Consider the following 52,414-nt stretch of genomic DNA (forward strand, 5'->3'; position numbering starts at 1 on the left):
CGACAACGAAGCGCTCGCTCGGCGACGCCGTGCGAGCGCTCGGCTGGTATCGACAGTTCCGTGAGATTGTCCTGATGTTCGCCATCTCGAACATAGAACCGCTCTGTGAACCACTCTAATCGTGACTCAGCATCTATTCAACACGGCAGATTACGGTATCTTGTTACCCGAGGGGAATGCCTTCACCCTTATCTATACTCTATTCCTGCGTCAGTCAACCATTCATTCAGCGGACTATTCGGATCGTCAATAAGACCACACAATCTGTCCACTTTCACCTCATTAAGATAAACGAGGTTATCGATCTCCCAGAAGATTTCCCGATGATAGTCGTGGTAGTACTTTCCGTATCCAATAGGTGTTTTTACCCTCCGAAATATAACCTAAATGCATGCCAGGTATACGATTTATTACCTTTGCTTGTGATGAAGTGGAACAACTGGCAGAGTTCTGGTCAGTCGCTCTCGGTGGTACACGACGAGAGCTACCAGAATCGCTTGAACCTGAAATCGTTGACCTGCCTGGAGATGGTCCGGATTTGCTGTTCAAAGAACAACCGAAAGGAACGGAGCGAGATCTCCCCATTCATCTTGATGTCTCAACCGAGAATCGAAGGGAGACAGTCGAACAACTCTGTAACATAGGCGGGTCTGTCCGCGAAACCAAGACCGAAGAATACGAAACGCACACCGCCACTTGGACAGTGATGTCAGATCCCGAGGGTAACGGATTCTGCGTCAGCGAGTATCAACAATAGCTACTACAGCGCTCTCAGCTACCACAGGCTGACCGAACAGGTCTCCCGGACGGGGTACGTCGTCACACGACCCGGACACAAAGCCGGGTGATTCACAGCGCCTTGTTTCGCGTCACGACGGTCATAGAGCAGAAATTCTTCGGCTTTGAGCCGACATCTATCGAGGGGACGACCGTTCGCGTCAGCGGTTTAGAGAACCACTGGTCGACTGTGCGGACCACTCCCAGGTTCTAGTGTCCGTCGAGAACTCGCAACTGCGATGCGAACCAGTTGCGCGAAATTCCCGAAAATCGACGCGATGCGTTCCACCGAGATGCTCTCGAAGCCGATGTGATTCCGCTCGTGGCGGCGTTCGCTGTACAAAGTCACGGTGACGCACGGAAGGCGATCGACCCTCATCGCCGGTTTTCGATCCTTCCGACCGGACTGTGTTCGATTGTAGCTGACCCTGTCGGCGTAGAGGAAAGAGTTTGAGAGGGGTCCCGTTGTATGGAATGCATGGACAAAGACCAACTGCCGGAACTCGCGCTGTACTATATTGCGTTATTACTACTGGTGTTTTTCATCCTTGAAGTGCTTCAAGCGGCTGTGGGTGAGATTTCATTCTGGATTGAAATGGTGATTATCCTCGTCATTGTCTTTGCGTATCGATATATCGCGGTCTGGCTCGGTATCGCCCCCAGCAGTGAAGAGTAGTGGGATCGACCAGCGAGCCATGCCAATCCTGGCACGGTGAGAACCTTGCCGTTCTTACAGCGGGAGCAAGGCGAAAGCCCACCCCTTCAGGGGTGTGGATGAAGCCGACAACCCGGCAGCTTCGCCTGTAGCCTCACTCAGCCGGAGTTTTATAACCGGTGACACTGTATGCATGACCACACCGAGGCGGATCAGCCGCCCAGATAAACGGATAATATCGGGATTCGGGCCACGCTACGTCCAAAAGAATCCCTTTCGGGCCGCTGGCTGTGGATTCCGACACACGGTAACTCTGAATCCCATACCGGGGATAGGAGTAACGGCGGCTTGGCCCCGCCAGGAGTCCGGTCATGCCGACCTGGCTACAAACCTGAAACTCCCAACCTAGCGGTGCGGTGCCGCGGGAATCCCACGCCTGAAGGCGTGGGAGGAGGTCAAGGAACACCGATGTTCCGGTGCTATCACATCTACGATTCTGTGGACGGTACACCGTCCCAATTCAGAAGCGTCTGTGGGGATGCCGCACTGGCAAGACCGAGCGTAGTGGTTCAACTGCTGCGAGCGTCAGAGGGTATTTGCTGTCCGCGTGGCGACGCTTCCTCTGTCGGTCTAACTCTGTCGCAAGTCGAGCAGCGGGAGTTCTGATAGACGTGTATCCCAATGCAGTAACTGATGCCGACGATCTATATCACAGCTCCACAAGACGCTGCAACGGAGATCGCGCAGACACTCGTTGAGGAACGACTTGCTGCGTGTGTGAACCGCGTGGCCTGTGACTCGATATATCGGTGGGAAGGCGAAGTCCATACCGATGCTGAGACAATCCTCCTGGCGAAGACGACAGCCGACCGGTATCCCGATCTTCGCGACCGGGTTGTCGAGTTGCACCCCTACGAGGTCCCGTGTATCGAACGCTTTGACGAAACTGATATTTTTGCGCCCTTTTCGGACTGGCGAACCAGGAACGTGGACGCTGAATAACCGCTGAAATGGAGCCATCTTTTTGCCACTGGTTATACTCCTACCAGTGTGCCTATTCAGCGTGCAAGATCACTTGCGGATCTGTATACCTCGGTCGCCGACTATGATCTCGTCCTAGTTCCTGACGCCCCGCTTGCGAGCGCCCTCAACCGCCGACTCGACCGGCCACAGTTCGGGACGTTTGCAACCACTCCACGCCGACTGGCCGCTGGGCGTCGCGAGCAGGCCGAGGACCGGACGGCGTTTCTGGAACTCGCCGACACTGTCGACGACTCGTGGAAAGCGCTGTCCTACACTATCGGGAACGTCCTCCAGTGCTGGGAGCACCACGGACAGGCCGCGGGGATCCTGGAGTATCCAACCTACGACGATCCCGTTACGCGCACTGTGGTAGACAGGCTCGCCGCACGCCAGTCGACGTCACAACAGCTGACAGAGTTCACGGTTGACGCGGACCAGTCGGTTGCCGTCGTTGGGCTCCCGGAGTTCACTGAGCTCGAACGATCGATCCTGCCAGCGGAGTATGACACGTATCCCCTGTTGACTGACGACGCCTTCGACTACCCGGCGTTCAACATCTTCAGGTCCCCATCGGCGATCGTCGACGCGGTCGTGGATACCATCGACGAGGAGTCGGCTGATAATGTCGCAGTGGTGCTGGATAGTTCGAGCCAGTACTCTCCACTGGTCGAATCTGCGCTCGAAGCTGCAGATATTCCCTACTATGGAGGACCGGGATTCATCGATGACCTCGATGTGCGAGCGGTACTGCGGCTCTTGCGCGTCGCCTATCGTGGCTCCGAGACGACTGTCAGCGATGTCGCCCCGATACTGTCACGACTTGGGACCGATGTCGATATCGAGCACAGTGAGAAACGCCTGGCAGCGACCGACCTGCCAGCAACCGCGTGGATTACGGAGGTGTGTGAGTCGATCGGGGACCGGACCTTTGGCTCGCTCCTCACGGCCTACGAATCGAAAGCCAGCCGAACACTGGACCGTCTTCGGGACGAACTCGAGTCGCTCGGGCTCCACGACACTGTGATCACCGAATCGCGGGTTAGTGATCTCGCCTTCTATCTGGATTTCTACGAGGTTCCAGTGGACAGAGAAAACGAGGGCGTGTTACTCGCAGATGCCAAATCTGCCGGCTACGTCGACCGACAGGCCGTGTTCTTTCTCGGACTTGACGAGGGCTGGACCAATAGCGCTCCACAGCGCCCCTGGGTCGACACGGAGGCACAGTTCGATCGGTATATCCGCCGCTTTCAGCGACTAATCCAGAGCGGCAGCGACCAGTACTATCTGGTCGAGGATACCGCTGGGGGCCAACCGGTGACGCCGTGTCTCTACTTCGAGGAACTCCTCGAAGAGCCATTCGAGCGGTTCAGCGACCTCGAATCAGTCAGGTATGAACGGACGGTCGATGGTGACCGTGATGGCTTTGCGAAAACGTCCGTCGAGCCCCCGGTCGAGTCGGCACCCATCGAAACGATCAGCCAGACCAGTCTCAACAATCTCGTCAACAGCCCACGGGAGTATCTTTTCAGCCGGCTGGTCGATTCCCCCGACAAGGACTATTTCCGCGAGGGGAATTTGTTCCATGACTTCGCGGAGTTCTACGTCAACTATCCCGAGGTCATCGACGCAGACACGCTCTCGGAGGTGGTCGATGTCATGCTCGAAGAAGCCAAACCCTTCTACCCTGAGACGGACCGGGTGTTACGCCGACGCCAGTATCGGATCGGGCTGGAAACCATCGTCGAATATCTGGATGCCAATCCACCGACGGCACCTGCCGATCTGCCCCCGGCCGGGGAGCCCGATGAGAACTTCTTCGCATCGTATTTCGACCGCCCCGTTGACTCACCACTGACCGAACGCCAGTTCACCAATCCGGACCTCGGTATCAACGGGAAAATCGACCTCGTGGAGGGACCCACAGCCCTGCTCGATTACAAGAGCGGGTCGAAGAAGTCAGCCTACGACGTCTGTAAACAGGCTGCGATGGACCCACCCAACGAGACAGTCAACTATCAGGCAATCGCCTACCTGGCACAGTTCCGTACACACCAGCCCGGCGAGGCGCTCTCCTTTTCCTTTTTCCACTTCCTCGAAACGCTCGACGATGCGATCACCGGCGACGCGGATATAGATGAGACGCTGACGACAGTCTCCTACTATCCGCAGTCGTTCGACGAGTTCGTCGGGACGCACCCAGCGTATGAGGTCCTCCTGGATGGCTACAAGGACTGTGTGGCGACCTTCGAGGAGCTTGGCTTCGGGACCTACAGCGAGATCATGACAGACCTCACGTTCCCGGACACGACGGATCGGTCGGCGTTACGGGAGTCTGACTTCGCCGACCGATTTGCCGAGGCCGTCCGGCAGGAAACCAGCGACGACGTCGATGCCGAGAAGGGGGCCGATCAGGCGGTTCGGGAACTCAACGGCGTCCGGAAGCGCAACTTCTTCAAAGACGATATCGACCAGTTCGAGGAATTCGTCGCCGACCGACTGACCGAGATTAATCGGTACCGCGCTGGTGAGGAGCGATTCCCGATTGAGGGACTGGGTGGCGAACCCAACTATCGACGGATCGACCATCGCGACATGTTCCTGGAGGAAAACCGATGAGTGACGACCGCACCCCGAACGAGGCTCAGCAACAACTGATCGATGAGACCGAGGGGATCTACCATGTCGACGCCGGTGCTGGCACCGGCAAGACCTTCGCCATCACACGCCGGTATGCGAACATCGTCGACCAGCCCGACGTCGAGCCCGAGGACATCCTGCTGGTTACCTTCACCCGCAGTGCGGCCACCGAGATGCGTGAGCGCATCGTCGAACACTGTTCGTACGGAATGCGTGAGCTGGCCGACGCACCGATCCAGACGTTCCACTCGTACTGTCACGACCTGCTCGACGAGCACGGCTATCGCGCCCCGACGCATTTGGGAATTGATGACCGGATCACTGGAGGAACCCAGATCCTTGAGGATAGCCAACTCGAGGACGAGCTATTCCGTGAGTTCTTCGGGCAGTTCCGGGATCGCCATCCTGAGTACAACGACATCTTTCGGGTACTCTCGGAGCCTACCGAGCCGCTCTCGCTCATTAACGAACTCGCTGCGAAGGGTATCTTCCCGACTGCAGACGGCTGGTATCGAGATGGGGCACAACACTTGCAGGGTGACTACGAGCTGTTCAAGCAGTATTTCGATGCCCAAAATCAGGCCCGCAACGACGGACGCAAGCAATCCCCGCTTCGGGACGATCTCTCGCGGTTCGGGACGAACAAAACCTACCGGCAGTCCGCCCCTTCCAAATCGGAGCTTCGGGGTGGCCGGGGGACCAAGGAACTCGACGAGAGCGTCGCTCGCGAGGTCTTTGAAGAGGATCGGAATGAGCTACTGGCATTCGTTCACGACTGTTACTTCGAGTATCTGGAGTTCGCTCTGGAACGGAACTACCTGAACTTCGGGTTCCTCCAGCTGTTTGCTTTCGTGGCACTGTGCGAGGAGCCAGCGCTGCGTGACCGCGTCGGGTTCGAGTACGTGATGGTCGATGAGTTCCAGGACTCCAGTGAGATTCAGTTCAAGCTGGCGCTGCTGCTCGCTGAGACGGACAATCTCTGTGTCGTGGGCGACTGGAAACAGAGCATCTACTCGTTCCAGTACGCCGCCGTCGAGAACATCGCGGAGTTCGACACCCGGCTGGAACGATTCCGGAGCGAGTTGAACGCCGATTCCGAGCGGGTCGAATTCGGGACGGATGGGATCACGTACATCGAGCTGACGGAGAACTACCGGTCGACACAGACACTGCTGGACTTCTCGACCAATGCACTGACCACGCCAGCGACGAGCTCTGAAGCCATCGACGAGCCCGTCGACGTCGACCCGCTGTCCTCGAATGCCACCTTCGACGAGACCAACATTGAGGCTGTTCACCATGAGGACGAACACGAGGCGGTACTGGCCAGGATCCAGTCGATTGTCGATAGCGACGACTACCGGATTGAGGACGAGAACGGTAATCCCACAACCCCGAGCCACGGTGATATTGCAGTCCTGACCAGGACACGCGATTACGGACGGGAGCTACTGACTGCAGCCGAGGAGCACGGGCTCCCGATGGCCTACGACGGGGAGGTCGAACTGTACCGCAGTGACCCCGCGAAGCTACTGCTGGCGTGGCTGCGGATCGTCGAATCCGATGGCGACCGTGGCTGGGCCGTTGTTCTAGAGCGGGCCGGCTACACGCTTGATGAGATCAATGCCCAGCTGGATCGGGAGAGCTACCCGCCAGCGATGACCGAGTTTCGCGAAGCGCTTCGAGAGCTTGAGGCGGTAAGTTCGCTGGCCCGACGCGTCTTCGATCGCTACGGGCTTGCTGATGATTATGCACGGGAATTGCTCGCGCATATCCAGTCCGTCCACGACGCCACAACGCTCACTCGCGGGGACCTGATCCAGTTTATCGAACGCGCAATAGACCAGGGAAGTACCCACGCGATCAACACCACTACTGATACGGATTCGGTGACGGTCCAGACGATCCACGGCGCCAAGGGTCTGGAGTATCCGATCGTCATCCTGGCCAATATGAACGACGGGCGGTTCCCGCCGCGTGGTCGGACCAGTGGTGTGCTGCAGTACGACGAGGCGACGGGGCTCCGACAGCGCAAAACATTCGCTGACGAAGGCCGGTATCCACATGTCTACGATAACTGGCGCTACGATGTCCTGCGGCAGTGTCTCCCCGATGACTACGACGAAGAACGCCGGCTCCTGTATGTGGCCATCACCCGAGCCGAGAGCCATGTCGTTTTTGCCAGTGGGGCCGATCCAAATACGTTCCTCTCTGAGCTGCCAGTCGAACTTACCGAGGGGGCGACAGAGATTGAAGCGAGCCAGCCCGACGAGTCAGTCCAGACACAGCTGCCGTTCAGCATTGCCACACCCGATGGGCCGGTTGGCTACAGTCCACATTCACTGATGGATGACTCCGTGTTTACTGAATCGGAGGCCAATGCCGGTGAGGCCGACGCTGATGAAGCAAGTGGTGTAGACTTTGGCTCACAGGTACACGACTTCGCCGAGGCCTACGTGCTGGGCGAGTCGGTCTCGCCATCGAATCCGCACGAAGAGCGCATCCGGTCGCTGCTGGATGGGCTGGGTGGGGAGTTGCATGTCGAAGCAGACGCTATCCTGCCGCTTGAGATCGACGGCCGGCGAGTGTCGATTACCGGTATCGTCGACCTGGTCCACATCACGCCCGATCGAGTCGAGATAATCGACTACAAGACTGACCGAAGCCGACGGGCACAAGACGAGTATCGCAAGCAACTGAGCGTGTATTATCACGTACTCGCCAGTGAGTATCCGGACCGAGAGGTAACCACAAGCCTATTTTATTCTGCTATTGGGGAGGTGGTGTCAGTTGAACCGCTATCGAAGGGGGATCTCCGTAAGCTTGTGCTGGACCATCAGTAGATAAGAATAGGGTTCACACAGAGTTTGGGGGAGTCCTACGGCACGGTACTCGTCTCCCAGGGGCTTGGTGCAGTATGCTGGATCGTGGCGGTGTTTGCGCCAACGACTGCACTGACTATCACGCTGTTCGGTCTCGCGTGGATTCTTGCTGGCGTATCGGGCGTGCTCACCGCAACGCTGAACCAGCGCGTGTTCCCGACTGACCTACTTGGACGCGTCTCTGCGACGAAGGGAACCGCCTCGGGAGCGACGCTCCCGCTTGGCTCACTCGTTGGTGGAGGAGTTGCTGAAGCGTTGGGGACCACGACGACGATGGCGCTGGCCGCGAGCGGCTTCGGCTTTACTGCCGTCTACGTCCTCCTACGGCCACGGCTCCGTCGACTCCCCGCCATCGAAACGGCAACTCCCGACGACTTTGATCTGGAGATCGAGACGCACTAATCGGCCGATTAGTGGGGGCCCCCACGCCCGTTTCGGCCAGAGGAACGCCCATCCCAGATACAATCGTGAAAGCAGTCGCCATACCCCGTGTGGACACCATATTCCGCTCCATCAGGGGCGTTCGGCGATGGAATCGGGTATACAATCCCACGTTGCGGGACTTTTGTTGTCGAATACCATCGAAGTACTCGAAGATCGGGGTGTCCAACGCAGTCGCAAAGCCGTCCACGATTGGGTTTGACGAGGGTGGCCTATGAGCATTGGTAATATTATGTGTCGTGGCAACCCCTCTAAATCATCAAAAAATTAATTACTATATTATGAAATGGTTGTATCTGACGTATGGAATTCACACGGCAGGAGTCCCTTGATCGACTTCAGGAAACAGTATCGGGCGGCGATCCAATCGTCGGCGCAGGTGCAGGGACCGGTATCTCGGCGAAGTTCGCCGAGCGCGGTGGCGTCGATCTACTGATCATCTACAATTCCGGTCGCTATCGGATGAACGGTCGGGGGTCGCTGGCTGGCCTCCTTCCTTACGGTGACGCCAACGAGATCGTCGTCGAGATGGGCCACGAAGTGCTTCCAGTCGTCGAGGACACGCCAGTTCTCGCCGGCGTCAACGGGACCGACCCGTTCCGACAGATGGATGTGTTCATCGAGAACCTGAAACGACGTGGGTTCTCGGGCGTCCAGAACTTCCCGACGGTGGGTCTCATCGACGAGGACAGCGGGTTCAGACAGAATCTCGAGGAAACGGGGATGGGCTACGACAAAGAAGTCGACATGATCCAAGAAGCGGCCGAGCAAGGAATGCTCACCTGCCCATACGTCTTCAGCGAGGAGCAGGCTCGCGAGATGACCGAGGCCGGAGCGGACGTGGTCGTCTCACATATGGGACTGACTACATCTGGGGATATTGGTGCCGAGACGGCACTAGATCTCGATGCCGCAGCCGAGCGCGTTCAAGCTCATCACGACGCCGCAAAAGAGGTAAACGAGGACGTACTGGTGATCTGTCACGGCGGCCCGATCGCATGGCCCGACGATGCCCAGTACGTACTGGAACACACCGAGGGTGTCGTCGGATTCTTCGGTGCGTCGAGCATCGAACGCCTCCCAACTGAGGAGGCAATCGAAGCACAGGCCCGCGAATTCAAGGAGATTAGTCTCTAAGATGACTGATAGCGAATACTTCATCACTCCTGATGACGTCGAAAGTCAGCTCTTCGATTGGGGCGTCCTGAAGTGGCTGAGCACGCCTGACGTGACGGGTGGCGAGCGCTTCAGCGCTGGCGTCGTCAAACTCGAACCCGGAAAGGGCCATGAGCGCCACGCGCACCCTGACAGCGACGAGATCCTCTTCGTCATCCAGGGCGAGGGTGAACAAGAGGTCGCCGATCAGACACGCGATATCTCGGCCGGCGAGATGGTGTTCGTTCCTGAAGGCGTCGAACACGGAACCGTCAACACCAGCTGGGAACCGTTGTTACTGCTCGCGGTCTACGCACCACCGGGTCCTGAAGAGGTACTCCGGGATCTTCCTGAGTGTGAGATCGTCCCGCCGGGCGAACTGCCGACACCCGAGAACGTGGAGGAGTGAGTATGGCCGTCACAATCGTTGGGACGCTCGATACGAAAGGCGAAGAGATAGGTTTCGCCCGAGATGTCCTTCGCGCGCAAGGCGTTGACGTACACATCATCGACACGGGCGTGGTGGGCGACCCGGAGATCGATCCGGACACTACTGCGAGTGCGGTCGCCGAAGCGGGCGGCACCACGCTGGGGCACCTCCGGGACGATGCCGACCGCGGTGAGGCGATCGAAGCGATGGGCAAGGGCGCAGCGGCGATCGTCCAGCAGCTACACGACGCTGGCGACCTCGACGGTGTGCTCGGACTCGGCGGTTCGGGTAACACCTCGATCGCGACCACGGCGATGCGGGCGCTGCCGGTTGGTGTCCCGAAAGTGATGGTCTCGACGATGGCCTCCGGCGACATTGAACCGTATGTCGGTGCCACTGACGTGATGATGTTGTATTCGGTGGCTGATATTGAGGGACTCAACCAACTCTCCCGGAAGGTAATTGCTAATGCTGCCCTCGCGATGGTCGGGATGGTCACGAACCAGCCAGACATCGAAGTTGAAGACCGCCCCACTATCGGGATCTCGATGTTCGGTGTCACCACACAGTGCGTCCAGACGGCTCGGGAGTATCTCGAAGAACGAGGCTACGAGACGATCATCTTCCATGCGACTGGGACCGGTGGGAAGGCGATGGAGGCCCTCGTGAGACAAGGCGTCATCGACGGCGTGTTGGACGTGACGACGACGGAGTGGGCCGACGAGCTTGTAGGGGGTGTGCTTGCTGCTGGCCCCGACAGGCTGGACGCCGCCGCGGAGACGGGCACGCCACAGGTCGTCTCGACGGGCGCGCTGGACATGGTCAACTTCGGGCCACGAGACTCCGTCCCCGAGGAGTTCGAGGGGCGGCACTTCCACATCCACAACCCACAGGTAACGCTGATGCGGACAACGGCCGAGGAGAACGCTGATCTGGGCGAGGTCATCGCGAAGAAGCTCTCAGCAGCGAACGGACCAACCGCCCTATATATTCCACTTGGAGGTGTTTCGATGCTCGACGTCGAGGGAGCGGATTTCCATGATCCCGACGCCGACACAGCCCTGTTCGAGGCACTCAAAACAAATCTGGCTGAGTCGGTCGAATTGGTCGAGATGGAGACCGACATCAATGACGAAGCGTTCGCCCGGGCACTGGCCGAGCAGCTTGACGCGTATATGCGGGCGGTAGATCTCGCTCCGGAGGAGTGATTACTGCTTCGAAGGAATCTCCGACACCGGACTGGTACGCCTGCTCCCAGCGTTGGTCACCGTCGGACCGTCAGTCATCGCGCACCGCCGCGAGCAGTCACGTCGAATTCGAGGAGAGACATACCGATACGGGGGACGAACGGCCGCAAGAGGCTTCGCCCTGTCGGAACTGTTTAGCCCGCGTTGCTCCTCGACCGACCAATGCGAGTCCTCGATCGGCAGCCCTACTCCTACGTCCTGCTGGCCCGCGACGGCGAGTGGATTCTCACCTTCCTCCTCGGCGGACCGGTAGAGCGCGATGTCTCCGTGCGCTTGACGCCCGCGGAGGTCACTGCAATCGAAGACGGCGAGTCCTCGGCCACGGACTTGGTCGAGACCGTCCGCGCCGACCTCTCAGCGTACGATGACAGACGGATCAGGCCGACGGTCTGGCCAGGGAAAACGGACGACGAATGAGCATAGCGGTCCCACCAGTTTCGTCAGTGCTCTTCCGTTGCGAACGTGGCGTGTCGGTTTAGCGTCCGGACGAAGTCCGCCTCGTCGATAGCAGTCAGCGACTCGTGTCTGGATAGTTCCTCGCGGAGCCAGTCGCCGGCGCAGGCGTCGACGAACTCGGCCCACTCGTCGAGGCGGAAGTCCTCGAAGTCGTAGACGGCACCGCCGAGACCGTGCCCTTTTCCCTGAAAGAGTCGGATCTCACGGTCGTCGAATGACAGTCCGAGTTCCTTCGGCCACTCGGAACTGTGGTTGCTGTCGGGATTGTGGTCCGGACTCGAGAGGACGTAGTAGGTTGCCATACGGTGGATTCTGCCAGTGGGTCACTCCGAGTAGTCCCCGGTCGGACGGTCGCCGCCGAAGACGGCCGCTTCGAGGGTCTCGCCCCCGGTCGCCCGGAGTGCCCGACCGAGCAAGTGGGTACAGTCTGCCTGTGCTCGGGGATTACCCGTCGGGAGCCTGTCGACGGCCCGCGAGAAGGTTCGTACCACGGCATCGTCGGCCCGGAAGACGTTCTCCTCACTCGCACGCTCGACGGACTGAGACACGGCCTCGACACACGCCTCGACCTCGGCGGCTAGTTGGCTCTGCGTCGTTCCCGCGACTACGACGTCGGCGTAGACTCCTTCGAGAAACGTCGCCGGGTCCTCGACGTGGCTCTCCAAGGCGAACGCCCGGAGGGCGGCATCGAGACGCCGACGCCACGCTGGCGTCTCGGCTTCGACTGCCTCGACGTACGCCCGGGTGTAGACTCCCGCAACGAAACCGGCGGGATCGTCGGGGAGTTCCCGCGTCGCAGTTGCTTCCATCCGCTCCGAGCAGACGGCTAGCCACGCCTCGGTGTTGTCGTGGTCGGCATTCGTCTGCCCGACTTCGGCGAGAGCCGCCGCATACACCCGTTCGAGGACACTCGCCCGCGCCATCCCGACCCACGCGAAGTCAGTTCGCTGTTCGGCGGCGACGACTTCGGTCACGCCGAAGCGAACTTCCGCAGGGTCGGCCTCGACTGCCAGCGCCAGTGCGGTCCCGAAGACCGAAGCGACGTAGTGTACGGGCTGCAGTGGGTACTCCGTCGCCGTTGCGGTGGTTTCGATCTGGGAGAGTACCGACTCCACCAGGCGATCGTGCGTTCGCCCGCCGGCGTCAGTCCGAGTCAGCACTGCCAGGAGAACGGCCGCGTCCGCTTCCGCGAACGCGTCGAACCACTCCGTCTTGCTCGGTCCCTCGATCCCTTCTCGCGCTCCGCGGAACGCCCGGACGAGCGACCCAAGCCACTCTCCGGCCAGGTTCGCCTCGCCCTCTGCGGCCCACCCTGTAGCTGCGTCGCCGTAGACCGAACGCAGGAACGCGACCGGATCCGAGACTAGGTCACCCGTGGCTGCCAAGTCCTCAATGCGCTCTGTCAGGCTGTCGAACCACGTACTCTCGCTGTGTGGCGAAATCCCGTCGTCAGGCTCGGTGTCGTATCCCCGGACCTGCGTCGAGAGCGCCCCACGGTAGACCGCCCGAAGGTACGGCTCGACCACTGCTGTCGGTGCATCGCCCGCTACTCCGCGGGTCACGGTCGCGTCGTAGCGGTCGATCCAGTCCGCGAACCCTGGCGAATTCGGGAGTCTGAGGGCTCCTTTGCCGTAGGGGCCCGACTTGGCCACGTCTCCCTGTTCCACGATGGCTAGGGTCGCGAGCGCGCCGGCGTGGAGTGACGCACGGCACTCCCACTCGTCGTCGGGGACCTCCGAGTCAGCGATCGTATCGACCAGCCGGTGACACTTCTCGAACAGTCGCTCGGCACGGTCGAGGTCGCGGTAGTGAACGACGTGCCAGATTGCCCAGCTGTACGTGTCGACCACGAAGGATTCGGGGTGCTCGACGAACGACGACTCGGCCGTGCTCCGACAGAGTTGTTCGCCGGTCGCCACCAGCCACGGCTCGAATCGGTCCGCCGGACAGTTGTGGTCGAACACCCAGAAGCCGATTGCGCTCACGGACGCGACGTGTAACAGCTCGGCCCGGTTCTCGTCGTGCTGGAGCGACGTGGCCACGTCTCTCGCAGCAGCGTCGACCGCGTCAATCCAGACGGGGAGGTCGTCGGTCGGCATCTCCACACTCCCGAGGGCCCCGAGCATCGATCCGAACACGTTGCCGAGGAGGACGGACGCGTGACCGTCCTCGTACTCGGACGCTGTCTGGTCGACGAGCGCGATCACCGGTGCGAGCACCGCCTCGGCACTCGCCGACTCCTCGGCTCGTTCTACGAGCCGTCCGACAGTCTTCCCGTAGATCCGACAGAGCGGATACAGGCCGGGTTCGGGATCGATGGCGTTCCCGTCCACCATCTCGTGGAGCAGATGGTCGACCGTCGCGAGTGCCCCCTGATTCGGCTCTCCTCCGGCTTCTGGTCGGGCAAGCGTCGACAGGGCCGTCGTGACGGCGGTCACGATAGGTTCGACGTCGCCACCGACCGAGTCCCGACCGTGGGGAGTCGCGGTCTCGTTGGTCAGTGCCAGCGCACGAACTGCAATGGCCTCGACCCACGCGTCGGCTGTCGGGTGCTCGCTCGCCACAGTCGCCATAGCAGTGCCCGCGACCGTTCCCCGGTACCTGATCGCCGCGTCCGTGTCACAGCGGTTCCCTGCGACGTCTCCGACGAGGTTGTCGACCAAGAGCAGCCACTCCCGTGCGGCGCTCGGCTGGGCGGTCCGTGCGACGACAGCGACGGCCTCGGCAACGGCCTGCCCGACGAAGGCCGCATCGAGAGCACTGTCGGGCATGCCAGCGATCGCTGCCAGCGTACTCTGGCCCGCGACCGAATCGACCGCGAGTGACCGACGGGAAGGGGTTCGATTTTCGGGCCACTCCAGCGCGGACAGCAGATCCTCGGCGACCGCCTCTGGCCTCCGATCGGCCGTCAGGTCAGCGTCTCCAAGGTCGAACTCGATACGGTCGCACCAGGCCTCGACGTCGTCACAGCCAGTCCGGTCGGCGAGGGCGTCCAGATGCTCCCGTCGGTCGTTATCACAGAGCAGCACTGCACCGGAACAGACCCCTGCCTCGACCCAGTCAGCGAGCGCCCGAACGCCAGCGTCGCTCACGATCCGTGCTGGCTCGGCCCCGTACGTCGCGACTACGACTGCGTTGGGCGTGGCGTCGATTCCCACCCTGCTGTGGTTTGGCTGACGGAGGTCGGAGAGTCTGACCGTCGCTCCCCGCATCGTAAGTGCCGTCGCAACGCTCGCTGTGAGCCGTCGCTTCCCGCTGGCTTTCGGTCCCGACAGGAGCACGAGCCCGCCATCGAGTGCGTCGACGACCTCGTCGACGCCGACCCCAGCAACGTCCCCGTCGGCTGCAGAGTTCTTGTCCGAGTTCGGGAACTCTCGGTCCGCCGCAGCCGCGTCTAACGCTGTTAGTCCGTTCCAGTGCCAGGAACCGACGAGGGGATCGGTTCCGTACTCGTCGGGCTCCATCGCGGCGTCGTCCAGCGACGACCCGATTGCTCGCATGGCTGCCAGAGCCGCATCGATTGGGGCACTCGCGTCGGCGATGGCTGTCTCCGTTTCGGACTGAGCCGTCAGGCGCTGACTGATCCTCGCTCGCATCGGTTCGGACCCGAACACCCGAAGCCGCTCGACCGTCCCCGGCGGGAGATCGACGGCGATTTCGAGGGCTTCGGCAGCCCCGGCCAGCGGCCGATGTCGAACGAACGGTTCGAGCCACTCCGTGTCGTCATCTGCCAGCGACCTCGCGACGAGAGCGAGTGCGGTGGCGACCGCAGGCGACATTTCGACCGAGCTACAACTGCCATCCTCGGCATAGGGATAAAGGGACGCGATGAGGTCGAGGGCGCCCTCGTCAAACGGTTCGACCGTGATGTCGCGGTCGGTAACCACCGCCCTGACATCGGGACCGGCCAGAACCGTTTCGGACCCATACTGCGAGAGCGAGAGGAAAGCTGCGGGCGTGATTGTCTCCTCGACGGTCCCGATCTGTTGCTGAAGCCGCTCGTCCTCGAAGTCATAGCCTGGATAGGTGACGCGTTCGACGAGGGACGTGCGCTCCCCGTCACCCAGTTTTGGTGGACGTCGCTGGCTGGTGAGTTCGCGGATTTCGGTGATTGCATCGTGGCTCTCTTCGGGGGGCGTCCGAACCACGAGCACGGAATCGACTCGGTCGTGGAACGAAACGGGCGCGAGGTGACCGTGTCGGCAGAGCCAGTCGAGGCTCCGTGGCCGCGTCACGATTACTGCACCCCCGGAACGATCGAACAGGCCATTCAGCCTGTCCCGGTCGCCGCCGAGGTGCAAAACCGCCGAGACAAAATCGTCGACGACCACGAGTTCGTCGTCGTCGATAGCTGTTGTTTCTGCGAGCCGCTCGACGGACGGACCGACCCGCCGCAGGTGATGTGACTTTCCGACACTGGGTGCCCCGAGGACGAGTGTAACCTCACACGGGTCGACCGCGTCGCACAATTCGCCAGGCGTGACTTCTCGAACCGTTCCTTCCATGTAATTCCCCACGACGGACCCCGCCGACGACCGCGTCCGGATGGCAGACCCTGCCGAGTATATCTGTTCAGTACGCTTGCTGGAGAATATAACTGTTTGCTGTTGGGGTAGATATCCCCGAAGCCGATCCAGCCACCACTCCCCCGACATCACCTGACGATTAGCCCCCGGTGTCTTCGTCGTTGGCAGACCGTCCCTGTCGGCTCTGCTTCGGGTCGCTTGTCTGCGCCGTCAGGGCGGCGCATCCTCAGTCACCCCACGCTCAACTCTAATCTTGCCTGTGGAGGGATAGACTCGGTCGCCCGACGAAACGAGAGCGATTCGCTCTCCCAGTGGGATGAACACTCGCTGTAGTGGTTCTATAGTACCAATTGAACCGATGTACACACTGATCGCACTGCCGCCATGCGATCAGGTGTGCATTGATTTCCAATGGCTACTATAGTGAAAGTTCAACTCTATGTTTGTGAGCGTCGCGTGTTCAGTCACATCGACGGTTGCCGAGGGGACGTGTTGCATACAGAATAGTTACTAAACGACTTGTCAGATAGTGCTAATATCACGGTGCGCCTCGTGGCCACCGTATTTGCGTATTCTGTCAAACTGCGTGGCGCAATGAGCCGCACTGCGTGGAGAATTCAATTTGAGCGAGTGTGCTCAACTAAGACGATCCTGCTGCTCAGTCAGATACCTGTTTGAAACTCTGAATAGCGACTACGGTCTTGTTTTGCGACGGGATATCCCGGACACTGTACTCGTGTGGGTGCTGCTGTTCGTGTGGATATTCGGCCGGTTGTGGGACGTCATACGTTTTGCTGCCTCGGAAATCGCTCAGGAACTCTCGGGTGAGCATCGGTTCCACGAACGCCAACTGTGACCCCTCTGTGTCACCGATAAACCCTTGAATGAGTGTGTTGCTGAAGCTAGTAGGATCACCTCGGTCGTCGGGGCCACTTGGGAGTTCAGGCGCATCGTTGGGAGCTACGTGTTCACCCATGTCTGTGATATACCGCTCGTCAGCGACGGGCGGAGGTGATCGCGCATACCCTTCTGGAAGTTGAGCGAAGTCGAAATTTGTCTCGATTCCGTCCGCTGTTTTGATATCGTACGGCGGAAGCTGAGGCCCCTCGACGTTATCCACTGTTGCAGGGTCACGCGTATGAAAGTGGATATCGAAGTGTGGCTTCTCCCACGCTCCTTTGCCACCGAAATGGCCGTCCGGATTCCAGTTGAGTCCCAAGAAGGTAAACGGCGTGCCAGCCGCATCTGGGAACGGCACAAAGAACTGGAGTGACTGTTTGAAATGGATCGTTGCCGCCTGTCCACTAAACCGATACTTATCAGTCTCCACAGGATCGTTTACCTCACTTATCTCTGTCTCGCTTGGAAGCCCTTCGAGTGCCGTGTGGTCGAACTCGACTCCGTGATACCTCGGCTCTCCTGACGGTGTTTCACTCGTGAATGTTCGCACCTCCCCGTTTCCGAGGGTGACTTTCCGTCCATACTCAGTGATGTCACTCGGCGGAAAGCCCGCTGAGCGATTGTTGTTATCTCCAGAACCCTTCTCGTCGGACTGCACCTGTCTGGCAACTGGTGTGGCCAGACCGACTCCCCCCAATATCGCACTTCCAACAAGGGTTGACTGAAGTAGCGTCCGCCGATTTAGCGTGAACGTCGACTGTGCTGCCGACTGACCCTCCTCTTTTCCTTTCGGGCCGGACTCTTCCACCATACTGGTTAGATATAGCTCCATTTACACTTTAAGCTGTGCGCGAATAGAACAGTCGTGTTTAGTTAAACGTATTCGGGCAGATCACACATGATGTCCAGTAATGACACGGACAGCCGAACAACGGAAGGGGACTCAGAGCTTCTTCACGACAGAGAAGGCTGCAAAGAGGGTGAATAATCCGCCAAGTCCAATAGCGATGATCGGTGCGTTCGACGTTTTGTTTTTCAAAAACGCATCTCCTGGCTCGTCTGGAGACACGTATGCAGTTGTCTGTGTCCCCTGTTCGTAAGAGTCGATCGCTGATTCGGCTGCTGACCGTCTCTCATAGTTCCGCTCAATATTCGCTGGGTATAGTTTTGTCCCGGTGTATGTAGTTCCATTATAGGTGTATTCAAATTCGACGTTCGGTTCGTACTTTACGCCCGGATTTGACGATGTTCCGCTATCCGTTTCGATACCGAGTTCCGTAATGTTCGCGTCCACTTCAACCGAGTTTCGAACTGCTTCAGTCTGCTGAACGTAATCGAATCCCCCGTAGCTAGCGATAGCGATACCGACAACGAGGTACAGTACTGCGCCACCCAGAGTATCTGGACCAGTAACACGAAGCCCTGAATCGTTGGCCATGCTACCAGTCTCCTCCGGAAAATTTGATGGCTAACGGCAGCCAAGTGTCTGTGAGAAGCTCAAGTAATTGGGGACTGAACTGTTTATTCAGATGAATGTGACGGGGCGAGCAGGTCATAGCCACAGTTCGGGCGCTATGTCGTGGGAGTGTGCGATGGTACTCCTGGAGGGCGGAATACACAAGATATCATCATAGGGGCTGGCCACTAAAACCTATATATAGCCACTATCGCAGTGAGATATTCGCTGTGTTCACAGCATTCGAACAGTCGCTATAGTAACAATTGAACCGATGTACACACTGATCGCACTGCCGTCGTGCGAGCAGGTGTGCATTGATTTTCAATGGCTACTATAGGTTGCTCAAAAATCACGGTACTGTTGATTATCGCGTAGTACAGCAGCAACAGGTGACCGGTCTAGTGTTTCAGTCAGTGTTCGTAGTTCGGGGACTCGCTGCGAGAGTTCTGCAGGCGTGTGGCTGTCCGATCCGAGGACGAACTGGATTCCATACTCGGTAAACAGATCTAGCATCGCTGGGTCGGGATGTACCCGGCCGAGCGAGCGATGGACGCGACCGGCGTTTACCTCAGGGACTGTCTCGGAGTCAGCAAGCGCTCGTGCGACCCGGTCGTAATCCGCTCGAATTGTGTGCCGTCGCAACGTTGGAATGCGCTCTGGGAGGTCGAGGTGCCCGACTACGTCGAAGAGTTCAGATTCGATGAGCGCAACGACCGCATCGTAGTACCGCTCGACGGCCCTCCGGCGTTGCGTTGCGGACGCAGTAACGTACTGTGTCCCACTGGTGTAGTCGTACTGGTCGGCGAAGTGGACGCTCCCGATAGTGTATGCGAAGTCGGCGGTGTCGAGAAACGACGCAATACGCGACTCGGTGCCTTCGACGTAGCTTACTTCGGCAGCATCGTACAGTTGGAGGGCAGTCGTGTCTCTGGCAGCACGAATGTCCTCCCGGCGCTGTTGATACGTTTCGACGAGGTCGTATCTCGCACGTCGCCCGAAGTCGTCTTCAGTGACGATACAGTGATCAGTCAGCCCGAGTGCAGACAAGCCAGCCTGTTCGGCCGCGGTAACCATTGCGTCGAGATCCGACCCATCCGAGTACGTGGTGTGCGTGTGGATATCGGTCCGCATCAGATCTCGCTCTCGCCACTCACGTCATAGAGCCGTTGCCCGTCCAGTTTCGGAACGACGTCACGGCTGTCGAACGCGAGTGTGTACTCGTAGAGGTCCGTACGCTTGATCTGTGGTTTCTCCTCGTACTTCGGCCCCTTCGCGAACTGAACGACTTCCCGATAGATATCGCGTTGCTCCGGTGTCAGTGGCTTCCCGTGCAGTTGCCGAGCAATATACAGCGCGCCAACGAGGTCCTCAGGCGAGGGTTTCCCTCTCGAGCCGGCGGCAACGAAATAGGTCTCGCGGTCGCTGTCTGCGAGATAGTCGGCGACCGCTTTCCCGTTAGTCAACCCACCAACGTAGATATCGACGTCGTCACCGCCTGCTAAGCGGATATCCGTGACCGCGTTCCCACCGTTGGTCGAGGTCATCGCAGTCGGCCGACCGGCGACGTCAATATCCTGAACGAAGCTCGGTGAATTGAAGAAGTCGTATCCTTCTTCGCCCCGATAGTCCGGGCCGGAACTCCCGCCGATTTTCGCGTCTGGATGTTCAGCCTTGAATGCTGGTTCGTTCCCCCGTTCCTCGGTAATGTAGATGTACTCCGCGCCATTCGCAAACAGTTCCGGGACCGTCGTCGAGAACTGCGCGACGTCGACGACGACATAGTTCCCTGGATCGGGGTCGTCCGGAATCTTTGCTCGGCCGAGAATAATCGTCTCCAGCAGTTTCGATTCGAGCGAGTTTCCCGTAATCAGGCTCATATCACTCACTCAGTCCGTCATGTCAAAAAGACCGCTAAGAGCCCTATGGAGCAGTTACACCCGATATGTATCCCTCAATATACTGTAGACAGTGCCAGACTGTCAAAGGGTACACTGGAGTCCCTTTTGATACGCTAGTAAGAGAATGAGAACGCGGTAAGGAAACAGTCAACGGCGCGGAGGACATCACAGAAGAAGCGCGAGTCCGGTAACGACGAGCAGAGAACCGGCGAAGAACCCGACATCGACGGGTCGAATCTGCATGTCCGCAAGCCGAAGCTCCGTACTCGCCTCGTCGGCTAGTGAGTGCGAGAATCCCCGGGCTTCCATGGCCTCGACGGTGACGCGACTTCGCTTTGCCACGTTGAAGATCATCGGATAGAACGCACGCACCGATAGCTTCAGCAGGTAGACGTAGTGCCGCCAGCGGAATCGCCCGGGTGAGTCGGGAGCCGTACTCCGTAACCGGAACGAGTTCACCAGATCGTGGTACTCCTCAAACAACACTGGGAGCATCCGGTAGCCGTACGTGATGAGGAACGTGAACTGTCGTGGAATCCCGAGACTTCTGAGACCCTGAGAGAGGGTCTTCGGACCCATGCTCGAGAACACCGCCAAACTCGACACGGAGATGATCGTTAACTTCAGCGTGTACGGAACTAACGCTCGAATTGCCGCAACGGGATCACCCGTGAAGACAGTCACGACAGCGTACGATCCTAACGTCGTTGCCACGGTAAACGCCATCAGTCCGACGAGGAACAGGCTGACCCGTGAAAGTACTGCGAGCACCGACACGAACGCTAGCAGTCCGAGAAGGATGGTCGTGTCGTAGAACAGCCACGGGACGAACAGGAAGACGACGTACCAGAGTAACAGGACTCTGGGGTCCAAGCGGTGGAGGAACGAACCCTCGTTCTCGTAGGCCGTCCGAAGCAAGTCAGCCTTGATCGCCTCGACAGACGTGGCATCACGAAGCGCATCGAGTGTCGTCATCACTGCTCCTCCACGGTCGGTTTCGATGTCTCGTCCGGCGGACTTGCCGTGTTCAGTCGGTCCGTGAACGCCTCGACCGTGAGCGGTGCGGGACTGAGGCCGAGTTCTGTCCCCAGGCGGACCACTTGCGGTGGGTGAAGGTTCGCTCGTTCGAGAGCGGCAAGGTCAGCAAACACGTCACTCGGCGGGCCGTCAGCGATGATGTCACCGTCGTCGAGCACGACGACACGAGTCGCCCACGATGCCGCGAGCTCGAGGTCGTGTGTCGCAATCACGACCGTCTCGACACGGTCGCCCGCCCGGTCGATGGTTCGACCGACCTCCTCGCGACTCGCAAGGTCGAGACTGCCGGTTGGTTCGTCGAGCAGGATAATCGACGGGTTCGTCGCAAGCCCGATAGCCAGTGACGCCCGGCGCTGTTGGCCGACGCTGAGCAGGCGGCCGTCCCGGGACTGCAGATCTTCCAAGTCGAGGAATTCGATCACCTCGTCGACTCGCTGCTCGACGTTCGGGTAGCCCCTATCATCGAGGTAGTGAGCGACATCAGCCCGGACAGTATCGTCGATAAACATCTCTTCGGGGTTCTGCTTGACGTAGACGACCTCCTCGGCCAGTTGCTCCGGGAGCACATCTCCAGTGTCTGTTCCGCCGACGGTGACCGTCCCTTCGTCGGGCGTCTCCAAGCCAGTCACCAGTTGCATGAGCGTGGATTTCCCAGCGCCGTTGCTGCCGACGAGGACGACCCGCTCGTCTGGGTAGACCTCCAGTGTGAGGGTATCGAGAACGTCTTTTGTCCCGCTTCGGAGTGTATCGTACGACTGCGAGACGTTATTGAAGGAGATGACAGGCTTCCCTTTCCGGTTCACCTCCGGTGGTCCGTCAGTTCGAGCCACAGTGGTGTCGCCGTAATCGGTGAATAGATCGAGGCCGTCCGCGAGCGTCACCGGGAGCGGGCGAGCATCATCGAGGACGCGCTCGGCGATCCGCGTGACCTGTGGGGGATGGACATCCTGTCCTCTGAGGTCTTCCAGCTGATTGAGGGCCGTCTCGACCGGTAATTTCCAACGGACAATACCGTCCTCGACGAGGACGACGCTATCGCAGTATTCGGCGATGAACTCTGTCTGATGTTCGATAGTGACCACGGTTTTCCCGTGGGTTTCGTTGAGCGTGGCGAGACGGTCGTAGGTCTCCCGAGCGTTGACTGGGTCCAGTTGTGCCGCCGGTTCGTCGACGACGAGGATGTCTGGGTCTAGCGATAACGCTGCCGCCAGCGCAACCAAGTGTTTTTGCCCGCCGGAGAGTTCCCAGACGAAGCGGTCTCCCAGTCCGCTCAAATCGAGCAGATCTAGTGTCCGGTGGACTCGTTCGCGGTAGTCCTCGTGTCCATAGTTCATCGGGGCGAAAGCGACTTCCTCGAATACAGTCGGACTGACGAGCTGGTTATCGAACTCCTGGAACACGTAGCCGACGTGCTGTGAGAGCTCTGCAACAGAGCTCTCGGAGACATCGTGTCCAGCGACGGTAACTTGGCCTCGCATATCACCCTCGTAAAAATGCGGGATGATTCCGTTAAACGACTTACACAGCGTCGTCTTGCCGGAACCGTTCCCACCGATGATGGCGACGAACTCGCCGGGCTCTATCGTCAGCTCCGCCCCGGTCAACACAGCTTCGTCAGCACCGGGATACCGGAACTGCAGTTCGTCAACGGCAATTTGAGAGTCGTGTGTCGCTGTCATCATCTTACGCCGTTTGCGTTGCGCGGTACCAGACGATGGTGGCGACGATAGCGGAGACGACGATCGGAACTGCGATGTAACTCTGGCCGAACGTCGCGAGGAATTCCGGCTCCCAGACTACGTTGACCGCCCCACCGACTTCGCTGGCAGCTTCGGCAACGAAGGCGAGCGGGAAGGCGATAAGCACCGCCAACAGCGCCTTCGGCGAAAAGCCACGCCACATCGACCCGCCGCGTTCACCCTCAAACGGTTCCATACCGAGCAGCGGTTCGACTTTACCGTGGAGTTTGGGGTAGAGATACAGTGCGGGGATTACGCCGAAAAGAGTCCCCGTGATTAGCATCTGTGTGAGGAAGTCGACCCCTTCGAGCACGATAATGCTCTCGGGGAGGCCGGGTACGGCTTCCAATTCTTCAACCCCGACATACACCTTCCCAATATCGATGAACGTAGCGAAGAACTCTTCGAGTGCCTCAGCCAGAAACACGACAATTGCCAACTGTGTGGTGTTTTCCGGGTCCTGAAGCAGCTTCGCGGCGAAATAATAGCAGACCGGGATGAGGAGCAATCCCTCCATGGCACCCAGTCCATCGAACTCACCGAGCAGTATTTCTCCGAATACGATTTCGCCAACAGGAACGGCTACTGCAGCCCAGTAGGTCCTGAAAAGTAGCACCAGCACGATCGGGATAAAGATGAAGCCACCAACCCCCAGTTCTAGCGGTCCGACCGTGAACTCGGGCATGATTTCTGTGAACGCGTTCTGCAACCCGGTAAGGGACATAACGAGTATGAACACCATCATGTCCTGTTTACCAAACGATAACCAACTCTCCGTATCAGCCGAGAGTGTGCTCATGCTACACTGGAACGCATACTGATGACGTGTTTGAACATTTATAATATGTATACTGACTACTATGAACCGTCCACCGTGACTCGTAATACTATATACGGCCCTGTTTAGATGTCTCCAATAACGTGGGGTGGTGTCTGTGTCGACTGAACAGGACCGGTCTGTGGGAGTCTCTGGTCGATTTCGTTTTTCCGATAGCTACCGGCTCGGCCGACCTGCACCGCGTCGAAACAAGGCCCGTCGATAGCAAGTACTGTTGGTTACTACGACAGGGTAGTTCTGGAACGGTCAGTACCTGAAGGAGACAGTTGCAGAAGGCCATCCGTGGCGGGACCCGGTCAGCAGTCCTGGAGTCGGCCACCCACCCGGACAGTGATGCCCTCTTCGCGAGCGTAGTCTGCGACGGTCTCGAACGGGAGACCGAACGAGTCGATGGTTGCCTCGTGTGGAATCGGCCAGTCATCGCTGTAGACGACGTAGGAGTTGGTGGCAAGTCTGTACTCTCGACCGGCTTCGAGACTCTGGCCGTTGACAGCCACACCGATTAGCCGTCCAGCCTCGGAATCGTACTCGACGGTCATCCCGCTGACGTCGCCGTGCCAGAGCCGTCCGTCCTCGCGGTGGGGACGGAAGGCCGCCTGCAAGAGGGTTCGTAGTTGTTCACCGGAGACGCCGAGGACTTCTACCGTACCGCCGAAGGGGTGTACGCTGGCCACCTCGCCAGCAGTGACCTCGCCGGACAGGGGTCGCCCCGTTCGAAGGCCGCCATTGTGGACGAAGCTGACGTCAGTATCGGCCGCCCAGCGATAGGCGTCAGCCACGAGGTTGCCAACGCGGCTCTCGCCGCGGGTTCGCTCGTCGAGGCCTCGATGGATCGGATCGTCGACAGTGGAACAGTCTCCAGCAGACCGACATCGGCCAGCCGTTCGCGGGTCATGTCGGCCACGGACTCGTCGATAGGTCCCTCGGATGTCGAATGACGGGTGGCAATCGGCGAGCGGTCCCCGTCGAAGAGTTCGACTTCCCAGACCACCTGCCCGTTCGCTCCGGGGCGGACAACCAGTGTTCCGTCGACAGCCTCGTGGCGCTCCCTGTGGACGTGGCCGCCGAGGACCGTGTCGACGCCCTGAACGGCCGCAACGTCGGTCTCTACGTCGTCTCGCAAGTGTGCGAGGACGACGAAATGATCGACACTGTTGCCGAGTTCGCTGACCGCTTTCCGCACGCTCTCGACAGGATTGGTCACGTTCAGCTCTGACGCGCCGGAAGCAATCCGGGGAGTCGCGGGATCGACTACGCCGACGAATCCGACTCGCCGGCCATCTCGATGCAAGACTGTCGTCCCGTCTAATCCAGCGAAGGGAGCGCCACGGGCGCCCTCACTCTCGCCTTCGTAAACGTTCGCGACGACCCACTCCTGTGGACTCTTCGAGACCACGTCCAGAATGGGAGCAGTCCCGAAGTCGAAATCGTGGTTCCCTACCGTCTCGACGTCGGTACTCACTGCCCGGAAAAACGGCATCGCTTGATGCCCCTCGTAGTAATGGGCGAGGACACCCGGTGCAGTGTTGTCGCCGGTGCCAGCGACTACAGTATCCTCCCCGCGGATTGACTGGATCGTTCCGGCAAGCCGACCCATCCGCACGGGGTCGTCGCAAGCGTTCTCAATGTCTGAGTAGTGGAGCAACCGGATCGACATCTTTCGGAGCCGATTCCAGCGGGGCATAGAAGTGGATACCGTTTGTGGCTTCTTGGCAGGTGGCCGATAGCAGAAGCTGTCGATTCTGGGAGGTCGTGCGTTCGTTCAGCGGTGTACGCCAGATTCAGAGCCACCAATTTGCGGAATGCCGGCAGCAGGACGAGCAGAGATCCACTATCCAGATGAGTGTCCCCGTTGAAATTGTCGTCCCGCTAAGTGCCAACAGAACTGACAGCTTCGCCGCGATAGTTAGAATGGATCTGGGAGGTATTCGCGCGGAATGGAGTTTCGCACAGTAACGAGTGGGTCGACGACTTGGCTGATTTCGAGGCCACCAACGAGGCTCGAAAAGAGGTAGGCGTCGGTCAGCGTGTACTCGTGTTCGGCAGCGAGCAATCCGATGAGGTCCTCGTTTGCCGTCTTGACCGCATCTTCCATCGTTTCGGCACTTGCAATCGTCTTCCACGCGTCACCGGTGTCGACGAGTGGGCGCTCAAGGTCGACAGCGGCATCCGAGATTACTGAGACGGTGACGTCGATCTCGGTTCCGATTTCGGCACCAGTGCCACACATTTCGCCGTCTGCCATCGCGGCCTTCGAGTCACCCATCGCTAACATCGCACCGTCCTGGAACACCGGAAAGTAGGCCGTCGTCCCAGTGGTCATATCCGTGGTATCGAGATTTCCGCCGTGGTCGTGTGGCGTCAGGGTCGACATCGATTCCTCGGACGTTGCCACGCCAATGGTCCCGATGACGGGGTCAACTGGTACCTCCATATCCTTGAACGAGAGTGACTCCCCGCCGTCGGTTATCTCCGTCACGCGCGTCGCTGGGTGTTCGATGTCCTCGTGATCTTGAAGGAGTCCAAACCCCGGTGCCGTAATTACGCGACCCAGATCCTCGGTGACTCGGACGTCTTCGATCTCAACCTTGAGGACATCGCCGGGTGTGGCTCCCTCGACAGCAACCGGCCCTGTAGCCGCATTCACTTCTTCAGGGATCGCATCCATCAGATTAGCGTCTGACTGAACGGCTTTGTTCAGGCTATCGATGGTTTCAAACGTGATCGGCTCGCCGTCGGAAGCCGTATACAGCGGTTCCATATTCGGGGAGAACTCGTAGACGTGGCCGTCTTCGTATGATATGACAGTCCGTGTCATCGTATGGTTTCGTTGAAAACTGTCACTTATAAATCTATTTGAGTATAATCCGCTTTGTCTCGTTTTTTCCGCACTTCAGACGGTCTGGCTCCAGTCCCACGAGAATCTAACGGGCCGTCTCATTCCGATTCGTCGACCAGCGTTTTGAGTTCCACCAGCCGCGGCAGTTCTGTGACGCCGCTAAGTACGACCAGGACAGACAACGTGTCCCGGTCTGGCGTCGGCATATCGCCGCTCCGCACCTCCGGTGACTGGAGTTCCTCCGTGAGCCATCGCCGCCCGTCGGTAACGGCATCCCGGATCAACCACGCGGGCGGTCCGGCAAACACGGCAAGGGCTCTATCAACCGAATCCAGCTCGCACTGGGCCGTCAGTTTGCCGCGTACAGCGCGGCGAAGTGTCGTCTCGACGGCGTTGTATGCCTCGATTTCGTCGACGTCGTCCGAGTTGTCGCCGAGAAAACGGTTCTTGAGCTGGTCTATGACTGTCCCGTCACTGCCGCCATCGTCCGCTTGCAGGTCCTGACTGGCGTAGCCAAGCGTAGTGAAACCCGAGTCCGAGAGGGTGTTGATTATTTCGCTGGCGTCGACGACGCTCTGGCCGACTGCGTCGGATGCCGTCGCCTCACCCGCTGCGAATAGGGCACCCAGCCGTGTCACGACAGTCTCGTTCAGCGTCTCGGCGGCCGTCTCGACCGTCTGTCCGCTTCCGAGCCACGCTTCGTTGTCGAACAGTATCTGCCCGTCGACGGTCGCTTCCAGCGCTCGAAGTGCTTGGATGGTGTTGGCGGCTGCTTCGTCGTCCCTGCCGGCTGGTAGTACCGACAGGCAGTAGACCGGGATCGTGTAAACCTCTCTGAGGGCGTCGGCAATGTTGGCCGTAGCGCCACTGCCCGTCCCGCCCGCAAGTCCGGCCACGAGGACGAGAGCGTCGATATCGCTCGTTACCAATTGGTCTATCGGCCGGCGCACTTCGAGCCGTTCGTCTTCGATGGCGGCAGTACCGTTCGTCCGGTCCCCGTTCGTTCCGGCCCCGTTTGTTTCGGAGAGTCCGAAGGCATGCCGCCGGTCGTCCGGAAGTGCGTCGAGTTCGTCGAGCGCTTCGGTGTCCGTATCGACGGCACAGGCCGCGCCGAGATACGTCGTCTCGCGGCGTTCGTTGTCCTGCCACAGCCGCTCGACGATCCGTCCCCCGGCACCACCGATTCCGACTGCCGCGACTCGCATACGTCGTGTTTAGTGTCGGCTGACATTAATAGTCCGACTCGGTGCGAGGCAACCACTGGGACTTCGTAGTATGATGAGTTACAGCGGAAGCGACAGGGGAACTTCAGGAGCGCCTCTCGGGGCTGGTGTTCGGGAGCGATACTGTCATCGGTCGGTGGACCAGAGGCCTTTCGTACGGCAAGCGCTGAGAGGGGCCGTGTCACAGGACCTCGCCAACGAACCATCCGATTCCCTGTCCGTCACCATCTCCGGCGGGTCGATGGGCGGCCTGTTTACCGGCATCGCTCTCGACAATGCAGGCCACGACGTGACGGTCGCCGAGCAATCGGCCGGCGACCTCCGAAGTCGCGGCGGCGGCATCGTCGCCCAGCAGTCGATCCGACAGTTCCTCTCACGCCACGACATCGTCGACCCGGCGACCATCACCACCCGAGCCAGTGAGCGGCGGTTTCTGACTGCTGACGGCGATGTACGGACGTCGACATCGGATTCGATGGTGTTCACCTCGTGGGACGCGGTCTACCGTCAATTGCGGGCGGCGTTCCCGGACGACCGGTACCACACCGGCCGGACTGTCACCGGTCTCAGGGCCACAGACGGCGCAGTTCGGTTCGCCGATGGGGACCGGACGGCGGCCGATCTGGTTGTCGCTGCCGACGGCGGGCAGTCGACGGCCCGTGCGCAACTGTTTCCCGAGACCGAACCGGAGTTTGCCGACTACGTCGCGTGGCGTGGTGTCGTCCCGGAGACTGACGTTTCGGACGCAGTCATCGACGCGTTCGACGGCCGTTTCACGTTTTATCAAGGGGAGCGGACGCTCATCCTCGCGTACTGTATCCCCGGCGGCGACGGAAGCACGGCTCCCGGTGACCGCCGTCTCAACTGGGTCTGGTACGACACACTCCGCGGGCGCGAGCGTGATATTATTTTCACTGACACGACAGGAGCGAGCCAGCAGTTCAGCGTGTCGCCGGGGCACCTCCAAAACCCGGTCGAAACGCGCCAGCGTGGGCGGGCGACAGAGATACTGCCGCCCGTGTTTGCCGACCTCGTGGCAACAACAGCAGCCCCCTTCGTGCAGGCGATTTACGACCTCAAGACCCCCCAGATGACAGTCGATAGGGTCTGTCTGCTCGGTGATGCGGCGTTCGTCGCCCGTCCACACACTGCCGCTGGTACTGCGAAGGCGGCCAGCGACGCCGTTGAACTAAAAGCCGCTCTCGACCGCCATAGTTCGCTCGGAGATGCGCTGGCGTCATGGGACGACGCCCGGACCGACTACGGAGAGCGTCTCGTTGCGCAAGGCAAGCGAATGGGCGACGAACGGTTATCCCTCGGGAGTTGATGGACTACCGTTCTGTGTGTCTCGGGTCTGGGTGCAGTACTGGCTCTTCGATTGCGGGCTGTCTTCTCGCGTCGTAAGAACGGACGGTATGTTACTTGTCTACGGCTCCGGTAATCAGCGTATGACACTCGTTGTGCCGTTCGACGGCTCCGAACTGGCCGAGGCAGCACTCGTTCGGGCGACGGAGTTCGGCACTGTCTTCGAAGAGGACGTGTTGGCCGTCAGTGTCATTCGAAAGGGGAATGCCGAGTACGCCCGGGAACACGGCTGGATCGGGCCGAACGAAGAATTCGATCTGGAGACAGTCGTCACCTCGCTGCACGAGCAGATGACGGATCTGTGTCCGAGTTCGGATTTCCGACATACAGTCGTGGATCGGTACGCGCCGGCCGGGTCGGTGGCGAAAGCCATCCGCAAGATGGCCAAGAGAGAAGACGCATCAATGGTATTCATCGGGAGCGAAAACGCCGGCCATCTCGTCACGAGCATCAGCAGTGTCGGCGGGTCGATCGCCTCGGACGACGCCTACGACGTCGTCATCGTCCGCCATCGGAACCCGTCCAAGATCGCTCAACTCAGGAACACGTCCCCGCACAGACAATCGAAATCCGATTTTTATCTCCCGGAGTAGGTACCGATAGTCTTCGACAAGTCAATACTGTTGGCTGTAACTATTTTAAGATATTCGCCACCCCGGGTGGCGAAATTCTTTACAGACTTACAGCCGACAGTAAAGTATTGAAAACAGAAGCCCGTCCTTGGACCCTTTTTCGCCGAATATCTTCGTGCCCCGTCTCACCAATTGGGAACCTGTGGTATTGTTCATTTAGCAATAGCCGTGGGTACCCGACATGCAGATACGCGCTGTCCAACGGAGTGATGTCCGGTGAAGCTGTCACGGCGCGACTTCCTGACCGCAGCGGGCGCTGGGACGGTCGGCGCGCTCGCCGAAGGAGCATGGGGCGCGACACAGTCCACGGAACCCATAACGAGCGTGGACAACCCGCTCAAGTCCTATCCGAACCGGGACTGGGAGCAGGTGTACCACGACATCTACGCCTACGACGAGGTGGACTGGACGGTGTGTCACCCCAACTGCACCCAGTCGTGTGCGCTGAACTTCTACATCAAAAACGGGGTCCCGATACGGGCCGAGCAGGTGTATCACAACGAGGAGCCCTCGGTCGGCCCGTCGGGCTACGAGGACGCCGGCGTCAGTCAGCACTGGAACCCCCGTGGCTGTATGAAGGGGCTCTCCCTGCACCGCCGGACGTTCGAGCCATCGCGCATCAAGTACCCGATGGTCCGCAAGGGGTGGGACCCCGAGGACCCCAACCCCGAGGGCCGCGGCGAGGACGAGTTCGAGCGCGTCTCTTGGGACGAGGCCATCGACCTCATCGCCGAGAAGATGGCGAACTTGGAAGACAACAAGCGGTTCCACATCTTCAACGCCATCAAATGCGACGGGCTGTTCACCCGGCACGGCTCGGGCCGCCGACTGGCGTCCATCTTCGGCGGCTGTGAATGGACCGAGTACGACTGGTACGCCGACCTGCCGCCGGGCCACGTCATCACAACGGGGTATCAGACCTCCGACTCCGACGCCGTCGCCTGGCGGAAGGCCGATTACACCATCATTCAAGGGAAGAACCTCATCCACAACAAACTCGCGGACAACCACTTCTTGCAGGAGACCCGCGAACGCGGTGGGAAGATGGTCGGCGTCTACCCCGACTACTCGCCGACGGTCCAGAAGTGCGACCGGTGGCTCCCGATCCGCCCCGGGAGCGACCCGGCGTTCGCCCTTGGCATGGCCCACGTCATCATGGCTGAGGAACTGTACGACGCCGAGTTCATGCGGAAGTTCACGAGTCTTCCCCTACTCATCCGGGAGGACACGGGCAAATACCTTCGCGCACACGAGGTGTTCGAGGACGTCGAACCGCCCGCGGAGGACCTCGACGAGCAGCACGAGCACAACGACTGGGGCGACTTCGTGGTGCTGGGTGAGGACGGCCAGCCCGTAGCGATGACCCGCGAGGAGGTCGGCGAGGAGATGCCGACCACGCCGCAGCTAGACGTCGACAGCGAGGTGGCACTGACCGACGGCTCGACCGTTGCCGTCAGGAGCGACTTCGCCCGCCAGCGGGACAACATCATCGAGAACTACGATCCGGAGACGGTCGAGGAGATCACCACGATTCCGGCGGACAAGCTCGCCCAGACGGCACGCGAGTTCGCCGACGCCGAGAAGGGTCAGTGGTTCACCGGCGAAGGGATCAACCACTGGTTCCACTCCAACGACGCGCTCCAGCGGGCGGTGTTCCTCGTCCAGGCGATGCTTGGCAACATCGGCGACGCCGGCCAGGGATACTACAACTACTCCGGCCAGTACAAGATCGAACTGCTGGACGGCTACCCCCACTACGTCAACCCGGACGGCAACGCCGCCCACGGGATGTATCCGGGCTACGCCTTCGCCTTCTTCGGCGGCGAGAAACTCGATCCCCACGAGATTCGCGGCGACTTCGACCGCGAGATGGACCTCGTCCCGCAGGGCGACGCCGAGGAGCCGGTGATGCCGGAGAACGCGGGGTCGTACACGATGTCCAAGCCGTCCATCCTGTGGACGATGAACTGCAACCTCCTGAACCAGACCAAGCATCAGGAGCACGTCATTGAGAACTTCGTCAAGCACCCCGACACCGAGAACGACCTGTTCGTCGTCTCGGACATGCATATGACCTACTCCGCCCGGCACGCCGACATCGTGCTCCCCGTGCCGTCTTGGCTGGAGTGTGACTACCCCGACATCACAGTCGGGCCGGAGAACCCCTTCGTCCAGATGGACCACGGCGTGATGGACCCCATCTACGACACCAAACAAGACGGGGAAGCCGTCGCGATGGTGGCCGAGAAACTGGACGAGAAGATTCCGCCCGAGGAGCGAAACGTCGACTCCTACCGGTCGTACTTCGAGGAGTTCCTGGAGGAAGACGGCGACGTGACCAACTACATTCAGGAGACCTTCGACCGCGGGATGACGACCCAGAGCATCGATGTCGAGGACCTGGAGGACGGGCCGGAACGGCTAGATCTGAAGACCTACCCACGGATTCCGTTCTACTCGCAGGTCCACGAGGATCGGCCGTTCTACACGAAGACCGGCCGGATGGAGTTCCACAAGGAGGAGGACCGCTTCATCGAACTCGGTCGGGACGACATCGACCACGTCGAGAGCGTCGAGGGGACCCCCTACGGCGTGAACAAGAAGTGGGACGAGGCGAAAGACGAGGAGAACCCGCTGTACCACGACGAGGGCAACCAGTTCTACTACAACACGCCCCACCCGAAGTACCGGACCCACTCCTCGTGGGGGATGACCGACTGGAACCTCATCTGGGCCTCGCGTGACTTCGGCAGCGTCAGCGGCGATCCGGAGGGGACCGACCGGCTGGTCGACGACTTCTCGTTCCCCACCGGCGACGGCGAGTCCGAAGACGTCGCGCCGCTCGGTGAGGCGTTCGTCGAGATGCATCCCAGCGACGCCGAGAACATCGACGTGGAGAACGGCGACTACGTCCGTATCACCGGCAAGCGCGGCGACCTCGTCGTCAGAGCGATGGTCAGCGAGCGCCAGCGTCCGCGGTCAGCCGGCGACATGGGGCAGTTGACGCTGTGGCACGGCTGGTGGCCTCAACACTTCCCCGACGACGAGGCCGACGAGGACGGCGTCAAGGGGTACAACACGATTACCAACATCTGGCTCGACCCGCTGCAGGAGACCGACGACCTCGTCCACAAGGCGGTGTTCGGCGACCCGAACGTCTCCGACATCGTCGACGAGGACATCGCCTGGCACGGGGCGGAACTGGAACACGGTTACGAGGAGACGGTGTGGGCCCCGACGGGGACCAACCGGGACGACCTCGTGGACGTCGAGAAGTACGAGGAGGCGGACTGGTGGCCCGGCGACGCCCGCCGGGACGACCTCGTCGAGGACTACATCGGCGGGTCACTGCAGCCCAGCGGCAGCGGCTCTGGTAGTACCGGGACATCGACCCCAGGAGGCGATGACTGATGGCACAAACGTACAACCCACAACTCGGCCGTGAGCACAGTTATCCATACGAACACCGCGAGGAGGAGCGGGACTACCACTGGGGGATGGTCATCAACACGAACCGGTGTATCAACTGCAACACCTGCTCGTTTGCCTGTAAGTCGACCTGGACCAGCGGCGAGGGCGAGGAGTACATGTGGTGGATGAACGTCGAGACCGAGCCCTACGGCGGCTACCCGATGGGCTGGGACATGCGGTTGCTCGACGACCTCTCGGCCGACCAGACCATCTTCGACGCCGCCGAGGACGACGAGCAGGTCCACGGCTACATCGCCGAGAAGCAGGCCTGGGAGTACCCCGCGCTGGGCGACGACCAGGTCCACGGGGAGTACCCCGAAGGCGAGGTCGTCGAGTCCGACCTGGAGAACGACGAGTACCACGACATCTGGCAGTTCTACCTCCCGCGGCTCTGTAACCACTGCAAGAACCCCGCCTGTCTGGCGGCCTGCCCGCGGAAAGCCATCTACAAGCGCGAAGAGGACGGCATCGTCCTGCTGGACCAGGAGCGCTGCCGGGGCTACCGCCGCTGTGTGAAGGCCTGTCCGTACCACAAGCCGATGTACAACCCCGAAACGGGCGTCACCGAGAAGCCCGTCGGCTGCTACCCCCGCATCGAGGAGGGGAACGTCCCGCGGTGTGTCTCCTCCTGTATCGGGAAGACGCGGCTCCACGGCAACATCAACCGCGGGCCGGACGCCGGGCCGGCGGGGGGCAAGTCCTCCGCCGCGTCGGGGCGTTCGCCGATCAACTACCTCGTCCACTCCGACGAGAAGGTGGCCCTGCCGCTGTACCCGCAGTTCGGGACCCAGCCGCAGGTGTTCTACATGCCCCCCTACCACGTCCCGCCGGAGTTCCTGACCCAGATGTTCACGCCCAACACCGAGGTCAAGGAAAACGAGTGGCCCGGCGACACCTACGAGGAGTCGGTCCGCATCGTCCAGGAGCGGGCTCGCAACCCCAGCCACGAGGTGCTGGGCATCCTCCAGCTGTTCGGCGCGACGACGCGGCTCATCGAGACCTACAACGTCAAGGAGAACCGCGTGAAGGGCTGGGACCGCAACGGCGAGAAGGTCGTCGACGTGCCCATCGAGGAGCCCATGGAGGTCCGCGAGGGTGAACAGTGGACCAATCAGCCCTGAGGTGCGTACAATGAAGAACACGCCACACCACCACACGCGACGCGCTGCACTGTACGGGTTCGCCGCGACGGTCTTCCAGTACCCTGACGAGGCCGTCGTCGGCGACCTGACCGACGAGGAGGTTCAGGACGCCGTCCGGCAGGCCGGCGACGCGCTCGGTCTCGACAGCGAGGTCGAGGCGCTGCTGCACGCGCTGGACGGTGTCGACCGCGACTCGCTGGAACCGGCGTACAACCGACTGTTCGGGCTGCCCGGCGACGGGGGAACCTATCCGGTCGTCCCCTACGAGGCCCACTACACCACCGGCGACGAGGTCAACGAGAGCCAGCGCCGCATCGCCACGGTCGTGGGCCTGTTAGAGGAGTTCGGCCTCGAAATCAGCGACGAGTTCGACGAGCGCCACGACCACGTCACCGTGGAACTGGAGCTACTGCAGGTGCTGGCCGCCCAGCGGGCAGTCGCCCTCGACGGCGGCGACGACGAGACGGCCGTTCGCCTCGCACGAGCGGGCGCGACGGTGCTGGACGAGCATCTCGGCGACTTCATCCCCGCGTTCGCCCATCGGGTCCGGGAGACCGTGAACGGCGGCGGCAGTTCCGACCGAGACGTGCCCGAGGCGAGCGCCGTCTACGCCGCCGCCGCGGACTTAGCGGCGGCCCTCATCGAGTTCGACGAGGCGAGCCATCCCGACCCGGTCTCGCCCGGAACGGGGGTGAGAGCCGATGGTTAAGCTTGATTACGAGGCGGCCCGCCGGGCGACGACAGCAACGGCGGTCGTCATGGCGCTTCTGGTGGCCGGACAGATGGCCGTCGCGGCGGCCGTCACCGGCGGCCAGCAACCCCTTGTCGCGACCGACGAGGTCCCACAGACCGCCGACAGCGACCGCTGGTCGGAGGCCCCGTCACGGACCGTCTCGCTGTCGAAACAGCAGATGGCCGTGCCATACGGCGGCGGGAGCATCGACGAGATGGAGGTCCAGGCGCTGACCAACGACACCCACGTCGCTTTCCGGCTGACTTGGACGGACCCGACGAAAGACACGAACATCCGGTCGCCGAAGAACTACAGCGACGCGGCGGCCGTGATGCTCCACAGCGGCGAGAAACCGCCGATCACGATGGGGGCCGGCGGCGACCCGGTCAACATCTGGTACTGGCGGTCCCAGTGGCAGTACGGGACCGACCAGAAGGCCGAATGGAGCGGGGACATGTACGCCTACCCGCACCCGGACGAAGAGACCAAACCGGGGCGTGCGGCCGGGAACCCGCTGTCACAGGGCCAGTACGAAAACTACGGCCAGAACTACTACGCGGCCGGCTACGGGTCGCTGAGCAATGCCCCACAGCAGAACGTGGACGCACAGGGGACTCGCAACGGCGACGAGTGGTCCGTCGTCTTCGTTCGAGAGCACACCGGCGAGGGCAAACACGACGCGGCGTTCCGCCAGAACGAGACGATGTACCTCGCCTTTGCCGTCTGGAACGGGAGTAGCGACGAGGTCAACGGCAAGAAGTCGCTGACGATGCAGTACAGCACGCTCGACACCGAATCGGGCGAACTCACGGCACCCGAGAGCGGCGGCAGCGGGGACAGTTCGAGTTCAGGTAGCGCCGCCAGCGGCGGCGACTCCAGTAGCGGCGACGGCGGTTCGGGCGGCAGTAGCAACCCGCTGTACACGTCGCTCGGGACGCTCATCGCGGCAACGGTCGCCGGCTGGACGGTCCTCTACTGGAGGCTGGCGCGATGAGCTACGTGAACTGGAGCGCACGCGGTCGGACGCCGGGCGAGACCGAGACAGAGGTCCGCAGCGCACTCGACGCCTCACGGGTCCGAACCCGGCAGGACGCCGCCATCGCACTTGTGGATGCGGCCGAGTCCGGCCTCGACCGGGAGACGGTTGACGCGCTGGGAGAGCGCGCACTGGAAGACGACGACCCCGAAGTACGACAGTTCGCCGTCGAGGCGCTCGGAGTCGCCGGGGCCGCGCCGGCCGTCGTCCGGCAGGCGCTTGACGACCCCGAACCGTGGGTTCGGGCCGAAGCCGTCGTCGCCCTCTCGCGGACCGGCGGCGACGCCGACCAGCTAAGGGGGGCACTGGACGACGACAGCGGTTGGGTCCGACGGAACGCCGTCATCGCGATGGGCAAGCGCGGCGACGCCGACCAGCCGCTGCTGGTCGAGTGTATCAAGACCGATCCCCATCCGGCGGTCCGTGAGTACGCCGCGCAGTTCCTCGGCGGCGTCGCCGAGGACGTACCGGAGGCCGAACGCATTCTGGCCGCGATGCTGGCCCGGGAGCCAAACGCCTTCGCCCGGGCGAAAGCCGCCGAGAGCCTCGGCGAACTCGCGACCGACCGCGCGGAGCAGGCCCTCGAAGCCCACGGTATCACCGACCAGAGCGAGGACGTCGCCCGCGCGGCCAAGCAGGCCCTCGCGAGCGCCCGCGGGACCGACCCCGGGGAGCTAGATGTCGAAATCGGGCCGCCGTCGGCTCCCGGAAGCGGACCGGACACGCCTGCAGAGCAGTCCGTCGACGGGTACGACCCCGCCGGCTCCTTTGGCTCGGCCCGATCCGGGAGCGGGTCGCCGGCCCCCGGCGGCGCGCCCGGGTTCGAGCCCCGGCGCGACCTGAACACCGACCCGGAGGACAGGACCTGACGATGCCATACGAACTCGACTCGACCGGACCGGCAGCGGAACAGGGCGAAAACAAGTCAGAGAACGACGATAGCGGCGGTCTTGAGTCGTCGCTGGGCATGACCATCCCGGAGGACCACGTCGGCGCGTTCGTCGCCGAGGCGCTGGAGGACCCCGAGCGAGCGACGACCTGGGACGACGTCGTCGACACGCTGGTCGCGCCCGTCGCCCGGGACGCCTGGGCGGCGCTGAGTCCGGTCGAGCAGGCCACGGAAGTGCTTTCGAAAGCCGCCGAGTTCGACCGGCGGGCCATCGAGCACTTCGAGGCTGTCCCGCTGGACGGGGACCGGAGCGAAGCGGAGACGGACATCGACGAGGGGCTGCGGTGTCGGCGCAACGCCGACACGTTCCGGGACGGCGTCGCCGCCGCCTACGGCGGCGGGCGGCTCGACGACGACGGCCTCGTCGACGCCCTGGAAGCCGCGGAGTTCGATACTGAGATCATCGCCAGGCGCGAGGACCTCATAGAGCGTATCGACAGCGTGTTCGAAATCGACTACCGCCCCTACGGCGGCACGTTGATGGACGACGACGATGGTCCCGAACCGGAAACCGAACACGGGGAGACGTGGTAACATGTCCGGAGAGCAGCCCGAACCAACGGAAGACGCTGTCAGGGACGCGCTTCGGACTGTGGCCACGCCCGAGAGTGACGAGGACGTGATCGCCACGGGGCTGGTGTCGTCCGTGGCTACCACTGACGGGACCGTCAGCGTGCAGACGGCGCTGTCCGGCATGGACCCTGCCACGGCGGACGCGCTCGCCGACCGGATGCGGGCGGCGGTGCTAGAGTGTGGCGGTGTCGAGGCAGTCCGCATAGAGACGGACATCGCAGAGCCGGACCACGGGACCGTCGTGCCCGGCGTGGACCAAATCATCGCCGTCGCCAGTGCGAAAGGCGGCGTCGGCAAGACCACCGTGGCGACCCAGTTGGCGCGCGGACTGGCCGCGTCCGGCGAGCGGGTCGGCCTGTTCGACGCCGACGTGTACGGTCCGAACACGCCGGAGTTACTCGACATCGAGGGGCCACTCGGCTCGACCGAGGACGGCCGCGCCGAGCCGGTCGAGGTCGACGGCCTGCAAGTCGTCAGTGTCGGCCTGATCGCCAACGACGAACCGATGGCATGGCGCGGCGCGATGGCCCACGAGGCCGTCGAGGAACTGCTGACCGACGCCGCCTGGGACGTCGACACGCTGGTGCTCGATCTGCCGCCGGGGACCGGCGACATCGTGTTGACGACGCTGCAGTCGTTCCCCGTCGACGGCGCGGTGTTCGTGACGACGCCGTTTCCGACCGCGGCCCGTGATACGGAGCGCTCGACGGCGCTGTTCCGCGAGGAGGGCGTCCCGGTACTCGGAGCCGTCGTCAACATGGCCGGGTTCACCTGTCCCACCTGTGGCGACGACCACGCGCCGTTCGGAAGCGACCCCGACCTCAGTACGGACGTACTCGCGGAGCTCCCCATCGACGACTCGCTTCGCTCGACCGAGGGAGACGTCCCAGCAGCCTTCCGGGACCTGGGCGACGACGTACGCGAAGCCCTTGCGGACCGGACGACGGTGACGGTTCCCGAGACTGCGCTCGACCTTCGCGGCGTCCCCGACCGGGCGCGCATCGAACAGGTTCGCGCGGAGTTCGGCGCGCTCGCTCCCGGCGAGTCGCTCCATCTCGTGACGGACACCCGTCCGGGCGACGTCAGCGGAGCCCTCGAAGATCTCACCTCGGCACCGCCACGGGTGGCCGTAGAACAGAAGCGGTCCGGCGTGTGGGCGCTACAGATATCCAAGACCGCCCCTGACCCAGCCGAAGACGTACCCTGCTAACCGACGGTCGAACACCCGGGTTACCGGACGCCTCCGATTCGGTTTTCCCTATCAACTAAGTGGTGTGGCCGGTTCGAGATGATATATGACTCTCCGCACCGACGGGAGGGGTGTTTCTCTACCGTCGCTCGACTCGACATTTTCTGACGACGAAGTGACGATGGTTCTTACTAGATGCGGGCTTCTCGTTGACAGAGCGGAGACGCTCGCTCGACTGTACGCCCACCATCGGGACTGGACGGTTGTCGAAGAGAAGTGGATCGAAGAGCGATTCGACGAGCGCAGCACGCGTGGGAGTTCGAAGGGCATTTACCGAGCTCTCAGTTCGCGGTTCAAGACCGCTGGCAGCGAACTTCCCTCTATTGTCCAGCTCCCCTCTGTACTCGACCGGTGTGAGACGGTGCGTGACAAAGCGCAGGTGTTGTATTTCTATTTGCTGGAAGACGACCCCCTCGTGAAGTACACGGTGCATCGATACGTCGACCGCCTGCAGGAGTCCGGTGTCGACGGGCTGGGCTTCGAGCAGGAGACGATAGAGCGCCTCCTGAGCGAGTTCCATTACGAGGACGGGAGCGAGTTTGACTATGCTGAATCGACGACGCGCCGGTGGGGAGAGGGGCTCCGGTCGGTGCTGCGCGATATCGGTGTTCTCGACACACAACAGACCTTGCAGGGACAGATCCCAAACCTCGGGTCGACGCCGTTACTCGTCGCATCAGGCTACTCGTGGGAGATCCACGGCGACGACTGGCTCTCCCAGCCGACCGGCTGGCTCTACCTCTTCCAGTCGGACCAGTACTGGGACGCCCTGGCCGAACGCGTGAGCGACGATCCGAACTGGGAAGGGAGCGGGATTCACGGTGAGTTGCGGCTCCAGCCGGTCGATGACACGTACGGCTGGGCTGAACCGTGGGAGGGCGAAGTGTGACGGACGAGGGCTGGTTCGCTGCCGACGTCGGGAGCGATTTCGAGGAGTCCGTGCGCATCGACCGCGAAGACGACGGTCGGGATCATCGGCTGGAATCGATCGACACCTACCACGTAACGGAGGAGTCCGAGGAGTTCATATCCGACTTCTTCTCGCGGCTACTCGGTCGGTCCGAGGATATGCGGTCGGGCGCGAACTACTGGCTCTACGGGTACTACGGGAGCGGAAAGAGCCACCTCCTCAGCGTGCTCCGCGGACTTCTTGACAGCGAATGGCTGCGACAGCGAGACGATGTCTGGGAACGGCTACCCGACGGTCGGTCGCTAGAGACGCTCGAGTCAACGTGGTCATCGATTCACGAGGAATACGAGGTCATTCCGGTCTCGGTGAACCTCCTGAAGCATCAGGGCCAGAAGAAACTGAGCTTCAGCGAGATCGTCCTCCGAAGCGCCCACACATCGGAACGACTCACTGGTGCAGAGGGAGGGCTCTCCTCGCAACTCGACGTTGCCTTCTTCGAGGACTGGTACCGGACGACCGACGCGTGGGACGACCGGACCGCCAACACCCACACGGCACTCCGGGGTACGGTTGACAGCCCCGAGAAGTACAACTGGGAGGACGTGCAGCAGTACAACGCTCTAGCCGATGCCGTTCTCCCGACACTCTTCGAGCAGGAGACCGGCACGGCGGATGGTCTAGACGACCTGATGCCGTCGGATCTCGACCCGCAGGCGATGGTCGAGCGCCTCGAACAGTTGCGGAGCGATCGCGAATCGGAACTCGGCCGCCCGGTCAAACTCGTGCTGTTGCTCGACGAGGTCAGTCTCTTCATCGGGACGGATTTCGACCGCCTCACCGAGTTGCAGACGCTCGCGGAGAGCGTCGACGAGACCGGCGACGGCGACATCCAACTGGTGGCGACAGCACAGGCCAAAATCGAGGACGTCCAGCCGCAGTTCGCGGCTCGCGGGGCCGACTTCAGCATCGTCAAGGACCGGTTCCCGCATCGGTTTGGCCTGCCGAGCCGACACGTCGGCGAAATATCGACGCAACGGCTACTCAAAAAGTCGGAAGCCGGGAGGGAGGACACGGAGCGCGTCCTCGACCGTACCAGCAACGAGCCCGAGACACTGCTCGTGTACTCCGGTATCGAACAGAACACCGAACCGCCGCTCGACAACATCGATCGCGAGCGTCTCATCGAGTTCTATCCGTTCCTCCCGTATCAGCCACCGCTGTTTCTCGAAATTCTCTCGAACCTCCGGCAGGAGGCCCACGATCCGGCGAAGTCGATTTTCTCGGGAACCGCACGGGCGATTCTGGCCCTCGTTCACGGCCTCCTGCAAGAGTGGCTAGAGGCCGGCGACGAGACTCACGTCATTTCGCTTGTCGACTTCTACGACCTCATCGAGCCGGAACTCGATGACATTACGCCACAGGACGTGGGAGTCATCGAGGAGATCGAGGAACAACACGAGGCAGGCGAACTGGAGGAGATCGACGTGGCTGTCGCGAAGGCCGTGTTGCTCCTCCAGCACATCCCGGACACGATTCCGATGTCCGAGCGGAATCTCGCAGTCGCCGTGTTGAGCGACCTCGACGGCCCGACTCAGTTCCAGATGGAGAACCGCGTCGAGGACTCGCTCCAGCGGCTTCGGAAATTCATCCGTCCGACGCACGACGAAACCGGGCCGAAGTACGCGTTCACGCATCCGGAAGAGCGCGAGATCATCGAAGCCGCAGAGCGGAACCTCGACAACCCGGACTGGCAGTCCATCATCGAAGCCGTGGACGGGTATCTCTGGGAGGACATCGTGCGCGACCTCTCGCTCCCGACGTCGGCCGAGTACGGAGAGACTGGCGAGCAGTACCCCGTTCGCTACGGGTTCAGTATCGACGGGATAGAACTCGATACGACCGTCGACGCTGCGGACGCACTCGATGTCGAGGTCGCCGTCAGAGGTATTTCACCTGCGGCGACAGACGTCGACCACGACGGCGACCCGCTCGAATGGACGATCGGTCAAGACGGGCTCGACGACCTCCGAGATAGCCTCGTCGAGTGGTGGTCGCTCAGAGATGCCGTCGGAGACCACACGCTCCCACAGTCTGTCGAACGGGATCTCTCCGATCGCGCGGCTCGCGTTCAGAGCAAGCTCGTCGGGGCTCTCAAGAGTGGGGCATTCGACGTCAAGGATCGCGGCGATCAGATCGGGGGCATGGGCTCGGGAGTCGAGGAGTATCTCGACGTCACCTATCCCGACGACTTCCATCCCGTAATGTTGCAGGTCGGCGACGAACACTTACAGGAGCTCCGGGGGCTCTCCGCCCAGGACCCGCTCCCTGCGTGGGCCCGGCAGATCGATGTCGCGACGGAAGACCCCGAAACGCACGGCGGGTCGATCCAGAACAACGTACGCGCCTTCACCGGCCGACAGTTGAAGCAACGCGGCGGGAACCTCGCGATGGCGACGATCCTCGACGGCATCGTGAAGAAGAAGCCGATCTACGAGGACGCTCGCCCCGCGCTGTGTGCGATTATCTGGGGGCTCTGCCGGAAGGGGGACTTCCTGCCCGTCGACGAAACGGGCGACTCCCTCGAACTCGACGCCGTCATCGACCTGAACAAACTGACGACGACGCGTCTCAAGATTTCGGGGAGTGGCGGTGTCCGAGGGATTCTCCGCGAGGGCGGCTTCATCGACTCGACGGAGACCATACCGGACGGAATCGTCAGGCTCCAGTCCGCGAACGACACGCTCGCGGGCCGACTCGGGAGTCTCGTAGAAGACGTCACACTGGTCGCCGAGAGTGACATCCAAACGCGCGCCGTTCGCACCCTCATCGAGTCGTTCGCGGAGGCGCTCGAAGCCGAGCAGCAGAGCGCTATCGACCGAAGAGAGGCCGTCAAGTCACGCGATACCGACTGGGCGGCAGTCGTCGAAGCAACCAACGACGCACAGGGATGGTACGACGACGCCGAGGAGGTGTGGAGTTTGCGCCTGCCCGCGCTCACACGAATCGACGCGCAGCTAACGCTCGCCCAGCAGTCGTACGACTGGCTGACCGAGGAGTGTGACACGGCCAGCCAGACGCTCCGTGGGAGTATCGACGGCTACGGGGGCGAGTGGTGGACACACGATGGGTGGGATCGGTTCAACGACGCCCAAACCACCGCACCAGCGCTCGACGACGCGATCGGGACCGCGTGGGACTCGTTCCGAGAAGAAACCGGGGTCGATGCGTTCGTCGACGAGTTACAGGCGCATCCGTGGATCCAGCCCCTGAGCGAGTTCGAATCGAACGTTCGGCCGGCTTTCGAGAGTGAATACATCACACCGCTCCGCCGCGCCGCATCGTGGTACGCTGACGTCTCGAACGCAGTGTCGACGGTGACTGGCGGAACGACCAACGCCGAAGCTGACGACTTCATTCGAGCGACGAACACACTCCTCGACAGCGACCCTCTCGCCGTGGTTACCGGTAGCGACATCGGCGAGTTACGAGCGACGTTCGAAGAGCTACAGACACTCGTTGGGGAGCAGTCTCCCGCGGACGTCACGGCGATCGGGGTGCTCCCGTCGGATCGCGGATCGCTTGACTCCGAACTGGAACGGCTCGTCGAACACCACGACCTCAGTGTCGAACGGACTGAGACGGGGGTGGTCATCCGATGACGACCAACCGTCCCTTCCGGGACTTCACGGACCGGGTCGCACAGTTCGCCGACGGGCGACGGGGCATCCGAAACCCGTTCGTCATCGTTCCCGTCCAGCCGAAGTACGAGCGACGCGTCGCCGAACGGCTCACCGAGTGGGCGACGAACCCGCATCGAACCGAGGAGTTCCCGGACGACGGGACCGTCCAGATCCTCCGGTTAGACGAGGCGTTCGTCGAAACAGAAGTCTTCGAACTCGCAGTTGACCTCGGGAAGCACAGCCAACCAGCGACGATCACCGAGACGATGCAAGACCGGCTAGCGGCAGAACTGGTCGGGATTATGCTCGATAGGATCGAGGCACCGGGCGAGCAGCGACACGTCGTTCTCCTCACGCATCTCGGCAGCCTCTACTCGTTCACGCGTGCGTCGGAGCTCCTCGACGAACTCGACCGTCGCAACGTCCAGTCCACTATCGGTATTCCGTTCCCCGGAGATATCGTCGGTGGGAAGCTGAGTTTCTTCGGCGAGGAATCGCGTAACTACTACCCGGCCCACCAGATCGAAGGCCGGGTTGAGGGGGTGCATCTCCAATGAGCGACACACATATTCACGACATCTTCCAGCAATCACCGACTCGCGAACTCGAAGAGGTCCAGAAGGTAAACGCCAGAGCGCAGGCCGAAAACGACGTCCGCGAGTTCTACGAGACCGACAGCGCTCGCGACGTGCTCACCACGCTGGGGGACCTCGTCGACAAGTATCCACACGAGCAACCGCGTTTCCTCTACATCTCCGCGACGTTCGGGTCGGGGAAGACACACCTCCTGAAACTCATCGGGTTCGCCGCCGATACCGAATCGGAGTTCACCGACCTCGGCGAAGAGCTGGCGAACAGGTGGCCGGGGTTCCAGTCGTTCCGACAGAGCGTCGCTGACTCGCACGTCGACCGGCTGAAACCCGTGTTCCTGAACCTCCTCAACCGGGACGCAGCACAGGAGCCGCCGCTCCCGTATCTCATCTACGAGGCGATCGGCCGCGAACTCGGCTATCCGACTGATCCGAACTGGCTGCTCGAGTGGGCGTGGCAGCTCGACATGAACCACGGTGACTGCTGGGAGCGGCTACAGCAAGTCGAGCACGACGGACAGACGTTCGAGGATGTGTACGACGAGCGGGCGTCGCTACGGAGCTGGCTCTACGACGCCGTTCCGACGCTCGATGACTCACCGTTCGCGTCTCGGGCGGAGGTCAAGCAGTCGATCGACGACGCCATCGCGGAGGTCGATCCCGACGAGTTCGATCCCGAGGAGCTCGTCGACCGCGTCGAAGCGGCGCAAGCGTCGGTGAGCACGCCGGAGACCGAGACGGAGTTGCTGATCGGGCTCGACGAGGTGGCGCTGTTCATCGGCGATGGCCGCCATCGCTACAGGGAGTTCCAGGAGACGATGGAAGCGCTGACCGAGCTCGGCGTCGGGCCCAATCCCCCGGTCATCGGGACTGGACAGTATCCGATCGAGCGTATCCACGGCGAGTTCGACGATACGGAAGTCACGGAGCAACCGTGGTACGGTGCCCAGGAACCGTTGGAGGGTGCCGACACCGAAATCATCGTTCGGAAACGGTGGCTGCAGAAGGATGTCGAGGGCGGACAGGCCGTCGAGACCGCGCTCCGGGAGATGCCCGACCTGACACTCGACGCATACACAGATATCGCCGGGGCCGATCCGGACGCGGTCGAGTCGTACCCGTTCCGGGAGTACGACCTCGGGTTGCTCCGGACGGTGATTCAGCAACTGATGCCGCGTGGACGCGTGACTGAAGAGGAGTACGTGCAGGGTCGGGCGTTGCTCATCCTCGTCCGCTCGCTGTTCACGCGGTTCGAGTGGGGCGACAAGCGGGTCGGTGCTCTCGTCACATGGGACGAACTGTACGACCTGCTGGTCGAGGAGACGACGTACGTCCCGCTCTGGGTACAGGAGATGGTCGAGAACAAACTCGTCCCATCGGCCGGCGGCGACGAGAACGCGTTCTCAGTTCGGGTGGCAAAGGCGCTGTACCTGCTGAATCAGGTTCGGTCCGCGGTGCCGTCGACGCCGGCGAACCTCGCCCGACTGATGGTCACGTCGACCGACGAGTCGTTCGAGTCCGTCCGGGACGATGTCGAATCGGCGCTGTCTGCCCTCCTCAAGGATCGGAAAGTACTGACGGAGACGAACGACCGCGGCGACGAGGAGTACCTGCTGGTCTCCGAGGAACAGGAGGACATCCTGACGCGGGCGAAGACTCGCGCACAGCAGATTCCGTCGCATCGGCTGTCGGCCAAGTTGGAGAACTCCATCCGAGAGGGAAGCGATCGCCTGCTCTCTGCTGGCAGTCGACACGAGGTGGATTTCCAGGGAGAGCGCAAAGTCCCGCTCCGGTTCGGCTACTCCGTCCTGGATCCGATCGAGCAAGCACCGACGCCGGAGTTCGACGCTGTTCGTGTTCGGCTGGTCGCGAACCGCGACGCCGAGATCAGCGACCAGGTTGCTGCGTGGCAGGCAACAAACGAGGGGTGTGACGGTGGTGAGCATATCCTCGTCGCCGTCAGTTTACAGCAATCGACAATCGACCGCCTGCGGGACGTGATGGGGATGCAGGAAGTGCTCTCGGAAGAGACGGACACGTATCCGGACCTGGAGTCCGATCACCGCGACGAACAGCGGGCACTCGAATCGACGATTCGCGAGCAGCTCGAAGAAGCGGACGTCTACGTCCGGACGGGCGGGACGAGAGGGCGGTACGAGGACGCATTCGAGCAGGTCGTTCAAACGGAAGTTCAGTCCGTGTTCAGCGGAACGCGGTTCGTCCTGACGAACGGTATCACGGAAGTCGACGACGCCAAGCGGATGGCACAGTTCTTCCGCGGTGTCGCCGACTGGCCGCTCACGAGCGAGGACGCTGTCACGCTCGGGGTAGATACAGACCGCGCCGAACTCGCCGACGGCCGGTGTCAGGAATTCCTCGACGAGTACGCGGACACCCAGTCGCTTCGTGCGGAAGACGTGCTTACCCAGACTGTCCAGCGTGGCGGCGCGTATCGCGGGACGCCCCAGGAGTCGATCTCGGCACTGCTGATCACGCTCGCAACGGCCAACGAGATCGCACTCCGGCGGGACGACGAGTACATTACCGAACCGGAGGAGATCGGCCGAGCGGTCAGAAACAAGACGAACCTGACCGAGGTACAGATCCGCTTCGAGTCGATAGGCAAGATCGATCCAGAGCAGATTCGGGACACCGTCGAGACGCTGATCGGCGAGGAGCCGGACGGGACCGACCCCGACGCGTGGCTCTCCGCGTTAGCCGAGTGGGGTGACGAGAACAGCGTGCTGGTGAAACGCGTCCTGCGAGGCGTCAGCAGGGAGTTCGGCGACGGCGCTTCGCTGGACGAACTCGAAACGGCGCTCCAGCCTGCACTCGGGGGCGGATCGCTCGAAACGGATGCGTTCGCGTCCGAGACGGTCGAACGGCAGTCCGAGCGGTTCGCTCGGGCCAGCGGGCTCTTCCAGCCGAGCGAAGACGGCCAGTCCCTCTGGGAGCAGTTCAGCCAGCGGACAGTGGAGATGAAGCGGCGCTACCCCGGTCCGGACATTACGGGGGAGATGCAAGCAGTCATCGGCGGGGACGAAGTGCCAGATGCCGACCGGCTTCGAGCACTACTCGAAGAAGCTGACACGCACAGGCGTACCGTCGTCCGTGCGCAGTACGAACGCATCACGGGCGGACCGCCGACGGACGAGGAGCCCGAGAGCGTGGTGTCCAGTCTCGCGACGTGGCTCTACGCTCACGATGGGAGCAGTAAGGAAATTGCCGACCGCGTCGCCGTCGAATTCGACGGCGTAACCATCGACGACCTCTACGATCTCTTCGAGACGGCGTGGCGGGGTGACTCGTTCTCCGAGGAAGCCCTCGTCGACCCGACGGTCGTCCAGCAGGCCAAGCGGTACGAGCGGGCACGGCGGCTCCTCGAAGCATCCGGTGGCGAGGCCTCGCTCTGGTCGCAACTCCGCGACGCGTCGAAACGACTCGCCGAAGACCATCCGAATCACCCAGTCACGGCCGACGTGAGCGAGATGCTCAGTCGGTCGCAGCCGCCGAGTGTCGACGATGTAGAGCAACTCCTCGATGCGGCGGAGAACCCGTTCACGGTCGACGAGCGGCTCGCGGAACTCGCCGCGGACCTGCAGTCCGAGCACCCCGACCACGACATCACCGACGAGATTGTCGATGCAGCAGCGGGTACCCGCTCGCCGAGTGAGGAACGGGTGGGGGAACTGATCGAAGAAGCTGAACAGGTGCTTGCGGGCGTGGACGAGCAGTTGCGGCGGATTCAGGAGACGATGGATGACCTACCGGATGGCGCTGTCGTGTTGATCCAGTCGCTCGACTGACGCCCCGGTGTTGCAAAACACCGAACTCATTTATGTTCAATTCGTAATTACGCAACATAGAGACGTTATCACGGTTGAAACGACGTGCTTGTCCGAAATCGCACTCATCGTTTACTGGTGGCTCCAAAGGATTATCATGCGTCTGTGATACTATCTCGACATCATGCTTAGAGTCGGAGACGAAGAAGACGTTTCCACATTAGAGACAGTCTCCCTGAAAGACGAGGGGTTTCGTGAGGATGACCTCCGAGAGTGGATCATCAATAGTCCCGAGAGCATCCTCGGAGAGGATTTTCGACTCATCGGTCGGGAGGTCTCGGTGAAGCAAATCGGGGACGGCATCGATCTTCTCGCCATCGACCGGGACGCTAATGTAGTCGCCATCGAACTCAAACGAGGCGCGTTGAAGCCAAAAGTCGATTTTCAGGGGCTCAAGTACGCCGCCTACACCTCGCACTGGGATTACTCCAAACTCCGCGACCAGTTCGAGAAGTTCAAGTCGACGTCATGGGGTCGGACGCTCTACGAAGAGGAAACCACGTTCACCGAGGTACTCGACGAGTTCTGCAACGAGGACTACACGCTTAATCAGGATCAGCGAATCGTCTTCGTCGGTGAGTCCGTCCGCGAGCGGCTGGACATCGTGCTCCGGTGGCTCAGCGACAGATCGATCGACATCTCCGTCATCGAGTTCCAACTCCTCAAGGACGGCGACCGGCTGTATCTTGATGCAGAGCAGACAATCCCGACGCCGGAGCACACCGTGACGGACGTGAGTCCAGACACCTCTGACGAGCCGTGGAAGGATGACGGGCAGAGTTGGCACCTCAACGAGCGTTCAAACGAGGAAACAGCCGGTTTGCTGGAAGATGTCACATCTGCACTGCAGGAACTGGAGTTCCTCAACGGGCCGGAGTGGGGGCAGAAGCACTACGTCGCGTTCAACAAGGGCCGAAAACGTCGCATCGCGATCCGGACGAAGCGGACGCTGTTCCACATCGACCTGTACGACGTCAATACGGCGTCGCTAGACGCTGCGGAGATTGCGGATGCACTCGGGATCGATGCTGAATCGGTTGCAGTCAAAGGGGATATGCGGGGTAGTGGTCGGAGCGGAGTGCGAATTACCTGTAACCCGAATCAGAAGATCGATTTTGACGCGCTTGAATCTCAGGGTCGGGAGATACTCGACGAGACTACTGAGTGAGATAGGGACAGCAGAGGCTGCATTCCCATTCTTTTAGAACCTTGACCCAACACTGGGTCGGCTTTCGCTGTGTCGGCTTTCTGTTCACGGAAGACGCTTAGAATGCTGTGCTGTGGCAGTTAGAATCCGCTATTCTCGGCCATTTCCAGAGCTTTCATCAGCACAATAAGGATTAGCGCGACGATCGAGAAGAACCCTGCAAGCTCAAAGAGCGCCATCGGGTTCTCTACGAACCACCAGAAGATTGGTTCGAGAAACTCGATCCCGTAGAAGTCCGCAAGTATCTTCGATATCACGGCACCGAAGACGGCTATCAACAGTAGATACAGGAAGTACCGAAGCTTTCGAGGACCGGCGAAGTCATCAACCATACCTCAGCTTCCACATTTTGGCATAAATGCTTCGTGGGGGGTTACCCCCGTCGGCCTATCACCGAGTGCTAATCTAACCGCCGTCCGAGAGATCGAGGGACAATCTTCAAGACATCGCAATGGCTCTGCTTGAAACATCACGGATTCTCGTATGGACGGACAATCTACCCACCCCCGCAAGGCCCAGCTCGACAAGGAAGAACGCGAGCATCTCGAAGCCGTCGTCACCGAGATGCGCGACCGGGTCGAGGCGAACGTTCGCTACCAGCTCGAAGACGAGTACGGCCTCGACGAGAAGCCGGACACCGTCGGAGCAAGCGCCGACGAGTCCTCCCTCGCTGCCGCTCGCGAGGACGGCGACGCGTCCCTGAGCGAGACGCAGGAAAACCTGGTCGAGGCTATCGAACTCGAAGCCGCCGATGGCCACGATTGGGAGGCCGCTCACGAGCAGTATATCACGGGCGTCGGCTACACTATCGTCAACCGTCTGGCGGCGCTCCGTTGTATGGAGGTTCGGGACTTCATCGACGACGAAGTCACGTCGTTCCGCGACGACGGCCTCACGCCGGCCGCTGACCGGTTGGTTACTGAGGAATTCATGCTGGAGGAGGAAGCCGTCCTCGAAGCCTATCGGAACGAATGCGACGCCCTCGCTGATGAAATAGAGATCCTCTTCGACCGCTCGACCGCCTACAGCCTGATCGACCCCGACGACGACACCTACGAAGATCTCTGCGGAATGCTGGACGAGGTCCCCGACGAAGTCTGGCGGGCCGACGACGTGCTGGGGTGGGTCTACGAGTACTACAACCGTCCCGTTGTCGAGGCGCTCGACGCGAAGAACACGCTCGAACCGGAGGACGTGGGGCCGGCGAACCAGTTCTACACGCCCCATTGGGTCGTCCGGATGCTCACCGACAACTCGCTCGGCAAACTCTATCTCGAAGCCACGGGACAGGAGCCGGAAGTACCGGAGCTGGACGCACTCAGCCCCGAGGAGCGCAAGGAACGTTTAGTCACGCCGGAGGACAGCCCGTCCGTTCCCGAACTCTGTACGTACCTCATCCCGGACGAGGAGGCTGGCGACGCACCGGAGTTCGACCATCCGTCGGAACTGCGGGTCATCGACCCCGCTTGCGGGAGTGGGCACTTCCTCCTGTACGCATTCGACGTGCTGGAGCGCATCTGGTGGGCCGAAACCGATCTCGACCGCGCCGAGATCCCGGCGAAGGTGCTAGAGCACAACCTCTACGGCGTCGACATCGACCTGCGCTCGTGTCAGCTTTCAGCGTTCAATCTCTACTTAAAGGCTCGAACCCGCACCGAGGAGGAAGACGGCCAGTTCGAGATGCCCAGCGTCGACATCGTCTGTGCGGACGCCCGCGTGGCAGAAGTCGAGGAAGGCGCAGAAGTACTGGACGAAATCACCGGCGAAGGGTCTGATCTGCGCGAGGCGCTGGGCGAGATCATCGACACGTTCCAGCACACGGAGGCGCTCGGAAGCCTGCTCGACGTGAGCGGGACGCTTGAGGAGGTGTTCGAAAGCGGGCAGACTGGCCTCTCGGACTGGGGCGACGGGACGCACCAATCGCTGAACTCGTTCCTAAAGGCACTCCGGGAGGAAGTCGACGAGCGTTCATCAGATTCGTTCGGCGAACAGAACCTCAGGAGCTTCCTGAATCTACTGGTGGTGTTGAGCCAAGAGTATGATGTGGCACTGATGAATCCGCCGTACGGATCCCGCGGGAGAATGCCCGATGACGTGCAAGAGTACATTAGAGAGAATCTTGCCTACACTCCTGAGTACTACATTAGTTTCTTTGAAACGTGTGATAGTTTAACGTATGATGGCGGTCGTGTCGGTATGCTCGTTCCGTGGACATTTATATTCAATCGAGCATTTGAAGATTTCCGACGTGATTTCGCCGGAGAAGCCGGCCAGTTTGATTTCCTAGCCGAATTCGGATACGACATATTAGATAACGCCACGGTTGGTACAGTCGGAACGGTTGTGCAGACTAGTCAAAGCGGAAGTGATAAGGGGACATTTATTCGACTACATGATATTGAGAAAGAATCTAAAGAGCAACAATTTATAAAAGCAAGCTTTGGGTTTGACGATAACGACGGTATTCAACGCCGGTTTGAACGTGATACGTCCGAATTCAAGCAAATCCCGGGTGCACCGCTTTCATACTGGGTTCCAACAGAGCTTAGGTCGCTATACGACTCTGATGTAGTATTTGATGCATCCTATGAAGACACAAGCGATGTCGAAAGCCTAGGAACGATTAAGCAAGGACTCTCAACAGGCTACGATGATCGGTTTCTTCGGTCTTTTTGGGAGGTCAACTCTCCCGATTGGGTTCCATTCGCAAAGGGGGGTGTTGATACATGGGTTATCCCAAAAATAAGCTTCGCTCATCCGTAGCACATTGTTGATTTCACAGAGTTGCTCGAACAGCGTATTTGAGAGCATCTCGGCCGGGTTTCCGAAACAGCTCTCGGCGTAGCTGAAATGCTCTAAGATACTGTGT

The 52,414-nt window shown here is 61.1% G+C and carries 36 protein-coding genes and 8 pseudogenes; 29 read left to right on the plus strand and 15 right to left on the minus strand.

Going from position 1 to position 52,414, the window contains the following annotated elements; all coding sequences use genetic code 11:
- The 14 genes and pseudogenes from VI234_RS18185 to VI234_RS18245 form a co-directional block, all read left to right on the plus strand.
- A pseudogene (locus VI234_RS18185) lies at window positions 1-119 on the plus strand (IS5/IS1182 family transposase); the annotation flags it as partial.
- A 272-nt stretch (window positions 120-391) separates the two neighbouring features.
- The gene (locus VI234_RS18190) at window positions 392-757 is read left to right on the plus strand and encodes a VOC family protein (protein WP_336330836.1); all 366 of its coding nucleotides are present in this window, start codon (window positions 392-394) and stop codon (window positions 755-757) included.
- A 1-nt stretch (window position 758) separates the two neighbouring features.
- A pseudogene (locus VI234_RS21370) lies at window positions 759-1,028 on the plus strand (type IV toxin-antitoxin system AbiEi family antitoxin domain-containing protein); the annotation flags it as partial.
- A pseudogene (locus tag VI234_RS18195) lies at window positions 1,016-1,159 on the plus strand (hypothetical protein); the annotation flags it as partial. The pseudogenes VI234_RS21370 and VI234_RS18195, both read left to right, overlap by 13 nt.
- A gap of 96 nt (window positions 1,160-1,255) precedes the next feature.
- Entirely contained in the window at window positions 1,256-1,453 is a 198-nt protein-coding gene (locus VI234_RS18200) for a hypothetical protein (protein WP_225306803.1), read from the plus strand.
- Window positions 1,454-2,125: 672 nt separating this feature from the next.
- Window positions 2,126-2,434, plus strand: a complete 309-nt coding sequence (gene cutA, locus VI234_RS18205; protein ID WP_336330837.1) for a divalent-cation tolerance protein CutA — start codon at window positions 2,126-2,128, stop codon at window positions 2,432-2,434.
- Window positions 2,435-2,482: 48 nt separating this feature from the next.
- The gene (locus VI234_RS18210) at window positions 2,483-5,071 is read left to right on the plus strand and encodes a PD-(D/E)XK nuclease family protein (RefSeq protein ID WP_336330838.1); all 2,589 of its coding nucleotides are present in this window, start codon (window positions 2,483-2,485) and stop codon (window positions 5,069-5,071) included.
- Entirely contained in the window at window positions 5,068-7,935 is a 2,868-nt protein-coding gene (locus tag VI234_RS18215; RefSeq protein WP_336330839.1) for a UvrD-helicase domain-containing protein, read from the plus strand. Before VI234_RS18210 ends, VI234_RS18215 begins: the two co-directional genes overlap by 4 nt.
- A gap of 27 nt (window positions 7,936-7,962) precedes the next feature.
- Window positions 7,963-8,376, plus strand: a pseudogene (locus tag VI234_RS18220) (MFS transporter); the annotation flags it as partial.
- A gap of 127 nt (window positions 8,377-8,503) precedes the next feature.
- A pseudogene (locus tag VI234_RS18225) lies at window positions 8,504-8,614 on the plus strand (IS6 family transposase); the annotation flags it as partial.
- A gap of 104 nt (window positions 8,615-8,718) precedes the next feature.
- A complete protein-coding gene (locus tag VI234_RS18230) occupies window positions 8,719-9,552 on the plus strand; it encodes a phosphoenolpyruvate hydrolase family protein (protein ID WP_008308236.1) in 834 nt (277 codons plus the stop codon).
- A gap of 1 nt (window position 9,553) precedes the next feature.
- Complete coding sequence (locus VI234_RS18235; RefSeq protein WP_008308238.1) at window positions 9,554-9,979, plus strand: cupin domain-containing protein; 426 nt, start codon at window positions 9,554-9,556, stop codon at window positions 9,977-9,979.
- Between the two features lie 2 nt (window positions 9,980-9,981).
- The gene (locus tag VI234_RS18240; RefSeq protein ID WP_008308240.1) at window positions 9,982-11,208 is read left to right on the plus strand and encodes a Tm-1-like ATP-binding domain-containing protein; all 1,227 of its coding nucleotides are present in this window, start codon (window positions 9,982-9,984) and stop codon (window positions 11,206-11,208) included.
- Window positions 11,209-11,409: 201 nt separating this feature from the next.
- Window positions 11,410-11,664 carry a hypothetical protein gene (locus VI234_RS18245; RefSeq protein ID WP_008308242.1) on the plus strand — a complete coding sequence of 85 codons (255 nt, stop codon included), beginning with the start codon at window positions 11,410-11,412 and terminating at the stop codon, window positions 11,662-11,664.
- Window positions 11,665-11,687: 23 nt separating this feature from the next.
- Here VI234_RS18245 and VI234_RS18250 read toward each other — a convergent pair whose 3' ends face one another.
- From VI234_RS18250 to VI234_RS18310, 13 genes and pseudogenes are all read right to left on the minus strand, one after another.
- Window positions 11,688-12,005: a hypothetical protein gene (locus tag VI234_RS18250; RefSeq protein WP_151103981.1), complete on the minus strand. Its 318-nt coding sequence runs from the start codon at window positions 12,003-12,005 to the stop codon at window positions 11,688-11,690.
- Between the two features lie 21 nt (window positions 12,006-12,026).
- The gene (locus VI234_RS18255; RefSeq protein ID WP_336330841.1) at window positions 12,027-16,208 is read right to left on the minus strand and encodes a hypothetical protein; all 4,182 of its coding nucleotides are present in this window, start codon (window positions 16,206-16,208) and stop codon (window positions 12,027-12,029) included.
- A 679-nt stretch (window positions 16,209-16,887) separates the two neighbouring features.
- Entirely contained in the window at window positions 16,888-17,940 is a 1,053-nt protein-coding gene (locus VI234_RS18260; RefSeq protein WP_336330842.1) for a hypothetical protein, read from the minus strand.
- 132 nt (window positions 17,941-18,072) lie between these two features.
- Window positions 18,073-18,567, minus strand: a complete 495-nt coding sequence (locus VI234_RS18265) for a DUF3592 domain-containing protein (protein WP_336330843.1) — start codon at window positions 18,565-18,567, stop codon at window positions 18,073-18,075.
- A gap of 363 nt (window positions 18,568-18,930) precedes the next feature.
- Window positions 18,931-19,719, minus strand: coding sequence for a histidinol-phosphatase HisJ family protein (locus tag VI234_RS18270; protein ID WP_008308249.1), 789 nt, complete (start codon window positions 19,717-19,719; stop codon window positions 18,931-18,933).
- Window positions 19,719-20,465 carry a 2-phosphosulfolactate phosphatase gene (locus VI234_RS18275; protein ID WP_336330844.1) on the minus strand — a complete coding sequence of 249 codons (747 nt, stop codon included), beginning with the start codon at window positions 20,463-20,465 and terminating at the stop codon, window positions 19,719-19,721. Before VI234_RS18275 ends, VI234_RS18270 begins: the two co-directional genes overlap by 1 nt.
- 186 nt (window positions 20,466-20,651) lie before the next feature.
- The gene (locus tag VI234_RS18280; protein WP_008308251.1) at window positions 20,652-21,461 is read right to left on the minus strand and encodes an energy-coupling factor transporter transmembrane component T family protein; all 810 of its coding nucleotides are present in this window, start codon (window positions 21,459-21,461) and stop codon (window positions 20,652-20,654) included.
- The gene (locus VI234_RS18285; protein WP_442905036.1) at window positions 21,461-23,206 is read right to left on the minus strand and encodes an ABC transporter ATP-binding protein; all 1,746 of its coding nucleotides are present in this window, start codon (window positions 23,204-23,206) and stop codon (window positions 21,461-21,463) included. The genes VI234_RS18280 and VI234_RS18285 overlap by 1 nt, the downstream gene beginning before the upstream one ends.
- A gap of 1 nt (window position 23,207) precedes the next feature.
- A complete protein-coding gene (locus VI234_RS18290) occupies window positions 23,208-24,062 on the minus strand; it encodes a hypothetical protein (RefSeq protein ID WP_049942818.1) in 855 nt (284 codons plus the stop codon).
- A gap of 335 nt (window positions 24,063-24,397) precedes the next feature.
- A complete protein-coding gene (locus VI234_RS18295) occupies window positions 24,398-24,880 on the minus strand; it encodes a 5'-nucleotidase (protein ID WP_336330846.1) in 483 nt (160 codons plus the stop codon).
- 329 nt (window positions 24,881-25,209) lie between these two features.
- Window positions 25,210-25,785: pseudogene (locus VI234_RS18300) on the minus strand (bifunctional metallophosphatase/5'-nucleotidase); the annotation flags it as partial.
- A gap of 222 nt (window positions 25,786-26,007) precedes the next feature.
- Complete coding sequence (locus VI234_RS18305; RefSeq protein WP_336330847.1) at window positions 26,008-26,919, minus strand: acetamidase/formamidase family protein; 912 nt, start codon at window positions 26,917-26,919, stop codon at window positions 26,008-26,010.
- A 119-nt stretch (window positions 26,920-27,038) separates the two neighbouring features.
- Window positions 27,039-28,145, minus strand: a complete 1,107-nt coding sequence (locus VI234_RS18310; RefSeq protein ID WP_336330848.1) for a tubulin/FtsZ family protein — start codon at window positions 28,143-28,145, stop codon at window positions 27,039-27,041.
- A gap of 196 nt (window positions 28,146-28,341) precedes the next feature.
- On the opposite strand from VI234_RS18310, the gene VI234_RS18315 reads away from it, so the two are divergent.
- The 14 genes from VI234_RS18315 (at window position 28,342) to VI234_RS18380 (ending at window position 49,506) form a co-directional block, all read left to right on the plus strand.
- On the plus strand, window positions 28,342-29,490 hold the full coding sequence (locus VI234_RS18315; protein WP_008308261.1) for an FAD binding domain-containing protein: 1,149 nt from the start codon (window positions 28,342-28,344) through the stop codon (window positions 29,488-29,490).
- Window positions 29,491-29,611: 121 nt separating this feature from the next.
- Window positions 29,612-30,121: a universal stress protein gene (locus tag VI234_RS18320; protein ID WP_049942820.1), complete on the plus strand. Its 510-nt coding sequence runs from the start codon at window positions 29,612-29,614 to the stop codon at window positions 30,119-30,121.
- Window positions 30,122-30,376: 255 nt separating this feature from the next.
- Window positions 30,377-33,571 carry a molybdopterin-dependent oxidoreductase gene (locus VI234_RS18325; protein ID WP_336330849.1) on the plus strand — a complete coding sequence of 1,065 codons (3,195 nt, stop codon included), beginning with the start codon at window positions 30,377-30,379 and terminating at the stop codon, window positions 33,569-33,571.
- Window positions 33,571-34,752: a 4Fe-4S dicluster domain-containing protein gene (locus VI234_RS18330; RefSeq protein WP_336330850.1), complete on the plus strand. Its 1,182-nt coding sequence runs from the start codon at window positions 33,571-33,573 to the stop codon at window positions 34,750-34,752. The genes VI234_RS18325 and VI234_RS18330 overlap by 1 nt, the downstream gene beginning before the upstream one ends.
- Window positions 34,753-34,762: 10 nt before the next feature.
- Window positions 34,763-35,482 (plus strand): TorD/DmsD family molecular chaperone, encoded by a 720-nt coding sequence (locus VI234_RS18335; protein WP_336330851.1) that lies wholly within the window; start codon window positions 34,763-34,765, stop codon window positions 35,480-35,482.
- Complete coding sequence (locus tag VI234_RS18340) at window positions 35,475-36,500, plus strand: ethylbenzene dehydrogenase-related protein (RefSeq protein ID WP_336330852.1); 1,026 nt, start codon at window positions 35,475-35,477, stop codon at window positions 36,498-36,500. Before VI234_RS18335 ends, VI234_RS18340 begins: the two co-directional genes overlap by 8 nt.
- On the plus strand, window positions 36,497-37,411 hold the full coding sequence (locus VI234_RS18345; RefSeq protein ID WP_336330853.1) for a HEAT repeat domain-containing protein: 915 nt from the start codon (window positions 36,497-36,499) through the stop codon (window positions 37,409-37,411). Before VI234_RS18340 ends, VI234_RS18345 begins: the two co-directional genes overlap by 4 nt.
- 2 nt (window positions 37,412-37,413) lie before the next feature.
- Window positions 37,414-38,025 (plus strand): hypothetical protein, encoded by a 612-nt coding sequence (locus tag VI234_RS18350; protein ID WP_336330854.1) that lies wholly within the window; start codon window positions 37,414-37,416, stop codon window positions 38,023-38,025.
- Between the two features lies 1 nt (window position 38,026).
- Entirely contained in the window at window positions 38,027-39,274 is a 1,248-nt protein-coding gene (locus tag VI234_RS18355; protein ID WP_336330855.1) for a P-loop NTPase, read from the plus strand.
- A gap of 85 nt (window positions 39,275-39,359) precedes the next feature.
- Complete coding sequence (locus tag VI234_RS18360; RefSeq protein WP_151148302.1) at window positions 39,360-40,202, plus strand: DUF1819 family protein; 843 nt, start codon at window positions 39,360-39,362, stop codon at window positions 40,200-40,202.
- The gene (locus tag VI234_RS18365) at window positions 40,199-43,882 is read left to right on the plus strand and encodes a hypothetical protein (protein ID WP_008308279.1); all 3,684 of its coding nucleotides are present in this window, start codon (window positions 40,199-40,201) and stop codon (window positions 43,880-43,882) included. The genes VI234_RS18360 and VI234_RS18365 overlap by 4 nt, the downstream gene beginning before the upstream one ends.
- Window positions 43,879-44,460 carry a BREX protein BrxB domain-containing protein gene (locus VI234_RS18370; protein ID WP_336330856.1) on the plus strand — a complete coding sequence of 194 codons (582 nt, stop codon included), beginning with the start codon at window positions 43,879-43,881 and terminating at the stop codon, window positions 44,458-44,460. Before VI234_RS18365 ends, VI234_RS18370 begins: the two co-directional genes overlap by 4 nt.
- A complete protein-coding gene (locus VI234_RS18375) occupies window positions 44,457-48,299 on the plus strand; it encodes a hypothetical protein (RefSeq protein ID WP_336330857.1) in 3,843 nt (1,280 codons plus the stop codon). Before VI234_RS18370 ends, VI234_RS18375 begins: the two co-directional genes overlap by 4 nt.
- Before the next feature lie 163 nt (window positions 48,300-48,462).
- Window positions 48,463-49,506 carry a hypothetical protein gene (locus VI234_RS18380; protein WP_336330858.1) on the plus strand — a complete coding sequence of 348 codons (1,044 nt, stop codon included), beginning with the start codon at window positions 48,463-48,465 and terminating at the stop codon, window positions 49,504-49,506.
- 119 nt (window positions 49,507-49,625) lie between these two features.
- On the opposite strand, the gene VI234_RS18385 is transcribed toward VI234_RS18380, so the two are convergent.
- On the minus strand, window positions 49,626-49,877 hold the full coding sequence (locus VI234_RS18385; protein WP_336330859.1) for a hypothetical protein: 252 nt from the start codon (window positions 49,875-49,877) through the stop codon (window positions 49,626-49,628).
- Between the two features lie 151 nt (window positions 49,878-50,028).
- Here VI234_RS18385 and pglX point away from each other — a divergent pair.
- A pseudogene (pglX, locus tag VI234_RS18390) lies at window positions 50,029-52,290 on the plus strand (BREX-5 system adenine-specific DNA-methyltransferase PglX); the annotation flags it as partial.
- A gap of 31 nt (window positions 52,291-52,321) precedes the next feature.
- Here pglX and VI234_RS18395 read toward each other — a convergent pair.
- A pseudogene (locus VI234_RS18395) lies at window positions 52,322-52,414 on the minus strand (IS1595 family transposase); the annotation flags it as partial.

This window comes from Haloarcula sp. CGMCC 1.2071 (assembly GCF_037078445.1).
GTDB lineage: Archaea > Halobacteriota > Halobacteria > Halobacteriales > Haloarculaceae > Haloarcula > Haloarcula amylolytica.

Excerpts from the sequence above, each read along its gene's own strand:
- VI234_RS18320 (WP_049942820.1), top strand. The coding sequence starts at position 29,612 with ATGACACTCGTTGTGCCGTTCGACGGCTCCGAACTGGCCGAGGCAGCA.
- VI234_RS18235 (WP_008308238.1), top strand. The coding sequence starts at position 9,554 with ATGACTGATAGCGAATACTTCATCACTCCTGATGACGTCGAAAGTCAG.
- VI234_RS18190 (WP_336330836.1), top strand. The coding sequence starts at position 392 with ATGCCAGGTATACGATTTATTACCTTTGCTTGTGATGAAGTGGAACAA.
- VI234_RS18285 (WP_442905036.1), bottom strand. The coding sequence starts at position 23,206 with ATGATGACAGCGACACACGACTCTCAAATTGCCGTTGACGAACTGCAG.
- VI234_RS18265 (WP_336330843.1), bottom strand. The coding sequence starts at position 18,567 with ATGGCCAACGATTCAGGGCTTCGTGTTACTGGTCCAGATACTCTGGGT.
- VI234_RS18330 (WP_336330850.1), top strand. The coding sequence starts at position 33,571 with ATGGCACAAACGTACAACCCACAACTCGGCCGTGAGCACAGTTATCCA.
- VI234_RS18310 (WP_336330848.1), bottom strand. The coding sequence starts at position 28,145 with ATGCGAGTCGCGGCAGTCGGAATCGGTGGTGCCGGGGGACGGATCGTC.
- VI234_RS18270 (WP_008308249.1), bottom strand. The coding sequence starts at position 19,719 with ATGCGGACCGATATCCACACGCACACCACGTACTCGGATGGGTCGGAT.
- VI234_RS18375 (WP_336330857.1), top strand. The coding sequence starts at position 44,457 with ATGAGCGACACACATATTCACGACATCTTCCAGCAATCACCGACTCGC.
- VI234_RS18230 (WP_008308236.1), top strand. The coding sequence starts at position 8,719 with ATGGAATTCACACGGCAGGAGTCCCTTGATCGACTTCAGGAAACAGTA.
- VI234_RS18280 (WP_008308251.1), bottom strand. The coding sequence starts at position 21,461 with ATGACGACACTCGATGCGCTTCGTGATGCCACGTCTGTCGAGGCGATC.
- VI234_RS18215 (WP_336330839.1), top strand. The coding sequence starts at position 5,068 with ATGAGTGACGACCGCACCCCGAACGAGGCTCAGCAACAACTGATCGAT.
- VI234_RS18250 (WP_151103981.1), bottom strand. The coding sequence starts at position 12,005 with ATGGCAACCTACTACGTCCTCTCGAGTCCGGACCACAATCCCGACAGC.
- VI234_RS18200 (WP_225306803.1), top strand. The coding sequence starts at position 1,256 with ATGGACAAAGACCAACTGCCGGAACTCGCGCTGTACTATATTGCGTTA.
- VI234_RS18335 (WP_336330851.1), top strand. The coding sequence starts at position 34,763 with ATGAAGAACACGCCACACCACCACACGCGACGCGCTGCACTGTACGGG.
- VI234_RS18360 (WP_151148302.1), top strand. The coding sequence starts at position 39,360 with ATGACTCTCCGCACCGACGGGAGGGGTGTTTCTCTACCGTCGCTCGAC.
- VI234_RS18385 (WP_336330859.1), bottom strand. The coding sequence starts at position 49,877 with ATGGTTGATGACTTCGCCGGTCCTCGAAAGCTTCGGTACTTCCTGTAT.
- VI234_RS18255 (WP_336330841.1), bottom strand. The coding sequence starts at position 16,208 with ATGGAAGGAACGGTTCGAGAAGTCACGCCTGGCGAATTGTGCGACGCG.
- cutA (WP_336330837.1), top strand. The coding sequence starts at position 2,126 with ATGCCGACGATCTATATCACAGCTCCACAAGACGCTGCAACGGAGATC.
- VI234_RS18380 (WP_336330858.1), top strand. The coding sequence starts at position 48,463 with ATGCTTAGAGTCGGAGACGAAGAAGACGTTTCCACATTAGAGACAGTC.
- VI234_RS18370 (WP_336330856.1), top strand. The coding sequence starts at position 43,879 with ATGACGACCAACCGTCCCTTCCGGGACTTCACGGACCGGGTCGCACAG.
- VI234_RS18260 (WP_336330842.1), bottom strand. The coding sequence starts at position 17,940 with ATGGTGGAAGAGTCCGGCCCGAAAGGAAAAGAGGAGGGTCAGTCGGCA.
- VI234_RS18345 (WP_336330853.1), top strand. The coding sequence starts at position 36,497 with ATGAGCTACGTGAACTGGAGCGCACGCGGTCGGACGCCGGGCGAGACC.
- VI234_RS18305 (WP_336330847.1), bottom strand. The coding sequence starts at position 26,919 with ATGACACGGACTGTCATATCATACGAAGACGGCCACGTCTACGAGTTC.
- VI234_RS18355 (WP_336330855.1), top strand. The coding sequence starts at position 38,027 with ATGTCCGGAGAGCAGCCCGAACCAACGGAAGACGCTGTCAGGGACGCG.
- VI234_RS18245 (WP_008308242.1), top strand. The coding sequence starts at position 11,410 with ATGCGAGTCCTCGATCGGCAGCCCTACTCCTACGTCCTGCTGGCCCGC.
- VI234_RS18275 (WP_336330844.1), bottom strand. The coding sequence starts at position 20,465 with ATGAGCCTGATTACGGGAAACTCGCTCGAATCGAAACTGCTGGAGACG.
- VI234_RS18340 (WP_336330852.1), top strand. The coding sequence starts at position 35,475 with ATGGTTAAGCTTGATTACGAGGCGGCCCGCCGGGCGACGACAGCAACG.
- VI234_RS18290 (WP_049942818.1), bottom strand. The coding sequence starts at position 24,062 with ATGAGCACACTCTCGGCTGATACGGAGAGTTGGTTATCGTTTGGTAAA.
- VI234_RS18350 (WP_336330854.1), top strand. The coding sequence starts at position 37,414 with ATGCCATACGAACTCGACTCGACCGGACCGGCAGCGGAACAGGGCGAA.
- VI234_RS18240 (WP_008308240.1), top strand. The coding sequence starts at position 9,982 with ATGGCCGTCACAATCGTTGGGACGCTCGATACGAAAGGCGAAGAGATA.